Raw genomic sequence first — 56429 nt, 5'->3', positions numbered from 1 at the left:
GTGCGCCTGACGCGCGCTCTCCAGCAGCGACTGGTTGATGACGCCGATGGTCTTGCCGTTGGCGATGGCCGAGAGCACGTGGTAGAGCGCGAAGAAGAACGGGGACTGCGCCAGGATGGGAAGGCACGAGGACAACGGGTTGGTACCCGTCTCCTTGTACAGCTTCATCATCTCTTCGGACTGACGCTGCTTGTCGTTCTTGTAGCGCTCCTGGATCGCCTTCATCTTCGGCTGGAGCGCCTGCATGCCACGCGTCGCCTTGATCTGCTTCACGAAGAGCGGGATCAGGCAGATACGGATCAAGACCACCAGGGACACGATGGACAGGCCCCAGGCCCATCCGCTGTCGGGGCCGAAGATCGCGCCGTACAGCGAGTGGAACTGGACGATGACCCACGAGACGGGTGTGGTGATGAAACTGAACAGACTGGCAATCGTGTCCACTAATCAGGCTCCTTGAGCATTGCGAGATCTACGCAACGCACTGCGCAGCTGCTCGTGCCAACGCGGGCGTTTCCGGGGTGGGACATGATCCACACCACCCGGGGACCACGGATTGCACCGGAGGATCCGCCAGGCGGTAAGAACCGTCCCCTTCACCGCACCATGCCGGTCGATGGCCGTGTACCCGTAGTGCGAGCACGAAGGGTAGTAGCGGCACACCGGGCCGAGCAGCGGACTGATCGTCCACTGGTACAGCTTGATCAAAGCGAGCAGCGGGTACTTCATCGAGCCACGCCTCCCAGGAGCCGCTGGAGAGCGGCGTCCAGGTCACGGGCCAGCTCGTCGAGGCCGGCGTCACCCGCACCGGGCAGAGCCCGTACCACCACCAGGCTACCGGCGGGCAGCTGGGACAGCCGCTCCCGGACGAGATGGCGCAGACGGCGCTTGACCCGGTTCCGTACGACGGCGTTGCCGACAGCCTTGCTGACGACGAAACCCGCACGCGTCGAGGGATCGATCTCCCCCGCCACGTGCGGGTCCGTTGCACCGCTTGTACGTAGGTGGACGACGAGGAGCGGGCGTCCAGCCCGCCGCCCCCGCCGTACCGCGCTCGCGAAGTCCTCGCGCCGCCTCAGCCGATTTTCGGGAGACAGCACGACGTCACGACCCGCGCGTGTTACGCGGAAAGGGCGGCGCGGCCCTTGCTGCGGCGGTTCGCCAGGATGGCGCGGCCGGCACGGGTACGCATCCGCAGGCGGAAGCCGTGGGTCTTGGCACGACGGCGGTTGTTCGGCTGGAAGGTGCGCTTGCTCACTCGGGGGCTCCAGAGAATGAATCGTTGTGGCGGGACATCGCCTGGCTGTCACCGTGCGCCCACGAGGAAACTCGCGTGTTCGCCCGAGTGGCACCGCTACATGACCACGATCAGTGATCTTCGCCCATCGGTAGGCAGGCGGCAGCAGCCATCGACAACTCGACCTCGTTACGGTACGCGCGGCTACGCCATCCGGTCAAACCGAGCCCTGACTGCCGCACACTGTGCACAGGCTGTGGACAACGACTTGAACCGTACCCACCGGCCTGACTACCGTTGTCTGATCCCGGATTTTTTGTCCCGACCGTCCCAAAGAACCACACATTCGTGGAACCGGGACCTGTGAGAGAGCGTGCTCTGTGGCTGACGTACCTGCCGATCTTGCCGCAGTGTGGCCACGCGTGCTCGACGTGCTCCTGGGGGAGGGACAGCCGGGCGTCGAGCCCAAGGACAAGCAGTGGGTGGAACGCTGTCAGCCCCTGGCCCTCGTGGCGGACACCGCTCTGCTCGCCGTGCCCAATGAATGGGGGAAGCGGGTCCTGGAGGGCCGGCTCGCCCCCCTCATCAGTGACGCCCTCAGCCGCGAGTGCGGCCGGCCCATCCGGATCGCCATCACCGTGGACGACTCCGCGGGGGAGCCGACGCCGCCCGCCCCCTCCGCCCAGCAGCGTGACTCCTACGAGCCCTACGGCGGCCAGCGGCCCGGCGGACACACCGGCCCCGGCGGCTCCGACGACGAACGGCTGCCCTCCGCGCGCCCCGCCTACCCGGACTACCAGCAGCAGCGCCCCGAGCCCGGCTCCTGGCCCCGCGGCGGCCAGCAGGACGACTACGGCTGGCAGCAGCCCCGCCTCGGCGGCTTCCCCGAGCGTGACCCCTACGCCTCCCCGCAGCCGGGCTACCTCCAGCAGTCCGAGCCCGGAGGCTACGAGCAGGGGGCGTACGAACAGGGTTCCTTCGAGCAGCAGCAGTACGAGCAGTCCCCGTACGAGAACCAGCAGCACCAGCCACACCAGCCACACCAGCAGCACCAGTACGAGCAACAGCAGTACGAACAGCCCTCCCCGCGGCCGGCCCCCAACCGCCCCGCCCCCTCGGCCCCGTCCGGCGGTTCGACCTCGGGCCCGCTGGAACCGACCGCCCGGCTGAACCCCAAGTACCTGTTCGACACCTTCGTCATCGGCGCCTCGAACCGCTTCGCGCACGCCGCCGCGGTGGCCGTCGCCGAGGCGCCCGCGAAGGCGTACAACCCCCTCTTCATCTACGGCGAGTCGGGCCTCGGCAAGACACACCTCCTGCACGCCATCGGGCACTACGCGCGCAGCCTCTACCCGGGCACCCGGGTGCGGTACGTGAGCTCCGAGGAGTTCACCAACGAGTTCATCAACTCGATCCGCGACGGCAAGGGCGACGCGTTCCGCAAGCGCTACCGCGAGATGGACATCCTGCTCGTCGACGACATCCAGTTCCTGGCGAGCAAGGAGTCGACGCAGGAGGAGTTCTTCCACACCTTCAACACGCTCCACAACGCCAACAAGCAGATCGTGCTGTCCTCCGACCGGCCGCCCAAGCAGCTCGTCACCCTGGAGGACCGGCTCCGCAACCGCTTCGAGTGGGGCCTGATCACCGACGTCCAGCCGCCGGAGCTGGAGACCCGGATCGCGATCCTGCGCAAGAAGGCGGTCCAGGAGCAGCTCAACGCCCCGCCGGAGGTACTGGAGTTCATCGCCTCCCGCATCTCGCGCAACATCCGCGAGCTGGAGGGTGCGCTGATCCGCGTCACCGCGTTCGCGAGCCTCAACCGTCAGCCGGTGGACCTCGGCCTGACGGAGGACGTGCTCAAGAACCTGATCCCGGGCGGCGAGGACAGCGCGCCCGAGATCACCGCCTCGGACATCATGGCCGCCACCGCCGACTACTTCGGGCTCACCGTTGACGACCTGTGCGGCTCCTCGCGCAGCCGGGTCCTGGTCACGGCCCGGCAGATCGCCATGTACCTGTGCCGGGAGCTCACGGACCTCTCCCTGCCCAAGATCGGGGCCCAGTTCGGCGGCCGCGACCACACCACGGTCATGCACGCGGACCGCAAGATCCGGGCCCTGATGGCGGAACGGCGCTCGATCTACAACCAGGTCACGGAGCTCACCAACCGCATCAAGAACGGCTGAGGCCGGCTCCAGACTCCCCAGGACACCCGCGGAGGACCCGTCCAACGGCCCTCCGCGGCCCTCGCACGCTCACCTACAGGGGCGCTTCCGGATCGAACCGGGGGCGCCCTTCTTCATGTGCGCGCCTGTGCTCTGTTCGAATACGCCCCCTGGAGGCCAACTCATCCACAGATTGGGCGACTTTCTTCCGTCCACACCCTGGGGAGGGGCTGCGTCACCCACAATCTGTCCACAGGGGCGCAGGTTGAGAGGTCATCAACCCAGTTCAGCCGCCTGTGGAATTGTGCACAACGTCTATCCACAGGCTGTGGACAGAAAATCCTTCCACAGGCTCGTCCACCTCTTCGTCCACCGCCCACTCACAGGTTGCCGCATCCTGTGCACAGGATCCGATGACTTCTCCACACCGTTGTCCACTGTTCGGCAACGCGCACCCCGCAGTCACCACCCCGAGTGAAAGCCGTCACATGGATACCGGTGTTTGGTCTGTGGAGTACTGGGGAAAAGCTGGGGACACACCTGTGGAGTAGTGGGGGTCGTCTGGGGACGGCCTGTGCAGAAGTTTTCGTTCTCCACAGGGACACCGTGTTGTCCACCGGTGCCGCCCACAGGGTGTGGGGATAAAAAACCGGGCCTGACCTGCGAGAACGGGCTTATCCACCGTTTCCACAGGCCCTACTACTACCCCCATAGAGAGTTAGGCCGGATTCGGTTTTCAAGCAGGTCCTGTGCACAACTCGTCGTCCTGCCGTCCCGGCGCCGTGCTCCCGACTTGACCGCCGACAGCGCCGACTGTCGGCGCCGTACGTCAGACTGGTCCCCGGCACCGAGGCCTCGGTCCGTCGAGACCCTGGGCCGAGAGCCGACGACGAAGGCCGGCAGACGAGCGAGCAACAGCAGGAGGCGGTTCCGGTGAAGATCCGGGTGGAGCGCGACGTACTCGCGGAGGCGGTGGCTTGGGCTGCCCGTAGCCTCCCGGCCCGGCCGCCGGTGCCCGTTCTCGCGGGCCTGCTGCTCAAGGCCGAGGACAGCACGCTGTCCCTCTCCGGCTTCGACTACGAGGTCTCCGCCCGCGTCTCCGTCGAGGCCGATGTCGAGGAAGACGGCACGGTCCTGGTCTCCGGCCGGCTCCTCGCCGACATCTGCCGCGCCCTCCCCAACCGCCCCGTGGAGATTTCCACAGACGGTGTACGGGCGACCGTGGTCTGCGGCTCCTCCCGGTTCACACTCCACACCCTGCCTGTGGAGGAGTACCCGGCGCTGCCGCAGATGCCGACCGCAACCGGCACCGTCCCCGGTGAGGTCTTCGCCTCCGCCGCCGCCCAGGTCGCCATCGCCGCCGGCCGCGACGACACGCTGCCCGTGCTGACCGGTGTCCGCATCGAGATCGAGGGCGACCGGGTCACCCTCGCCTCCACCGACCGCTACCGCTTCGCGGTCCGCGAGTTCCTGTGGAAGCCGGAGAACCCCGACGCGTCGGCCGTGGCCCTGGTGCCCGCGAAGACCCTCCTGGACACCGCCAAGTCGCTGACCAGCGGTGACACCGTCACCCTCGCCCTTTCGGGCTCCGGTGCGGGCGAGGGCCTCATCGGCTTCGAGGGCGCGGGCCGCCGCACCACCACCCGCCTGCTCGAAGGCGACCTGCCGAAGTACCGCACGCTCTTCCCGACGGAGTTCAACTCCATCGCGGTGATCGAGACCGCCCCGTTCGTCGAGGCCGTCAAGCGTGTGGCCCTCGTCGCCGAGCGCAACACCCCGGTCCGCCTGAGCTTCGAGCAGGGCGTGCTGATCCTGGAAGCCGGCTCCAGCGATGATGCACAGGCTGTGGAACGCGTCGACGCGAAGCTGGAGGGCGACGACATCTCGATCGCCTTCAACCCGACGTTCCTGCTGGACGGCCTGAGCGCGATCGACTCGCCCGCCGCCCAGCTGAGCTTCACCACCTCCACCAAGCCCGCGCTGCTCAGCGGCCGTCCCGCCGTCGACGCCGAGGCGGACGAGGCGTACAAGTACCTGATCATGCCGGTCCGCCTCTCCGGCTGAGTCCGTCCCGTCGGGCCCGGTCTCGCGCACGCGCGGACCGGGCCCGACGGCGTCCCGGCACGTTGGGTGGGGTCCTGCCTGACGGCCCGGCGTAGGCTCGGATCCGGGGACGGCCCCGGATCCCGGGGAGCCCGGCACAGACGGCCACAACGCTTAAGGAAGCACCTGATGGAGCTTGGTCTCATCGGTCTCGGCAAGATGGGCGGCAACATGCGCGAGCGCATCCGCCGCGCAGGCCACACCGTCATCGGATACGACCGCAACCCGGACCTCGCGGATGTCCACAGCCTGCGGGAACTCGTGGACGGCCTCCAGGCCCCCCGCGTGGTGTGGGTGATGGTCCCGGCCGGTGCGGCGACGCAGTCCACCGTCGACGAACTGGGAGAGCTGCTCTCGCCCGGCGACATCGTCGTCGACGGCGGCAACTCGCGCTGGACGGATGACGAGAAGCACGCCGAGGAGCTGGCCGCCAAGGGCATCGGCTTCGTCGACTGTGGCGTATCCGGCGGCGTGTGGGGCCTGGAGAACGGCTACGCGCTGATGTACGGCGGCGAGAAGGAGCACGTCGCGGCCGTACAGCCGATCTTCGACGCCCTCAAGCCGGAGGGCGAGTTCGGCGCCGTGCACGCGGGTAAGGTCGGCGCCGGCCACTTCGCGAAGATGGTCCACAACGGCATCGAGTACGCCATGATGCAGGCCTACGCCGAGGGCTGGGAGCTGCTGGAGAAGGTGGACTCGGTCACCGACGTCCGCGAGGTGTTCCGGTCCTGGCAGGAGGGCACGGTCATCCGTTCCTGGCTGCTGGACCTCGCCGTGAACGCGCTGGACGAGGACGAGCACCTGGAGAAGCTGCGCGGCTTCGCGCAGGACTCGGGTGAGGGCCGCTGGACGGTCGAGGCGGCGATCGACAACGCCGTTCCGCTGCCGGCCATCACCGCCTCGCTGTTCGCCCGGTTCGCGTCCCGCCAGGACGACTCCCCGCAGATGAAGATGATCGCCGCGCTGCGCAACCAGTTCGGCGGCCACGCGGTCGAGAAGAAGTAGTCCGCCCGCACGACCGGCAACACCAGCAACACTCGCAAGACAGCAAGACAGCAAGACAGCAAGCAGCAGGAAGCCGGGGGAGGTCGGCGCCGAATGCACGTTTCGCATCTCTCACTGGCCGACTTCCGCTCGTACGCCCGGGCCGAGGTTCCCCTCGGTCCGGGCGTCACCGCGTTCGTGGGACCCAACGGCCAGGGCAAGACGAACCTCGTCGAGGCGATCGGCTACCTGGCGACCCTGGGCAGCCACCGGGTCTCCTCGGACGCCCCGCTGGTACGGATGGGCGCGGACCGGGCGGTCATCCGTGCGGCCGTGGCGCAGGGCGAGCGCCGGCAGCTGGTCGAGCTGGAGCTCAATCCGGGGCGCGCGAACCGCGCCCGTATCAACCGGTCCTCGCAGGTCAGACCGCGTGACGTGCTGGGGATCGTCCGTACGGTGCTGTTCGCGCCGGAGGACCTGGCCCTGGTCAAGGGCGACCCGGGAGAGCGGCGCCGCTTCCTGGACGAGCTCGTCACCGCCCGCTCACCGCGGATGGCCGCGGTCCGCTCCGATTACGAGCGGGTGCTCAAGCAGCGCAACACCCTCCTCAAGTCGGCGGCCATGGCCCGTCGCCACGGCGGGCGTTCCATGGACCTGTCGACCCTCGACGTGTGGGACCAGCACCTCGCCCGGGCGGGCGCGGAACTGCTGGCGCAGCGGCTGGACCTGATCGCGTCCCTGCTGCCGCTGGCGGACAAGGCGTACGAGCAGCTCGCGCCGGGCGGCGGCCCGCTGGGCATGGCGTACCGGTCCTCGGCCGGTGAGCCTGTGGACAGCGGGGCGGCGCGCACCCGGGAGGCGCTGTACGAGGTACTGCTGGCGGCGCTGTCGCAGGTGCGCAAGCAGGAGATCGAGCGGGGCGTGACGCTGGTCGGCCCGCACCGTGACGACGTGCTGCTGCGGCTCGGGGAGCTGCCGGCCAAGGGGTACGCGAGCCACGGCGAGTCCTGGTCGTACGCGTTGGCGCTCCGGCTGGCCTCTTACGAGCTGCTGCGCTCGGAGGGCGACGAGCCGGTGCTGATCCTGGACGACGTGTTCGCGGAACTCGACACCCGGCGCCGCGAGCGGCTGGCGGAGCTGGTGGCTCCCGGTGAGCAGGTGCTGGTGACGGCGGCTGTGGACGATGACGTTCCGGATGTGTTGGCGGGGACGCGGTTCGGGGTGTCCGGCGGTGAGGTGACCCTGCTGTGAGCGACCACGAGGAGCAGCACCCGGAGCGCAAGGCCCCGCCGTTGTCCGGAGTGGACCTGGCGCGGCAGGCGCTGGCGGCCGCGCGCGAGCAGGCGCGGGCACGCGGCAACGCGGCGCCGGGCAGGAAGCGGCAGCAGCAGGGGCTGCGGTCGGGTGCGCGCGCGGACGGCCGGGATCCGATGCCGTTGATGGCGGCGCTGGCCCGGCTGCGGACCGAGCACGGCTGGGAGATGCCGATGGCGGTGGCCGGTGTGATGGAGCGCTGGCCGGAGATCGTCGGTCCGGAGATCGCCACGCACTGCGTGCCGGAGCGGTACGAGGACCGCGAGCTGGTGGTCCGCTGCGATTCCTCGGCGTGGGCGGCGCAGCTGAAACTGCTGGCGCCGCAGCTGGTCGCGCGGCTGAACGCGGAGCTGGGCCAGGACACCGTACGGATGATCAAGGTGCACGGCCCGGGCGGCCGGCCGAAGCAGTACGGACCGTGGCGGGTGCCGGGCGGCACCGGTCCGGGCGATACGTACGGCTGACACCTCCCTCTTTTCCTCCTCCTCTTTTCCTCCCCCGCGCCCGGTGGGCGCCCGGTGGGCGGTGTCCCGCGCCCGCCCTGCGGCATGTGGATCACGGGTCGGCGACGGCACGGTTTCGGCCAGGTCGCGGCCCTGCTCCGGCGCGCTCCCCGGCGTGGTGTCCCTCACGGTAGTGAGAGGTTGACAGGCCGAAGCGCTCAACGCCCGTGTGAGCCTCTTTGAGCCCCTCCCCGGATATGGGGAGTCGGAGAGAGGAGGTTCAGGGCGGCACATGAGGACTCAGGTACCCGCAAACCCCCATTCATGTCCGCGGTACCGGTAGACTGAAGCGAATCCCGCCCGCTTGCGGGATCCGCTGACAAACGCTGACAACGCAGATCGACGCAGCCGCTCCTGCTTGCATGCCTGCTGGCCCGGAGTTCGGCCTGTGCTGTGCCAGAAAGGGCGCTTCGTGGCCGATTCCGGCAACCCCAACGACAACCAGTCCACAGCCGGCGAGGGCGGCGGGGCCACCTCGTCGTACGACGCCAGTGCGATCCAGGTCCTGGAAGGCCTGGACGCGGTCCGCAAGCGGCCCGGCATGTACATCGGGTCGACCGGTGAGCGCGGTCTGCACCACCTCGTGTACGAGGTCGTCGACAACTCCGTCGACGAGGCCCTGGCCGGGCACGCGGACACCATCGACGTCACCATCCTCGCCGACGGCGGGGTGCGCGTGGTCGACAACGGCCGCGGCATCCCGGTCGGCATCGTCCCGTCCGAGGGGAAGCCGGCCGTCGAGGTCGTCCTGACCGTCCTGCACGCGGGCGGCAAGTTCGGCGGCGGCGGCTACGCCGTCTCCGGCGGTCTGCACGGCGTCGGCGTCTCCGTCGTGAACGCCCTGTCGACCAAGGTCGCGGTCGAGGTCAAGACGGACGGCCACCGCTGGACCCAGGACTACAAGCTGGGCGTGCCGACCGCCCCGCTGGCGCAGAACGAAGAGACCGACGAGCACGGGACGTCGGTGACGTTCTGGGCCGACGGGGACATCTTCGAGACGACCGAGTACTCCTTCGAGACGCTGTCGCGGCGCTTCCAGGAGATGGCGTTCCTCAACAAGGGCCTGACGATCTCGCTGACGGACGAGCGCGAGTCGGCGAAGGCCACCGTCGGTGCGGACGACCCCGACGCGGACGCGGCCGAGCCCTCCGCGCGCACGGTCACGTACTTCTACGAGGGCGGCATCGTCGACTTCGTGAAGTACCTCAACTCGCGCAAGGGCGAGCTGATCCACCCGACCGTCATCGACATCGAGGCCGAGGACAAGGAGCGCATGCTCTCGGTCGAGATCGCGATGCAGTGGAACTCGCAGTACACCGAGGGCGTCTACTCCTTCGCGAACACGATCCACACGCACGAGGGCGGCACCCACGAGGAGGGCTTCCGCGCGGCGCTGACCGGTCTGGTCAACCGCTACGCGCGTGACAAGAAGCTGCTGCGAGAGAAGGACGACAACCTCGCCGGTGAGGACATCCGCGAGGGTCTGACCGCGATCATCTCGGTCAAGCTGGGCGAGCCGCAGTTCGAGGGCCAGACGAAGACCAAGCTGGGCAACACGGAGGCCAAGACCTTCGTGCAGAAGGTCGTGCACGAGCACCTCAACGACTGGTTCGACCGCAACCCGGTCGAGGCCGCGGACATCATCCGCAAGTCGATCCAGGCGGCCACGGCCCGCGTCGCGGCCCGCAAGGCCCGTGACCTGACCCGCCGCAAGGGCCTGCTGGAGAGCGCCTCGCTGCCGGGCAAGCTGTCCGACTGCCAGTCGAACGACCCGACCAAGTGCGAGATCTTCATCGTCGAGGGCGACTCCGCCGGCGGCAGCGCGAAGTCCGGCCGCAACCCGATGTACCAGGCCATCCTGCCCATCCGCGGCAAGATCCTGAACGTCGAGAAGGCCCGTATCGACAAGATCCTCCAGAACACCGAAGTCCAGGCGCTGATCAGCGCCTTCGGCACCGGCGTGCACGAGGACTTCGACATCGAGAAGCTCCGCTATCACAAGATCATCCTGATGGCGGACGCCGACGTCGACGGCCAGCACATCAACACCCTGCTGCTGACGTTCCTCTTCCGCTTCATGCGGCCGCTGGTCGAGGCCGGTCACGTGTACCTCTCGCGCCCGCCGCTCTACAAGATCAAGTGGGGCCGGGACGACTTCGAGTACGCGTACTCGGACCGCGAGCGCGACGCCCTGGTCGAGCTGGGCAAGCAGAACGGCAAGCGGATCAAGGAAGACTCGATCCAGCGCTTCAAGGGTCTGGGCGAGATGAACGCCGAGGAACTGCGCGTCACGACCATGGACGTGGACCACCGCGTGCTCGGCCAGGTCACGCTGGACGACGCGGCGCAGGCCGACGACCTGTTCTCGGTGCTGATGGGCGAGGACGTCGAGGCACGTCGCTCCTTCATCCAGCGCAACGCCAAGGACGTTCGGTTCCTCGACATCTGAGTCGGTCTCCGCTGACCGCCTGAAAGGACTTCTGACCAGCAATGGCCGACGAAACCACCCCCACCGCAGAGAACGCCGCGGAGGAGCAGCCCGTGCTGCGGATCGAGCCCGTCGGGCTCGAGACGGAGATGCAGCGCTCCTACCTCGACTACGCGATGTCCGTCATCGTCTCGCGCGCGCTGCCCGACGTACGGGACGGCCTCAAGCCGGTGCACCGTCGCGTGCTGTACGCGATGTACGACGGCGGCTACCGGCCCGAGAAGGGCTTCTACAAGTGCGCCCGCGTCGTCGGCGACGTCATGGGCACCTACCACCCGCACGGTGACTCCTCGATCTACGACGCGCTGGTCCGCCTGGCGCAGCCGTGGTCGATGCGGATGCCGCTGGTGGACTCGAACGGCAACTTCGGCTCCCCGGGCAACGACCCGGCGGCGGCGATGCGCTACACCGAGTGCAAGCTGATGCCGCAGGCCATGGAGATGCTCCGGGACATCGACGAGGAGACCGTCGACTTCACGGACAACTACGACGGCCGCAACCAGGAGCCGACGGTCCTGCCGGCGCGCTTCCCGAACCTGCTGGTCAACGGCAGCGCCGGCATCGCGGTCGGCATGGCCACCAACATCCCGCCGCACAACCTGCGCGAGGTCGCGGCGGGCGCCCAGTGGGCGCTGGAGCACCCGGAGGCCTCGCACGAGGAGCTCCTGGACGCGCTGCTGGAGCGGATCAAGGGCCCTGACTTCCCGTCCGGCGCCCTCGTGGTCGGCCGCAAGGGCATCGAGGAGGCGTACCGGACCGGTCGCGGCTCCATCACGATGCGCGCGGTGGTCGAGGTCGAGGAGATCCAGAACCGCCAGTGCCTGGTGGTCACCGAACTCCCGTACCAGACCAACCCCGACAACCTCGCGCAGAAGATCGCCGACCTGGTCAAGGACGGCAAGATCGGCGGCATCGCGGACGTCCGCGACGAGACCTCCTCGCGGACCGGCCAGCGTCTGGTGATCGTCCTCAAGCGGGACGCGGTCGCCAAGGTCGTGCTGAACAACCTGTACAAGCACACCGACCTCCAGACGAACTTCGGCGCGAACATGCTGGCGCTGGTGGACGGGGTGCCGCGCACCCTGTCGATCGACGCGTTCATCCGCCACTGGGTCACGCACCAGATCGAGGTCATCGTCCGGCGGACGAAGTTCCGCCTGCGCAAGGCGGAGGAGCGCGCCCACATCCTGCGCGGTCTGCTCAAGGCGCTGGACGCGATCGACGAGGTCATCGCCCTCATCCGGCGCAGCAACACCGTCGAGATCGCGCGCGAGGGCCTGATGGGCCTGCTGGAGATCGACGAGATCCAGGCGAACGCGATCCTGGAGATGCAGCTGCGGCGCCTGGCGGCCCTGGAGCGGCAGAAGATCGTCGCCGAGCACGACGAGCTCCAGGCGAAGATCAACGAGTACAACGCGATCCTCGCCTCCGAGGCCCGCCAGCGGCAGATCGTCAGCGAGGAACTGGCGGCGATCGTCGAGAAGTTCGGCGACGACCGGCGCTCCAAGCTGGTGCCCTTCGACGGTGACATGTCCATCGAGGACCTGATCGCCGAAGAGGACATCGTCGTCACGATCACCCACGGCGGGTACGTCAAGCGCACCAAGACCGAGGACTACCGCTCGCAGAAGCGCGGCGGCAAGGGCGTGCGCGGCACGAAGCTCAAGCAGGACGACCTGGTCGACCACTTCTTCGTGTCCACCACGCACCACTGGCTGCTGTTCTTCACGAACAAGGGCCGCGTCTACCGGTCCAAGGCGTACGAGCTCCCGGACGCCGGGCGTGACGCGCGCGGTCAGCACGTCGCGAACCTGCTGGCCTTCCAGCCGGACGAGAAGATCGCCCAGATCCTCGCGATCCGCGACTACGAAGCGGCGCCCTACCTGATCCTGGCCACCAAGGGCGGCCTGGTGAAGAAGACGGCGCTCAAGGACTACGACTCTCCCCGTTCGGGTGGTGTCATCGCCATCAACCTCCGCGAGACGGAGGACGGGAGCGACGACGAGCTCATCGGTGCCGAGTTGGTGTCCGCCGAGGACGACCTGCTGCTGATCAGCAAGAAGGCGCAGTCGATCCGCTTCACCGCGACCGACGACGCGCTGCGTCCGATGGGCCGTGCCACCTCCGGCGTGAAGGGCATGAGTTTCCGTGGCGGGGACGAACTGCTCTCCATGAGCGTGGTCAGGCCCGGTACCTTCGTCTTCACCGCGACCGACGGCGGCTACGCCAAGCGGACGCCGGTGGACGAGTACAGGGTCCAGGGCCGTGGTGGTCTGGGCATCAAGGCCGCGAAGATCGTCGAGGACCGCGGTTCGCTCGTCGGCGCGCTGGTGGTCGACGAAACGGACGAGATTCTCGCCATCACCCTCAGCGGTGGTGTGATTCGTACGCGCGTCAATGAAGTCCGGGAGACCGGCCGTGACACCATGGGCGTCCAGCTGATCAACCTGGGCAAGCGGGACGCCGTGGTGGGTATCGCGCGGAACGCCGAGGCCGGTCAGGAGGCCGACGAGGTCGACGACGAGAATGCGTCGCAGACCGAGGAAGCCGAAGGACAGGCCGCTGAGGCCGCCGAGGGCACGCAGCCTTCGGCTGGGGAGCACGAGGAGTAAGTCGTGAGTGGAGCCACGGGCGCCGGACCGGCCAAGACTGGAGCGAACGGTGCCCGTGGCCCCGCCGCGGATTCTCAAGGCGGGGGCGCCCCCGCAAAGGGCAGGGGGAGCACCGTGACCGATACGCGAGGGCCGAAGTCCAAGCCGAAGGCCGGCGCGGCCCAGGATCCGGGCGCGCAGCCGTACACGCCGCCGCAGGCCCACGGGGCGTCCGCGGGCCCGGGTGCGCAGCGTCAGGTGCGCACGGGGGTCCGTACGGCACCCCGGACGCGCAAGGCGCGGCTGCGGGTGGCGAAGGCCGACCCGTGGTCGGTGATGAAGGTCAGCTTCCTGCTCTCGATCGCGCTCGGCATCTGCACGGTCGTGGCATCCGTGGTGCTGTGGATGGTCATGGACGCGATGGGCGTCTTCTCGACCGTCGGCGGCACGATCAGCGAAGCGACCGGTTCCAACGAGAGCAACGGCTTCGACCTCCAGTCGTTCCTTTCGCTGCCACGCGTGCTGATCTTCACCTCCGTGATCGCGGTGATCGACGTCGTGCTGGCGACGGCACTGGCGACGCTGGGCGCGTTCATCTACAACGTCTCGGCCGGCTTCGTGGGCGGTGTGGAGCTCACGCTCGCCGAGGACGAGTGAGCCTGACTGACCTGCGGGGACGCTCCCGCGGAACGGATTTGGGACCTGCCGGGTCTGTGCGCTAACCTTCAGGAGTCAGCGCGCAGCGCGGATGGGGCTATAGCTCAGTTGGTTAGAGCGCATCCCTGATAAGGATGAGGCCACAGGTTCAAATCCTGTTAGCCCCACAGTGTCGAAGACCCCCAACCGATCCCGGTTGGGGGTCTTCGCGTTGTCCGGCCTCCGCGGTCGATCGCCCCCGGAGCGGCGGCCGTAGGGTGCTGTGCATGGGAAGCGTTCTGCACGTGCCGACGGAAGAAGACATGGAACTGGTCGGGTTCGCCCGGCGCATCGTGGAGGCCAATGGCGACGGGGAGACACACACGGTCGGTGCGGCCGTCCGGGACGTGCGGGGGCGGATGTTCGGAGGCATCAACCTCTACCACTTCACCGGCGGGCCGTGTGCGGAGCTCGCGGCGCTGGCACACGCGCGCGCCGAGGGGGCACGGGAGCTGGTGACCATCGTTGCCGTCGGCGACAGGGGCCGCGGAGTGCTGGCGCCGTGCGGACGCGACCGGCAGGTGCTGCTGGACTACCACCCGGGCATCCGAGTCCTCGTCCCCACGGCCGCAGGGCCGCGCGGCATCGACGTCACGGACCTGCTGCCGCACAGCTATGTGTGGGCGGATCAGGCCGTCCTTCCGCCCGCTTCCGGGTGATCCGCACCGACTCCTGCGTGGGGCCGGTCGAGTGCCGCCGGAGGGGCCCCTCAGATAACCGATCGGTATCGGTCGGTGTGTATTGTGGGCCGTCAGAAGTACCCAACGTCAACGAAAGACGAGGTCGCGCGGTGAAGAAGCTGCTCCTGGTCGCACTGGCCGCCATCGGCGGTCTCCTCGTGTACCGCCAGATCCAGGCGGACCGCGCCGAGCAGGACCTGTGGACGGAGGCAACCGACTCCGTGCCTTCTGGTTCCGGCGTGTGAGACCCACTGTTTCCCACAAGGCCCCGGCTGCCGCTGCTGCCGGGGCTTTGTGCTGTTCTGTGGCGAAAGATTGCGGTACGCAAAGTTCGGGCTTGCGGGAGTGAATCCGGGGTGTGGGTGCGCGTGAGGGGCGGGGTACGGAGAACGGCGGGGGCCGGGGCGGCTGTCGTGGGGCTCGCCGTGTGGACGGCGGGGGCCGCGTTCGCGGCCGGACCCGCGCCCGGGCCGCTGCCCGAGTACCGCCTGGCCGAGGGAGCCCGCACGGTCCAGGGCAAGCCCTCCAGCGCCGACGCACCGCCGCTGGAGCCGGACACGGTCTACGAGGACACCGTCTCCCCCGGTGAACGGTTCTACCGGCTCGCCCTCGACGACACCTCCGACTTCTACGTCTCGGCAGTGGTCCGGCCCGGCAAGGGCTCCAAGGTGGGCTACAGCGACGGCATCGAGGTCGAGATCATGACCAAGGAGGGGCGGCGCTGCCCCAACCCGGGCCGGGCGGACTTCGGTTACGACCCCGTCCCGACCGGTGCGGCGGCCGTACGGCGGGTCCGGGAGGACGCCGAGTGCCAGGCGGGCGGCATCTACTACGCCAAGGTGACGCGGACCGCGGCCAAGGACTCCGCCGGGGGAGCGTGGCCGGTGGAGCTCCTGGTCCGGCGCGAGCCCGGCCTGGGCGGCCCGGTGCCCACCGTCGCACCCAGCGTGTGGCCCTCGGCCTCGCCGACGCTGCCGGGTACGGAACCGGTGGGGCGTACCGGCGGGACCGGCTTCAACGACGCCCGCGCCCTGGGGAGCGGGGTGTGGCGTGACGACCTGCGGCCCGGGCAGACCCGTTTCTACCGCGTCCCGCTGGACTGGGGACAGCAGTTGGGGGTCGGTGCGGAGATCGCGGCCGCCGAGATGACCAAGCCGTACGGATCCGCCGCCGGCGGGCTCACCGTGTCGCTGTACAGCCCCTTCCGGGGGCTGGTCGGCTCCGAGGACACCTCCTACGACGGCAAGCAGGCGGCCGTCACCCTGCCGAAGACCGCCCCGGTGGCGTACGAGAACCGCTACGCGAACGAGGCCGGGGTGCGCGGGGCGGGGGTGGCCGGCTGGTACTACCTCGCGGTGACGCTGGGCGGGAAGGTCGCGGAGTTCACGCGGGACGCCACGCCGGTTCCGCTGACGCTGCGGATGGAGGTCATCGGCGCCCCGGCCAAGGCGCCCGCGTACCGGGAGAGCCTGGGCGCGGCCGGGTTCGGGGTCGGTCCCGCCGACCGGACGGCCGCGAAGGAGGGCCTCACCGGACCGGAGGCGGCCGCGGCCGAGAGCGACCGCTCGGTGATGCGGGTGGTGGCCGGCGCGGGCTTCGGCACCGGGGCGGTGCTGCTGCTCGGACTCGGGGCCTGGTTCCTGCTGGCCCGGCGGAACGCCGGCCCCGGACATTAGATCCGGGTCAGCGCCCAGGTGCCGAGCGCGAAGCAGAGCAGGGCGGCGGTGAGGACGGCGGCCGTGACCCGGCGCGGGGGCGGGGCGATCCCGGAGCGCACCCAGGGCGGCTGCGGGGGCGCGGCCGGCGGGGCGAGGTGGAAGCTCCCGGTCTCGGAGGGGCCGTAGCCCGTCGGCGGGCCGTACGAGGGGTGCGGTGCGGGCGGCGCCGGGACGGCGGGCGGGGTGGCCCCGGGCGGCTGAACAGGCGGCTGAACGGGCGAGGGCGTGAGCCCGGCCGGCGGGGACGGGGTTTCTTCGGGGGCGACGGCGACTCCGGACGCCGGGACTTGGGGACCTTGGGGACCTTGGGGACCTTGGGGACCGAAACCGTCGGGGAGCGGCCCGAGTTGGTCGAACACTTCCACGGGCTCTTCGTCCGCCGGGGGCGGCGGCAGCAGCTCGACGGCCTCGGCAAGGGCCTTGCGTGCCCCCGTGGCGGTCCGGAACCGTTTTTCGGGGTTCGGGTGCAGCAGACCCGCGATGACGTCCCACAGGGGCCCGGGGACGCCCTCGGGTGCCCCGGGTGTCCCCTGGGTCAGGAAGTGCTGCACCAGCACCTGGGAGTCGGGCTTGCTCCCCCGAAGGAGGTACAGCGCGACCAGGCCGACGGCGAACAGGTCGGCGGGGAAGTCGGGCTCGGCGCCCAGCATTTGCTCGGGGGCGAAGTACCCCGGCGTGCCGACCACGACGTGGGTGTCGGTGAGCCGGGGCTCACCCTTGCGCATGGAGATCCCGAAATCGGACAGCCGCAGGTGCGGCCGTCCCGTCCCCGTCGCCTCCATCAGGATGTTGGCCGGTTTGATGTCGCGGTGGACGACGCCCTCCGCGTGCACCGCCGCCAGCCCCGTGAGGAGCTGGTCGAGCAGCGTGCACACGAAGCGGGGCGGCAGCGGTCCGTAGTCCGCGATCACATGGGCGAGGGAGCCGCCGCCGACCAGGTCCATGGTGAACAGGACCTTGTCGTCGTCGGCCGCCCAGCTGGCCGGGGCCAGCACGTGCGGGTGGTCGATCCGCAGGGCCTGCTCGCGCACGAAGCGCAGCAGGGTGTGGGCGTCGCCCTGGAGGAGGACCTTCGCGGCGACGTACCGGCGACGGCGGTGGTCCCAGGCCCGCCACACCGCGCCCGCGCCGCCCCGTCCGATCGGGTCGACCAGCTCGTACCGGCCGGCGAAGACCTCACCCATCGCTGTGCCCGTCCCCCGTCGTCGCTCGTGCGGTCAGTTCTGGTGGGCCTCGTAGTGGGCGACCGCGTCGGAGGTGCGCCCGGCTCCGTACACCCTCAGGAACTCGGCGAGTTCCGGATGGCTGGCGGCGAGCGTGTCCGCCGCGTCGATGATGTCGCCCGCGGCGGAGACCGAGCGCAGCAGGGACTGGATCTCGCGCACGACCCGCTTGACCGTGGGTGCGCCCGAACCTGTGGTCGTCTGACCGCTGTTGATGAGGACGGAGCCGCCCTGGGTCCGCTTGATCTCGTCCATGCGGTCGGTGGCCTCGGCCGCGCTGACGCTGCCGTCGGCGACCTGGCCGGCGAGGTCCTGGAGCGCCTGGACCCGCTGGACCACGGCCGGGTTGCCGATCTTGGCGCGCTGGCCGCTCATCAGCTGGGACAGCATCGGGGCCGACAGTCCGAGGACGGCAGCGAGGCGGGCCTGGTTCAGCCCGAGGTCGTCTATGAGCCGGCGGAAGAGCGCTCCCAGCGGCTCGCCGTACCAACTGCGCTGGAGCTCCCTGGCTCTGGCCGTGGCCTCTTGCTGTACTGCGTCCACGCTGACAACTCCCCTTCGCTGGTGCGAACCTCGCGAGCATCTTACGGAGAGTGGTCGCGGGGCGGGAGTCCCTATCATTTTGCGGGATGAGGGGGTACACCCGGTACTCTGTTCTGCGGAACGACCACTCCTTCACCGGGGGACGGGCGTATCCGTTTTCGGGGCCTTAGCTCAGTTGGTAGAGCGCTGCCTTTGCAAGGCAGATGTCAGGAGTTCGAATCTCCTAGGCTCCACTCTTGAAAGACCCCCTTGACCTGCGGAAACGCCGGTCAAGGGGGTCTTTTGTCTGTTCGGCCGGGGACCGCCTGTCCGGCCACGGACCGGGAGGGCCGGCGGCCGGTCCGATGTTTCACGTGAAACACCGTCGCCCGGACGGGTCAGCCACGGGGCCGCGTCCGGGATGGTGGTCGAGAGTGGGGTGAGGCACTGTGGCCAGGGGGGCGACATCACGCCGGAGGCGCACACACCATGGGAATCTTCGACTTCCTGAAGTCCGACAAGAAGAGGCAGGAAGAGGCCGCCGAGAAGGCGAAGGAGCAGGCCGAGCAGCAGGCCCCGGCCAGGGCGGCAGGGCCCAACGACATGGGCGGGAAGTACACCGACGCCACCTCGGCCACCAGGGCGGCCGCCGCCCCGGCCCCGCCCAAGCCGGTACCCGGGCACGTGCAGCACAAGACGCCGACCCCGGCCTCCGCCGCGCACAAGGCGGTGCCGGCGGCGCCGAAGCCGCCGTCCGAGGCGCAGCGCACCTACATCGTCCGGACAGGTGACTCGCTCTCCGCGATCGCCCGTCGCGAGCTGGGCAACGAGGGGCGGTGGCGCGAGCTGTACGCCATGAACAAGTCCGTCGTCGGTCCCAACCCCGACATGATCCGGCCGGGCATGGTGCTCATGCTCCCGAGCTGAGGCCGACGGGCGAGGGCGCGGTGAAGGGGCCCGGATCCGCCAGGGATCCGGGCCCCTTCACCGCGCCTCGCGCGCCCGTCGACTACTGCTGCGTGCCGACTACTGCTGCTCGCGCCGACTACTGCTGCGCGTCGCCGTTCGGGTTCGCCTCGTTCTCCTTGGCCGCCAGCTCGTCGTCGAAGGTGGCCGGCTCGGCGTCGCGCCCCGACGTCTCCGTGGCCGCCGGCGGTTCCACGAGCCAGTCCGGGTTGGACTGCTGGTCCCACCACTTCCATGCGGCGAAGGCCGCGCCCGCCACGACACCGGCGATCGCGAGCCCCTTGAGCAGCCGGCCCGCGCGCGCCCGCCGCTCGTGCTTGCGCACGAGCCGCTGCACTTCCTTGGCCGTCACCTGGCCGCGCAGCGCCGCGAGCGCCGCGGAGGACCGCGACGCCGCCTCTTCCGCCATGGGCTGGGCAGCCGCGAGCGCGCTTTCGATCCGGGGCTGGGTGTAGTCGGCGGCCTGGCGCGCCACCCGGCGCGTCTGGTGCACCGCGGTCGTGGCGGCGCGGTCGACGTTCGGGGGTACGTGGGCCCGCGCGGCCCGGAGGCGCGGGTGCAGATGGCTGTCGTAGGTCGTACGGGCCTGCCGGGCGGCCTCTCCGGCCGCGTACGAGACCTTCGGCGCCAGCCGCTCGTTCGCCTCGTGCGCGTAGTGCACAGCCGCGTCCTTGGCGGTTCCTGCGTACGGCGCCACCACTTCCGCTGCGTGCCGCATGCTCTCCCTGGCGTTCTCGGCTGCCAGGCGCACGCTGTCCTTGCGGGTCACGGGATCCTCCTCCTCGGTGGCGGACACAGTTCACCTTTCCACCCTTTGTCGGATCATGCCTGTCCCCACGCCAACAGGCATGTGAGACAGGGCATTCGGGTGGAGGGTTTCCGTGGGCCGGCCCGCATCGTGGGAGGATCGGGAACCGACAGTGAGCACTAGGGAAGGCAGATCCCGTTGGCCGAGAAGCTCTACGCCACGCTGAAGACGAACCACGGCGACATCGAGATCGAGCTGCTGGCGAACTTCGCCCCCAAAACGGTACGGAACTTCGTGGAGCTGGCCACCGGCGCGCGCGAATGGACCAGGCCGACGGACGGTCAGAAGACCACGGACCCGCTGTACGACGGCACGGTCTTCCACCGCATCATCAGCGGGTTCATGATCCAGGGCGGCGACCCGCTCGGCAACGGCACCGGCGGTCCCGGTTACCAGTTCGCCGACGAGTTCCACCCCGACCTGGCCTTCACCAAGCCGTACCTGGTCGCCATGGCCAACGCCGGACCGGGCACCAACGGCTCCCAGTTCTTCATCACCGTCGCACCCACCGCCTGGCTGACCCGCAAGCACACCATTTTCGGCGAGGTCACCGACAAGGCCAGCCAGAAGGTCGTGGACGAGATCGCCGCCCTGCCGACCAATCCGCGTACCGAGCGGCCGCAGGACGACGTGATCATCCGGACGGTGGTCGTCGAGAAGCGCTGATCCCCCGGCGCCGCACCGGGAACCTTCCCCGCCGCCCGTCCGTCCTCGATACGTACCTTGACCGGACCGGTGGGGCGGCGCCCGCGCCAGTCCCGCCGTCAACCGAGGGGACCGATGGACACCGACCGTCTGCCGGGCTGCTACCGCCACCCGGACCGCGACACGGGGATCCGCTGTGTCCGCTGCGAGCGCCCGATCTGCCCCGAGTGCATGATCAGCGCCTCGGTCGGTTTCCAGTGCCCCGAATGCGTCCGCGAGGGCTCCGGTACGGGCCGTCGCCCCGCCGACAACGCACCGCGGACCCTGGCGGGCGGCGTCGTCGCCGCGGATCCCCACCTCGTCACCAAGATCCTCATCGGGATCAACATCGCGGTCTTCCTCGCGGCGCAGGCGGCGCCGGGCCTGCCCGTGCGGCTGGAGTTGCTCGGCCGCTACGTGGAGTACTACGGAGCGCCCCTGGAGGGGGTGTCCACCGGCCAGTACTACCGGCTGCTCACGTCGGTGTTCCTGCACACCGAGTGGTGGCACGTGATCGGCAACATGATCGGCCTGTGGGTACTCGGCGGCCCGCTGGAAGCCGCCCTCGGCCGGGTCCGCTATCTCGCGGTGTACCTGCTGTCAGGTCTGGGCGGCAGCGCCCTCGTCTATCTGCTGACCGCGCCGAACACCGCGACCCTCGGTGCGTCGGGAGCCGTCTTCGGCCTGCTCGGCGCGACGGCCGTCCTCGCCCGCCGGATGCGGTACGAGATGCGGCCGGTGATCATCATGGTCGTTCTGATGCTGGCGCTGACCTTCGTACGGGTCGGCGACATCAGCGTGTCCTGGCAGGCACATGTGGGCGGTCTGGTCACCGGGGCACTGGTCACGCTGGGGCTGCTCCTGCCCGGCGCCGGCCGCAGGCGGATCCTCCTCCAGTGGGGGAGCTGCGCGGCGGTGTTCCTGTTGGCAGTCCTGCTGATCGCGGTCAGGACGGCCGGGCTGGCCGCACTCACCTGATCACACCGGCGTCAACTCTCCACAGAGTTATCCACAGATCTTCTGTCTTTTCCTCAGGTGTGGATGACGCTGTGGATAACTCATGGGGAGAGCTTCCGCCGGCGGTGGATTTCCGCTATGTCCGCCGGGCTACTTCCACTGCGTCGAGACGCCGAATCCCGCCGCGATGAAGCCGAAACCGACCACGATGTTCCAATTGCCCAGGGATTCGATGGGCAGCTGGGTGTCGGTCACATAGAAGACGACGATCCAGGCGAGGCCGATCAGGAAGAACGCGAGCATGACCGGGGCCACCCAGCTGCGGTTCGTCAACCTGATCGCCTGCGGCTGCCGCGTCGGCGGCGGCGTGTAGTCGTCCTTCTTGCGGATACGTGACTTCGGCACGAGGGGCTCTCCTGTCGATGCGCTGGGGACCTTGCCTGCCCCGGGCGTCCGTTAGCGTAGTGGACCTGTGGCGTTGAAGGAGAAGGGTACGTTGAGCGATTCCCACGACTCCTCCGCGGGTCCCCGCCGTCGGCTCCGACCGGTCCGGCTGCTGACCGCCGTCGTTTTCGCCCTCGCCGGTCTCATCTTCGTCACCAGTTTCAACACGTCCAAGGGTACGAACATCCGCACGGACGCCTCGCTCCTCAAGCTCTCCGACCTGATCCACGAGCGCAGCCAGAACAACGCCGAGCTGGAGAAGACCACGGCGGCGGTGCGCGGCCAGGTGGACGCCCTCGCAGAGCGCGACGACGGCAGCACCAAAGCCGAGGACGCCAAGCTGGCCGCCCTGCGCGCCGCCTCCGGCACCGAGGCGGTCTTCGGCAAGGGGCTGACGGTCACCCTCAACGACGCCCCGCCGAACGCCGTCCCCCGCATCCCCAACGTGCCCGACCCCCAGCCCAACGACCTCGTGATCCACCAGCAGGACCTCCAGGCCGTGGTGAACGCGCTGTGGCAGGGCGGCGCCACCGGGATCCAGATCATGGACCAGCGCCTGATCTCCACCAGCGCCGTCCGCTGCGTCGGCAACACCCTGATCCTCCAGGGCCGGGTCTACTCGCCCCCGTACAAGGTCTCCGCGGTGGGTGACCCGGGCGCGTTGCGCAAGGCGCTCGCCGCCTCGCCCGCCCTGCAGAACTACCAGCTGTACGTCACGGCGTACGGCCTGGGCTGGAAAGTGGACGAGCACAAGGCGCTGACACTGCCCGGGTACTCCGGCACAGTGGACCTCCACTATGCGAAGCCCGTGGAATCCGCCACGTCCACGTCCACGTCCACGCCGACGTCCTGACGTCGTACTGCGCCTGCTGGTGCGGACGTTCAGCGAGGTGTGCCTGACGGCCGGCACGGTGATCGTGCTGTTCGTCGCCTACCTGCTGCTGTGGACGGGCGTCCGGGCCGACCGGGCCATGGACGGCGAGGTGGCCCGGCTGCACGAGCGCTGGGCGGCCCCCGCCGCCCCCACCGCCCCGGCGCCGGCGGCCGCCCCCGCGCCGGGCGCCACCCCGTCCGCTCCCGCTACCGCCCCTCCCCCCGCCCCGCCGCTCGCCGACGGGCGGGCCTTCGCCGAGATGTACGTGCCCCGCTTCGGCGCGGACTGGAACAAGCCCGTGCTGGAGGGCACCGGCCCGGAGCCGTTGAAGAAGGGCCTCGGCCACTACCCGCGCTCGGCCCGCCCCGGCGAGAGCGGGAACTTCGCGGTGGCCGGGCACCGGCGGACGTACGGGGACCCCTTCAAGGACGTGCCGGAGCTGCGCCCCGGGGACGCCGTGATCATCAAGGACGCCGTGGCCTGGTACACGTACACCGTCCGGACCGGGCCGCTGCGCGTCCTGCCCACCGAGACGGGGGTGGTCGACCCGGTACCGCAGGGATCGCCCTTCACCGCCCCCGGCCGGTACCTGACCCTGACCACCTGCGAACCGGAATGGGGCCACAGCCACCGCCTGGTGGTGTGGGCGGAGCTCACGGGGACCCGGCCGGCCGGCCAGGGACCGCCCGGGGGATTGCCGAGGTGACCCCCCACTTACGGCCTGTGGCTTTAGTCTGTTGCGGTACCGCTCCCGCGGTACGTGGGAGGAACGCGGAACGAGAGGGAAGCAGGCGCGATGTACGGCTGGATCTGGCGGCATCTGCCCGGCAACGCATGGGTACGCGCGCTGATCTCGCTCGCACTGGTCCTCGCGGTGGTGTTCGTGCTGTTCCAGTACGTCTTCCCGTGGGCCGAGCCGCTCCTTCCGTTCAACGACGTGACGGTGGACGAAGGATCGGGAGCTGCTCCGTGAGCGCGCGCATTCTGGTTGTCGACAACTACGACAGCTTTGTCTTCAATCTGGTCCAGTACCTCTACCAGCTCGGCGCCGAGTGCGAGGTGCTGCGCAACGACGAGGTCGAGCTCGCCCACGCGCAGGACGGTTTCGACGGCGTACTGCTCTCGCCGGGCCCGGGCACCCCGGAGGAGGCGGGCGTCTGCGTCGACATGGTGCGGCACTGCGCCGGCACGGGCGTCCCCGTCTTCGGCGTCTGCCTCGGCATGCAGTCGATGGCCGTCGCGTACGGCGGCGTCGTCGGCCGGGCTCCGGAGCTGCTGCACGGCAAGACCTCGCCGGTGGTGCACGAGGGGCTCGGCGTGTTCGCCGGGCTGCCGTCGCCCTTCACCGCGACCCGCTACCACTCCCTCGCGGCCGAGCCGCAGACCCTGCCCGACGCGCTGGAGGTCACCGCGCGGACCGAGGACGGGATCATCATGGGGCTGCGGCACCGGGAGCACGACGTCGAGGGCGTGCAGTTCCACCCCGAGTCGGTGCTGACGGAGTGGGGTCACCGGATGCTCGCCAACTGGCTCGTGCGCTGCGGTGACGCCGGCGCCGTCGAGCGGTCGGTGGGACTGGCCCCGGTGGTGGGCAAGGCCGTCGCGTGACGGCCGTCGCGCCGTCCGCGCCCACGGGGGGCCGGGCCGCGCGGCGCAAGGCGGCACAGGAGGCCGCGAAGCGTACGCACGTACGGGCGCGCAAGCGGGGCGGCGGACGCCGCCGCCGGCGCCCGCGCTCGGGCGGCCCGCTGGTGGTGCTGAGCCGCGCCGTCGGGGAGATGTTCATCACCGTCGGCGTGGTGATGCTGCTGTTCGTCACCTACCAGCTCTGGTACACCAACGTGCTGGCGGAGCGGACGGCGGACGGGGCCGCGGGCTCGCTGCGGCAGAACTGGGAACACGCCCCGGGCGGGGCGTCCGCGCCGCCGGTGGCGGCCTTCGAGCCGGGCCAGGGCTTCGCGATCCTGCACATCCCGAAACTGGACGTGAAGGTGCCGGTCGCGGAGGGCGTCAGCAAGACGCAGGTGCTCGACAAGGGGATGGTCGGGCACTACGGCGAGGGACCGCTGAAAACGGCGATGCCGTCGGACCGGCAGGGCAACTTCGCGCTGGCCGGCCACCGCAACACCCACGGGGAACCGTTCCGCTTCATCAACCGGCTGGTGCCGGGCGACCCGATCGTGGTGGAGACGAGGGACGCGTACTACACCTACGAGATGACCTCCGCGCTGCCGCAGACCTCACCGTCCAACGTGTCGGTGATCAAGCCGGTTCCCGCGGGATCCGGCTTCACCGGATCCGGCCGGTACATCACGCTGACGACCTGCACCCCGGAGTTCACCAGCACCTACCGGATGATCGTATGGGGCAGGATGACCGGGGAACGACCCCGCAGCCAGGGTGCCCCGGCCGCGCTGAACAGCCCGTAAGCCGACCCGTACGTACGCCACAGAGGACGAATCCGCAGTGTCTCGTGCCCGCCGCCGTTCCGCACAGCCGCCCCGCGACCGCAGTGTCCTCGCCGGGTTCCTGAGTGTGCTCGGCGAGCTCCTGATCACGGTGGGCCTGGTGCTGGGCCTGTTCGTGGCCTACTCGCTGTGGTGGACGAACGTGCTCGCCGACCGGCAGGCGTCGGCGCGCGGCGACGAGGTCCGGCGCCAGTGGCAGCAGCCGTCGCCGGCCGGCGGGGCGCAGCGGCCGGCCGAACCCGGGGCACTGGACACCCGGGGCGGCATCGGGTTCCTGCACGTGCCGGCGATGAAGAACGGCGAGGTGCTGGTCAAGCCGGGAACCTCCCCGGACGTGCTCAACGAGGGCGTCGCCGGGTACTACACGGAGCCGGTGAAGGCGGCGCTGCCGTGGGAGGAGAAGGGCAACTTCTCGCTGGCGGCGCACCGCGACGGGCACGGGGCGAAGTTCCACGATATCGACAAGGTGAAGGGCGGCGACGCCGTCGTCTTCGAGACGCGTGACACCTGGTATGTGTACAAGGTCTTCGCGGAGCTGCGCCAGACCTCGAAGTACGACGTGGACGTGATCAACCCGGTCCCGAAGGAGTCGGGCAGGACGGCCCCGGGGCGCTTCATCACGCTGACGACCTGCACGCCGGTGTACACCTCGAAGTACCGCTACGTCGTGTGGGGCGAGCTGGTGCGCACGGAGAAGGTGGACGCCCGGCGCACCCCGCCCGCGGAACTGCGCTGACGGGAACGGCCCGGCCCCCCCAGGACGGGGGGCCGGGCCGTTCCCTGCGTGGCGCGTCAGCGGCGCGTGCCGCCGGTGAGGCCGCCGAAGAACCCTCCGCCGCCCTGGCCCTTGACCGTGCGGACGTTGACGACCGTGCCGGCGGGCTGGGGAGTTCCCACCGCCGGGGTGGAGTCCAGGATCACCGCGTTGTCGTCCGTGGGACCGGCGAGGACCGCGCCGAACACCAGGCCGCTCGCCTGGAGGGTCAGCTTGGCCTGGGCCACCGTCTGACCGGTCAGCGGCGGTACGACGGTCGGCTGCGCCGCCGCGGCCTTGGCGATGCTGACGTTGACCGTCGTGCCCTTGGCCAGTTCCGTGCCCGGCGTGTACTGCTGCTGCACGATCGTCTTGGGCGCCGTGCCGGGGGGCGCGTCGACCTCGGTGACGCTGCCGAGCTTGAGCTTGGCGTCGGAGAGCAGCTTGGCCGCCGCGTCCTGCGTCTTGCCGGTGAGGTCCGGGACGGCGCCCTTCGCGATCTCCTTGGAGACGGTCAGGGTGATGACCGAACCCTTCTCCGCCTTGACGTCGGACTTGGGGTCCTGGTCCAGGACGATGCCGGGCGACTGGTCGGACTCGACCAGCTTCTTCTCCACCTGGAAGCCCTTGCCCTGCAGTGTGGACTCGGCCTGATCCGACTTCATCCGCAGCACGTCGGGGACCGCCACCTTGGGCGCACCCGAGGAGATCTTGACCTTGATCGTGGAGTTCTTGTCGACCTTGGTGTCCGGCGCCTGGCTCTGCTGGCAGATCCGGTCCTTGGGCTGGTCGGCACATTCCATCGTGCCGTCCTGGACCACGTTCAGGCTGACGTTCTTGCCGCGCTCCTGGGCCGACGCGAGGGTCTCGCCGATCAGCTTGGGGACGGAGGGCCGGTTGTCGGCGCCCCCCGTGAACACCGTGCGGCCGATGAGGATGGCGCCGACCAGCACGAGCACGCCGGCCACGGCCAGCAGGACCGTGGAGGCGCGGCTCTTCTTCTGCGGCCGGCGGCCGTGGCCGCCCTGGTCGTAGCCGCCGTGGCCCTGGTCCCCGTAGCCGCCGTCGCCCGGGGCGGTCGGGGGCATCATCGCGGTCTGGCCGGCGTCGGTGCTGCGCAGGGCGGTGGTGGGCTGGTCGTAGCCCTGGTGACCGTAGCCGTGGCCCTGGTCGCCGTAGCCGTATCCGGCGGCGCCCATGGCGGCGGTCGCGGCGACGGGCTGGCCGTCGAGGCAGGCCTCGATGTCGGCGCGCATCTCGTCGGCGGACTGGTAGCGGTAGTCGGGGTCCTTGACCAGGGCCTTGAGGACGATGGCGTCCATCACCGGCGTGATCTCGGGGTCGAAGTTCGACGGCGGCTGCGGTTCCTCGCGCACGTGCTGGTAGGCGACGGCCACCGGGGAGTCGCCGACGAACGGCGGCCGGACGCAGAGCAGCTCGTAGAGCAGGCAGCCGGCGGAGTACAGGTCGGAGCGCGCGTCGACCTGCTCGCCCTTGGCCTGCTCCGGGGAGAGGTACTGGGCGGTGCCGATGACGGCGGCGGTCTGCGTCATGGTCATGCCGGAGTCGCCCATGGCGCGGGCGATGCCGAAGTCCATGACCTTGACCTGGCCGGTGCGGGTCAGCATCACGTTGGCGGGCTTGATGTCGCGGTGCACGATGCCGGCGCGGTGCGAGTACTCGAGGGCCTGGAGGATGCCGATGGTCATTTCCAGGGTGCGCTCGGGCAGCAGTTTGCGGCCGGAGTGAAGCAGCTCGCGCAGGGTGGACCCGTCGACGTACTCCATCACGATGTACGGGATGGAGATGTTGTCTACGTAGTCCTCGCCGGTGTCGTAGACGGCGACGATCGCCGGGTGGTTGAGCGATGCGGCCGACTGGGCCTCGCGGCGGAACCGGGCCTGGAAGGACGGGTCGCGGGCGAGGTCGGCACGCAGGGTCTTGACGGCGACGGTACGGCCGAGCCGGGTGTCGTGACCGAGGTAGACCTCGGCCATGCCACCACGGCCGAGCACGTGGCTCAGCTCGTACCGGCCGCCGAGGCGACGCGGCTCTTCCATAACTTGCAGCCCTCTCCGTCAGTCCCGACCGCACCGGTGTGTGGTCCGGCGGTGTGCTGTTCGCGCAAAGGCTACCGGCCGATCGGGAGTGATCGTCTCGTGACCACAGGCTGATACGAGACCGGTACCGAGCGCTCGGATCCTGTCTTCGTTCCTCATCCCTTGTTGTTCTTCAGAACGGCTTCCATGACCGCCTTGGCGACCGGCGCCGCCAGGCCGCCACCGGTGATGTCCTCACGGTCGGCGGCGCTGTCCTCGATGACGACGGCGACGGCGACCGGGGAGGAACCGTCGGGCAGCTTGGCGTAGGAGATGAACCAGGCGTAGGGACGCTTGGCGTTCTTCTCTCCGTGCTGCGCGGTGCCGGTCTTGCCGCCGACGGTCACGCCCTTGATCTGGGCCATGGTGCCGGTGCCGTTCTCGACGACGTTGACCATCATCTTCTGGACCTTCTGCGCGTTCGCGGCGGAGAGGGGCCGGCTCATTTCCTGCGGCTCGTGCTTCTCGATCACGTCGAGGTTGGGCGCGGTCAGCTGGTCGACCATGTACGGCTTCATCAGCTTGCCGTCGTTGGCGATGCCCGCGGTGACCATGGCCATCTGCAGCGGGGTGGCGGCGGTGTTGAACTGGCCGATGGAGCTCTGCGCGTTGCCGTCCCTGCCCATGGTCTTGTCGTAAACGCTGGCGAAGGCGCGGACGGGGGTGTCGATGGTGCTGTTGAACCCGAACTTCTGGGCCATGTCGACCATCTTGTCGCGGCCGACCTTGTCGCCCATGTTCGCGAAGACCGAGTTGCAGGAGACCCGCAGCGCGTTGTTCAGGCTGGACTTCTCGCAGCCCGAGGCGTGGTTGACCATCGGGGTCCTGGTGCCCGGCAGGATGTACGGCTCGGGAGTGTCCGTCGGTGCGTCGATGTCCGTGACGGCGCCGTTCTCCAGGGCCGCGGCGGCCGTGACGACCTTGAAGGTGGAGCCCGGCGGGTAGGTCTCGCGCAGGGCTCGGTTGACGAGGTTCTTGTCCTCGCTGTCGTTGAGCTGGCGCCAGGCCTTGCCGTCGTCCTTCGAGAACCCGGCGAAGCTCGACGGGTCGTAGGACGGGGTGCTGACCAGGGCCAGGATGGCGCCGGTGCGCGGGTCGATCGCCGCGACGGCGCCCTTCTTGGTGCCGAGCTGCTGGTAGGCGGCCTTCTGCGCGGCGGCGTTCAGGGTGGTGACGACGTTGCCGCCCTGCTTCTTCTCCCCGGTGAACATGCCGATGGTGCGGTCGAAGAAGAGCCGGTCGTCGTTGCCGGTGAGGATGCCGTCGTCGATGTTCTCCAGCTGCGTCGAGCCGAAGGCCTGGGAGGCGTATCCCGTGACGGGCGCCCACAGGGGGCCGTCGATGTACGTCCGCTTGTACTTGAAGTCGCTGCCGTCGGTGACCGCGGAGCCGGTGACGGGCTGGCCCTGGACGATGATGTTGCCGCGCTCGGTGGCGTACTGGGCGATCTGGACCCGGCGGTTTTCCTTGCGGGTGCTGAGCTCCTCGGCCTGGACGTACTGCAGCCAGTTCGTACGGATCAGCAGCGCGAGGACGAGCAGCCCGCAGAACAGCGAGATGCGGCGCAGGGGCTTGTTCATGACGGGCGGACCACCTGGGTCATCTCGGAGTCGGGGGACGGGGCGGGGGCCGGGGCCGGGCGGCGTGCGGTGTCGCTGATCCGGATGAGGATGGCGATGAGCACCCAGTTCGCGAGGACGGAGGAACCGCCGGAGGCGAGGAAGGGCATGGTCATGCCGGTGAGGGGGATGAGGCCCATGACTCCGCCGGCGACGACGAAGATCTGCAGGGAGAACGCGCCGGAGAGGCCGATGGCGAAGAGCTTGCCGAACGGGTCGCGGGCGGCGAGTGCGGTGCGGACGCCGCGCTCGATGATCAGGCCGTAGAGCAGCAGGAACGCCATGACGCCGGAGAGGCCGAGTTCCTCGCCGACGGTGGAGAAGATGAAGTCGGAGTTGGCGGCGAAGCCGATCAGGTCGGAGTTGCCCTGTCCCCAGCCGGTGCCCAGGACCCCGCCGGAGCCGAAGCTCATGATCGACTGGCCGACCTGCTCGCAGGCGCCGGACTTGCTGTAGCAGGCGAAGGGGTCGAGCCAGGCGGTGACGCGGACCTTGACGTGGCTGGCAGTGGTGCCGACGACGACGGCGCCGCCGACCGACATGAGCAGACCGATCACGATCCAGCTGGTGCGCTCGGTGGCCACGTACAGCATGATCACGAACATGCCGAAGAAGAGCAGCGAGGTGCCCAGGTCGTTCTCGAAGACGAGGACGAGCAGGCTCATCGCCCAGATCATCAGGATCGGGCCGAGGTCACGGCCGCGCGGCAGGTAGAGGCCCATGAAGCGGCGGCTGGCCAGGGCCAGGGCGTCGCGCTTGACCATCAGGTAGCCGGCGAAGAAGATCGCGATCACGATCTTCGCGAACTCGCCCGGCTGGATGGAGAAACCGCCGACGCTGATCCAGATCTTCGCGCCGAAGACGTCGGCGCCCAGGCCCGGGACGACGGGCAGGATCAGCAGGACCAGCGAGGCGGCCATCGAGATGTACGTGAACCGCTGGAGCACGCGGTGGTCCTTGAGGACCAGCAGCACGACCGCGAACAGGGCGAGCGCGAGGGCCGTGTACATCATCTGCCGGGGCGCCGACTCGGTGAAGCCGCCGTACTGGCGCTTGGCGAGGTTCTGCAGCCGCTCGGACTGGTCCAGCCGGTAGATGATCACGAGCCCGAGCCCGTTGAGCAGCGTGGCGATCGGCAGCAGCAACGGGTCGGCGTACTTGGCGTAGCGGCGCACGACGAGGTGCGCGAGACCGGCGAGCACGCCGAGGCCGAGCCCGTAGGTGAGCATGCCCGGGGGCAGCTTGCCGTGGATCGACAGCCCCACGTTGGCGTAGGCGAAGATCGGGATGACCACGGCGAAGGCGAGCAGCAGGAGCTCGGTGTTCCGCCGGCTCGGCAGCTCGATGGCGCCGATGGTGGTCGTGTTGGTGACAACGCTCATGGTGTGGCAGGCCCCCTGTGCCCGCGTGTGGCTAGGGCTTTTCGCACTGGCCGGCCAGCTGCTGCTCCGCGGGAGTCAGGCCGGGGCCGGGTGTCGGGCTGTTCTGCGCCTCGGCGGCGCGGCGGGCTTCGTCCTTCTTGCAGGCGGACACCTGTGCGCTCAGCTCGTCGATCTTCTTGCGGGCCCCGTCGAGGCTGCCTTCGCCGATCGTGGCCTCGACCTGCTTGCGCTTGAAGGACGGCAGGTACTTGAGTTCGATGTCGGGGTGGTCCGTCTCCACCTGCGAGAGGTGGATCCAGGCCAGGTTCTGACTGATGCCCCGGTACAGGGCGACGTGCTCGTCCTTGACGCCGACGTAGAACTGGGTCTGGGTCCAGCGGTGCCCGGCGTACACGCCCCCGCCGACCACGCCCGCGACGAGCAGCAGGATCAGGGTCCTGGTGGTCCACCTGCGCCCTTTGCCGCGCCGCCTGCGGGGCTTGTCGTACGTGTCCTCATAGCCGGAGTCGGCGTCGTAGGCGCCGCTGTCGGCGTCGCCGAAGCTGCCGTAACCGCCGCCCTGGCTCTGGTCGGGGTATCCGTAGCCGGGGTTGTCGCCGCTGCCGGGAGGGCCGAAGGCGCCCGCGGGCGGGGCGGCCGGGCGGCCGAGACCGGAGGCCCGGCCGGCCGGGGTCTGCATCGCGTTGCCGTCGAAGAGCTGGTGCTGGTTCTCGGCGACCGCGCCGACGACCACCGGGGTGTCGTTCAGCTGGGCGGCGAGGGTGTCGCCGCTGTCGGTGTCGAGCACGTCGGCCACGATGCAGGTGATGTTGTCGGGGCCGCCGCCGCGCAGGGCGAGCTGGATCAGGGACTGCACGGTCTCGTGCGGGCCGTGGTAGTCGGCGAGGGTCTCCTCCAGGGTCTGGTGGGAGACGACGCCGGACAGCCCGTCGGAGCAGATGAGGTAGCGGTCGCCGGGCCGGACCTCGCGGATGGACAGGTCCGGCTCGACGATGTCGCCGCTGCCCAGGGCCCGCATGAGCAGCGAGCGCTGCGGGTGGGTGGTGGCTTCCTCTTCGGTGATGCGGCCCTCGTCGACGAGGCGCTGCACCCAGGTGTGGTCCTGGGTGATCTGCGTGAGGACGCCGTCGCGCAGGAGGTAGGCACGGGAGTCGCCGACGTGGACGAGGCCGAGGCGCTGACCCGTCCACAGGAGGGCGGTCAGGGTGGTGCCCATGCCCTCCAGTTGCGGGTCTTCCTCGACCATGACGCGCAACTGGTCGTTGGCGCGCTGCACGGCGACGCTGAGGGCGGTGAGGATGTCGGAGCCCGGGACGTCGTCGTCGAGCTGCACGAGGGTGGAGATCACCTCGGAGCTGGCGACTTCGCCGGCGGCCTGGCCGCCCATGCCGTCGGCGATCGCGAGGAGGCGGGGGCCGGCGTAACCGGAGTCCTCGTTGCCCTCGCGGATCATGCCCTTGTGCGATCCGGCGGCGAACCGCAGGGACAGACTCATGCGCACCTGCCCTGTCGACGCTGCTGCCTCCGGGTACAACCGGTCTCGACGAGCCACACTGCCCACCCTCCGGTCGGGAGCGCGCGCGGGTCCGTGTCCCCGGTGGGACGGGCCGCCGCGGCTCGCTCGCTCCGCTCGCTCATTCTCGTACTACTTCCGCAGCTCGATGACGGTCTTGCCGATGCGGATCGGGGCGCCCGGCGGGATGGGCGTCGGGGTGGTCAGCCGGGTCCGGTCGAGATAGGTGCCGTTGGTGGACCCGAGATCCTCGACGATCCACTGGCCGTCGGTATCGGGGTAGATCCTGGCATGACGGCTGGACGCGTAGTCGTCGTCCAGCACGATCGTGGAGTCGTGGGCGCGGCCCAGGGTGATCGTCTGCCCCGACAGGGCGACCGTGGTGCCCGTGAGGGTGCCCTCGGACACGACGAGTTTGGTGGGCGCCCCGCGGCGCTGCCGCTGCTGCGGGGGCGCGCTCGGGCGCCCCGTCTGCTGCGGGGCACCGCCTGCGCCGCCGCCGCGGCGGGAGCCGCGTTGCGTGACTCTCGTTCCGAAGAGGTCGCTGCGGATGACCTGGACGGCCACGATGACGAACAGCCACAGAACGGCCAGGAAACCCAACCGCATGACCGTCAGGGTCAGCTCTGACATTGCCCCCGCTTCACCCTTCGGCTTGCCGGTAAATGATGGTGGTGCTGCCCACGACGATCCGCGAGCCGTCGCGGAGCGTAGCGCGGGTGGTGTGCTGCCCGTCCACCACGATGCCGTTGGTGGACCCGAGATCCTGGATCGTCGGGGGCGTTCCGGTCCGGATCTCACAGTGCCGGCGCGATACGCCGGGGTCGTCGATCCGCACATCGGCCTCGGTGCTTCGGCCGAGTACGAGCGTGGGGCGCGAGATCTGGTGGCGGGTGCCGTTGATCTCGATCCAGCGGCGCGTGGTGCCGGGGGCGCCCGGTCCCGGCCCCGGCCCGGGACCGCCGCGGCGCGCGGCGGGACCGCCGGGCGGCGGGGCGGTCGGCATGGGCGGGGCGGCGACCGGGGGGTACCCGTATCCGCCCTGCTGCGGGCTCTGGGGCGCCTGGCCCTGCCCCTGGGGGCCGGCCGGCTGGGAGGTGCTGGAGGCGAGGGTCCGGCTGCGGACGCGGTAGAGACCGGTGTCCAGGTCGTCGGCCTTCTCCAGGTGCACCTTGATGGGGCCCATGAAGCTGTAGCGCTGCTGCTTGGCGTAGTCGCGGACGAGGCCCGCGAGCTCGTCGCCGAGCTGTCCGGAGTAGGGGCTCAGGCGTTCGTAGTCGCCGGAGCTGAGCTCCACGATGAAGTCGTTGGGGACGACGGTCCGCTCGCGGTTCCAGATGGTGGCGTTGTTGTCGCACTCGCGCTGGAGGGCGCCGGCGATCTCCACCGGCTGGACTTCGGACTTGAAGACCTTGGCGAAGGTGCCGTTCACCAGACCTTCGAGTCGCTGCTCGAACCGCTTCAGAACTCCCATGGGGCACCTCCTCCGTCGTTGTCGCCCTGTACTGCTTACTGATCGTATCCACGCGTGGCGGATTCGGGTGGTTCCCCTCCGGTCCCGTGCGCAGGAGTGTTGGTCCTCACAAGGATCGTAGGGGCGCTCCAGGGACAGTGTCCCGCACCGGGAGCGGAGTGCGGGAGGGGACCGTCGTGGCGGTGGTGGCCGGGGGTCGGGAAGCGATGTGATTCCACCCCGTCCGACGTGCTAATGTTTCGACGTCGCCAGGGGAACGGCCCGAAAGGGAAGAACCGCTGGGGAGCTGCTCGGGCGAGTGGCGGAACGGCAGACGCGCTGGCTTCAGGTGCCAGTGTCCTTCGGGACGTGGGGGTTCAAATCCCCCCTCGCCCACTGAGGACGCCGATGAAACGGTGTTCTTGGCAACGACGAAACGGTCGTCATCGTGAAAGCGATGGCGGCCGTTTTGCTTTGCCCTCGGACGGTTCGTGGCGCTCCCGCTGTCGCTGGGGGTGTGTCTCGCTGAGGGTGTGTCAGGCGTCGGGGCGCCGGTGACGTACGTCATGGCGGGGCCGTGCACCGTGCACGGAAGCCGGTGACATCTGTGACCCCTGGACGCGAGGGCGCCGCGGGCAGGGTGGGGGCATGGAAGCGGACTGTGGGGGGACGCCGGGACGATCGGCCGCGCAGTGGCTGGGGACCCTGCTGAGGGACCTGGTGGCTTGGCTGCGGCGAAAGCCGGTGGCGGTGCCCCGAGGGGTGCCGGGCGCTGTCCCATTCCGCGGACGTACGCATGGTCGTCCGGGCGGTGGCCGCGGCGGACCTCGTCGTCGAAGCCGTCGTCGACGCGATGGTCCCGGCCGCGTACCGGGTGCTGCACCTGTTGTGGGTCGGGTGCGCCCTCGTCCTGTGCGCCGGCTTCTGCGCGATGACCGCCCGTACCCCGCACCTGTTGGAGGCGCGGGTGCTGCGGCTGCGGACCGGGCCGTTTCGGGAAGTGGGCCTGCCGCTGGATCAGGTCGTGAGCGCCCGGGCCGAGCACGGGCTGACCGTCGGTCACGGGCTGCGCAGGTCGCCGGACGACGGGGAAGGCGTGGCGTGCTCGGTCAGCAGTGCCACCACCGTGGTGCTCGTCCTCGCCCGGCCCGTGGAGGTGCGGCTGCGGCGCGGTGGCAGCGTCATGGCCCGGCGGGTGCGGTTCTGTGCCGACCGGCCGGCCGAGGCCGCGCGGCTGATCCGGGAGGCGGCGGGGCGGGCCGCCGTACGCGAGCCGGAGCGTGGCGGGGCCGGGGCGTGAGAACCGCTCCGGGCCGCCCTGCTGGTCAGGGGTGCCGGGCTGTCGATACGGTCAGGCCGAATCATTGATGTTGGCCGAGAAGTACGGCAGTTACGGGTGGGGGGCGGCACGCATGGTGGCGGTACCGGCGGAGCAGGCAGTGGGAGCGGAACCGGCGACGGGAGCCGGACGGATACCGCGGGTCGCCGGATTCGCGCCGCGGGTCGTGGCGGGCTCGGCCAAGGAGACGGGCAGGGCATTGCGGGCACGCGTGCCGCGCTCGGCGCACGCCCGGTTCGAGGCCCCGGCCGGACGACCCGACGCCGTCCGCGCGGTCGAGCAGTCCAACGTCGGACGGGTCGCGGAACTCACGCCGATCCGCGTGGGCCGCATGGCCGCGAACCCCTTCGCCTTCCTTCGGGGCGCGGCCGGTCTGATGGCGCACGACCTGTCCGGCGGCCCGGTGACCGGCGTCGGCGCGCAGATCTGCGGTGACGCGCACGCGGCGAACTTCGGTCTTTACGGGGACGCGCGGGGCCGGCTCGTCATCGACCTGAACGACTTCGACGAGACCGTCTTCGGTCCGTGGGAGTGGGACGTGAAGCGGCTGGCGACCTCGCTGGTGCTGGCCGGCCGGGTGGCGGGGGCGGACGAGGACACCTGCCGGGCGGCAGCCTTGGACGCGGTGGGCGCCTACCGGCGGACGATGCGGCTGCTGGCCAAGCTGCCGGCGCTCGACGCGTGGAACGCCATCGCGGACGAGGAACTGGTCTCGCACACCGATGCCCGGGACCTGCTGGGCACCCTGGAACGGGTCTCGGAGAAGGCCCGTAACAACACCTCGGCCCGGTTCGCCGCCAAGTCGACGGAGGCCTGCCCCGACGGGTTCCGGCGCTTCGTGGACGCCCTTCCGGTCCTGCGCCGGGTCGGCGACGAAGAGGCGGCCGCCGTGGCCGCCGCGCTGGGCCCGTACTTGAACACCCTGCAGGGCGACCGGCTGCCGCTGCTGGCCCGCTATGCCATCCACGACGTGGCGTTCCGCGTGGTGGGTACCGGGAGCGTGGGCACCCGCTCGTACGTGGTGCTGCTGCTGGACCACCGGGGAGAGCCGCTCGTGCTCCAGGTGAAGGAGGCGCGGCCTTCCGTGCTGCTGCCGCACCTGCCCGCGCTGGGCTTCCACGCGCCGGAGGAGGAGCACGAGGGACGCCGCGTGGTGGCCGGACAGCAGCGGATGCAGGTGGTCTCCGACATCCTGCTGGGCTGGACCACCGTGCAGGGGCGCCCGTACCAGGTCCGCCAGTTCCGCAACCGCAAGGGCAGTGTGGATCCGGCGGCGCTCGCCCCCGAGCAGATCGACGACTACGGACGGATGACGGGCGCCCTGCTGGCCCGGGCCCACGCGCACAGCGCCGATCCCAGGGTGCTGGCGGGCTACTGCGGTAAGAACGAGGAGCTGGACGAGGCGATGGCCGCCTTTGCCGTGACCTACGCGGACCGCAGTGAGGCCGACCACGCCTATCTGGTGGCGGCGGTCCGGTCGGGCCGGATCGCGGCCGAGTTCGGCGTCTGAGGGTACGGCCCGTCTCGTTCCGGGGCCCCTCGGGCGGCGCCGGCGGGCCGGACAGGCTCGTCGGCGCCGCCGGCGGATCGGGGCGGCCTTGGGTGTTTCTGGGGCTGCCTCGGGCGTGTCCGGGGCGCCTGAGGTGTTTCCGGGACGGCACCGGATGTTTCACGTGAAACCGGTGGATGTTTCACGTGAAACACGCAACGTCCACCGGGGCGGACGGGCCTTAGGCTGGCCGGGTGAGCGAGCACACGGAGCAGACAGTCCCCCAAGAGTCCGCCGACTCCGGCGACGAGCGGCCCGAGGCCCGGCTTGACCGGGCGGTGCGTGCCGCGGAGCAGGCGCTGATCGAGTTCGAGATCGCGGTGGAGACCTTCCGGGTCGAGGTGGAGAACTTCTCCCGGCTGCACCACCAGAAGCTCGGCCCCATGTACTCGCGGCTCGATGAGCTGGACGCGCTGATCGCCGAGGCGAAGGCGGCGCGGACCGGCGATCCCGATGATCTTCGGCGAGCCCGTGATGCGCGGTCACTGGTGATGCCGATGCCCGGGGTCGACGAGTTGTTCCACGACTGGATGGGCTCTGACGGGATCTCCGACGACGCCTCCGCGATGCTCACCGACCGTACGGTGCGGCCGCCGGAGCGAGTGCGTCCGACGGAGGAGGTACGTCGGCTGTACCGCGAGCTGGTCCGCAAGGCGCATCCCGATCTCGCCCAGGACGAAGCCGAGCGGGAACGGCGGGATGCGTTCATCTCCCGGGTCAACGCGGCGTACGCGCGGGGTGAGGAAACCCTGCTGCGCGAGCTGGCGGAGGAATGGGCGGCCGGCCCGGCGCCGGAGACGGCACGGCCGAGCGAGAGCGAGGAGCTCTACGCGCGGCTGGAGTGGCTGGCGCGGCGCAAGGAGCTCCTGGCGGCGGTGGCGCGGGAGCTGGAGGAGAGCGCCATCGGATCGATGCTGCGGATGGCTCCGGACGACCCGGACCGCCTGCTGGAGGAGATCGCGGAGCAGCTGCTGGCCCAGGTCTCCGAGCGTGAGACCGAACTGGCGGGGCTGACCGAGGGGCAGTAGAGCCACGACGGCTCGGGCGGGTGGTGCGTGCCTGCGGGTGGCGCTCGCGGCCCGCAGGCGGTCCCCGGCCGCCTCGGGCTCCGGGGTACCCCGGCCGGTATAGGTTGGGATCCGGATCTGTGACGAGAGAAGGCGACGTATGAACTTCGGACCGCTTCCCTCGGTGGGCGCCGCCGAGGTGCCCTCCGAAGGCTTTGTCCTGGACGTCCGTGAGGACGACGAATGGGCGGCCGGGCATGTCGAGGGCGCGCTGCACATCCCCATGAGTGACTTCGTGGCCCGCTTCGGCGAGCTCACCGAGGCCATCGAGGACGGTGGCCGGGTGCACGTGATGTGCCGGGTGGGCGGGCGTTCCGCGCAGGTCACCCAGTACCTCGTCCGTCAGGGCATCGATGCCGTGAACGTCGACGGTGGCATGCAGGCCTGGGACGGCGCCCGCCGCCCAATGATCAGCGAGAGCGGCAACCCGCCCTTCGTGCTCTGAGCCGGGACCGGTAACGCGCCGGTCAGGCGAGGGGGTGGGCGGCCAGGAGGTCGCCCAGGGCCTCCTCGTGTGCGGCGGCCGGTCCGAGCTGGAGTTCCAGCTGCTTGGCCCAGGCGTGGTAGCGGTGCAACGGGTAGTCGGTGTCGGCGCCGAACCCGCCGTGGAGGTGCTGGGCGGTCTGTACGACCCGGCGTACGCCCTCGGAGGCCCAGATCTTGGCCACCGCGACATCGCCGGCGATCGGCAGCGGGCCCCCCGCGCCCGCTGCCGCGCTCTCCAGCCTCCAGGCCGCCTGCCAGAGGGTGACCTCCATGGCCCGCAGGTCGATGTAGCGGTCCGCCGCCTGTACGGCAACGGCCTGGAACGTGGCGACGGGGAAGCCGAACTGCTCACGCTTCCCCGTGTACTGGCCGGTCATGGCGAGTACGGCTTCGCCGAGACCGAGCGCGAGGGCGCAGGTGCCGGTCGCCAGCAGCCGGTGGAGCAGGTCCCAGGCCGCCGGGTCGCCGATGAGGTGGGTGCGGGGCACCCGCACCCCGTCCAGGGTGAGGTGGGCGAGCCGCTCGCCGCTGGTGGAGTACTGGTCCGCGAGGGTCAGCCCCTCGGCGCCACGGGGAACCAGCGCGAGGACCGCCGCCCCCTCCCCGGTGTGGGCGGGTACGGCGATCCAGTCGGCGCTCTGCGCCCAGGGGACGGAGGTCTGGACCCCGTCCAGGACCCACAGCGAACCGTCGGACCGGGCGTCCACGCCGAGTTCGGCCGGGTCGTGGCCGGTGCGGCCGTGTGCCGCGGCGGTGAGGACGAGGGTTCCGCGGCCTGCTCCGGGCAGCAGGGCGGCGGACAGTTCCCGGCCCCCGTATGCCTGGACCGCCATGGCGGTGGCGCAGTGCTCCAGCAGCGGTACCCGGGCCAGTACCTTCGCCGCCTCGCGCAGCACCAGGCAGAGCGCGATGGCGTCGAGCCCGGCCCCGCCGTGTTCCTCGGCCAGGACCAGGCCCAGCAGGTCGGATCCGGCGAGACGGGCCCACAGCGGCCGGTCGAAGTCGTCGGCCACCGCTCCCGGGGTGAGCGCGGGGCTCGGGACACCGTCCGGCGAGACACCCGCGAACACGGCCTTGGCCGCCTCGACGGCGGCCTGCTGCTCCTCGGTGAAGGTGAAGTCCACTGCCAGTCCTCCCGGGTGCCCACCGGAGCGTGCCGGTTCGCGTCCTGCGCCGATCTGACGGAGCGTCAAGATAGAGCAGTGCCGGTGAAAAGCACAGCCTCCGAGGGGGACCGAGCGGTCAGCGGTCGAAGTCGATCTCCACGTCCTCCGTCACCGCGTGGGACTGGCAGGCCAGCACGAACCCGGCCTCCGTCTCCTCCTCCTCCAGCGCGAAGTTGCGGTCCATCCGCACCTCACCCGACACGAGGAACGCCCGGCAGGTCCCGCAGACCCCGCCCTTGCAGGCGTACGGGGCGTCCGCGCGGTTGCGCAGCACGGCATCCAGCAGCGACTCCCCGTCCTGGACCGGCCAGGTGCCCGACCGGCCGTCGAGACGGGCGGTGACCCGGCCCCGTGCGGCGGCGGCCGAGGGGGCGCGCACGACGGCCTGCGGCGCGGTGTCCTCGACGTGGAAGACCTCCTCGTGGACCCTGCCCCGTACGACGCCCAGGGCCTTCAACGCCCGCTCCGCACCCTGCACCAGGCCGTAGGGGCCGCACAGGAACCACCCCGTCACCTCCGCGACGGGCAGCAGCGCCGGCAGCAGGGTGTTCAGCCGCTGCTCGTCCAGTCGGCCGGACGGCAGCCCGGCCTCCTGCTCCTCCCGGGACAGCACGGTCACGAGCTGGAACCGGTCGGGGTAGCGGTCCTTGAGGTCGGCCACCTCCTCCAGGAACATCGTCGAGGCCGCCGTGCGGTCAGCGCGCACCAGGCAGAAGCGGGCATCGGGCCGGGCAGCCAGCAGGGAGGCGGCGATCGACAGCACCGGGGTGATCCCGCTGCCGCCCACGATCGCCGCGTAGTGCGCGGCGGCCGGCGCCGCGGCCGGGTCCAGGACGAACCGTCCGGCCGGGACCATCACGTCGAGGACGTCCCCGGCGGCGATCTCCTTGTGCGCGAACGTGGAGAACTCGCCGCCCTCCACCAGCCGCACGCCGACCCGCAGCGACGAGGGGCCCGCCTCGCCCGGGGCGGGGGAGCAGATCGAGTAGGTACGGCGGACCTCGGAGCCCTCGGGGGTGCTGCGGCGCAGCGTCAGGTGCTGGCCCGGCGCGTGCCGGTACTCGGCCCGCAGCTCCTCGGGCACCCGCAGGGTCAGGGCCACCGAGTCGTCGGTGAGCCGGTCGACCGCCGCCACCGTGAGGGCGTGGAAAGCGCCGTGGCGCGCGGGACGCGGCGCCCCCGCAGGGGACGACTGCGCGGGCGACGGCGGCGGCACGGCCATTTACAGCTCCTTGAAGTGGTCGAACGGTTCGCGGCAGGCGACGCAGCGGCGCAGCGCCTTGCACGCGGTGGAGGAGAACCGGCTGAGCAGTTCGGTGTCGGTCGATCCGCAGTGCGGGCAGCGGACCGACAGCGTCAGCGGGACCGGGCCGCCCGCGGCGTGCGGGCGGGGCGGGGCTATGCCGAACTCCGCGAGCTTGCGCCGGCCCTCGGCGCTGATGTCGTCGGTCGACCAGGCCGGGGCCAGCACCGTGGTCACCCGCACGTCGGGGATGCCGTGCCCGGTCAGGGCCTGGCGGATGTCGGCGGACATGGCCTCGATCGCCGGGCAACCGGTGTAGGTGGGGGTGAGGAGGACCTCCGCGTGGCCGTCGTCATGCATCCGGACCCCGCGCATGACGCCGAGTTCGGCCAGGGTGAGGACGGGCAGCTCAGGGTCGGGGACGGAGCCGGCCAGCTCGGCCAGCTCCGCCTCCAGGCGGGTCGTTCCGGCGGTCGTTCCCGTACCGGGTTCCGCGTCCGTCACCATGACGCCCCCGGATGGCTGCGGTGCAGGTGCTGCATCTCCGCCAGCATCCGGCCGAACGGCTCGGTGTGCAGTCCCTGCCGGCCGGCGCCCGCGGCCCAGGCTCCCGTCCGCGGGCCTTCGGGCAGGGTGAGCCCGGCGCGCTCCAGGACCGCTCCGAGCGCGGCCAGCCAGCGCTCTTCCAGGGCGGCCCAGTCGACGCCTTCGAGTCCGTCCACCGGCTGGAACATCTCGCCGGTGTACTTCCACAGGGCGTCCAGCGCGGCCCGCATGCGGGCCCGGCTCTCCTGCGTGCCGTCGCCGAGCCGCAGCGTCCACTGCTCGGCGTGGTCGTGGTGGTACGCGGTCTCCTTGACGGCCTTGGCGGCCAGGGGCGCGAACGGGCCCTCGCCCGCAGCCAGTTCCCTGTACAGCTCGTGCTGGTAGAGCGAGAAGTAGAGCTGCCGGGCGATGGTGTGGGCGAAATCGCCGTTGGGCCGCTCGACCAGCTGGACGTTGCGGAAGGAGCGCTCCTCGCGCAGGAACGCCAGCTCGTCCTCGTCGCCCGCCATGGACAGCAGCAGGCGGGCCTGGCCGAGCAGGTCGAGGGCGATGTTGGCGAGGGCCACCTCTTCCTCCAGGACGGGTGCGTGGCCCGCCCATTCGCCGAGGCGGTGGGAGAGGATCAGCGCGTCGTCCCCGAGGGCGAGGGCGGCCGCCCGCACGGTGTCCGTGCCGGTTGCGGCGGCTTCGGCCGCGGCGGTCACATCGCTGGTCGCGTTGCCGGTCACAGGTGGCGCACCCCCTCGGGGATCTCGTAGAAGGTGGGGTGGCGGTAGGGCTTGTCGGCGGACGGGGCGAAGAACGGGTCCCGCTCGTCCGGCGAGGAGGCGGTGATCTCGGTGGAGGGCACCACCCAGATCGACACGCCTTCGCTGCGCCGCGTGTAGAGGTCACGGGCGTTGCGCAGGGCCATTTCCGCGTCCGGGGCGTGCAGGCTTCCCGCGTGCGTGTGCGAGAGGCCGCGCCGCGAGCGGACGAACACCTCCCACAGCGGCCAGTTCTGCGTCATGCCTGTGTCTCCTCGTGGTTCGTCGCCGTGTGACCGGCGTGCTCTGCGGTGGTGCCGTCCGCCGGGCGGGCGGCCTGCCGCGCGTGCTTCGCCGCGTACGCCGCGGCGGCTTCCCGTACCCAGGCGCCTTCCTCGTGGGCCGTGCGCCGCTGGCTGAGGCGCTGTTCGTTGCACGGGCCGTTTCCCTTGAGCACGTCCCAGAACTCGGCCCAGTCGATCGCGCCGAAGTCGTAGTGCCCGCGCTCCTCGTTCCACTTGAGGTCCGGGTCGGGCAGGGTCAGCCCCAGCGACTCGGCCTGCGGCACGGCGATGTCCACGAAGCGCTGACGCAGCTCGTCGTTCGAGTGGCGCTTGATCCGCCAGGCCATCGACTGGGCCGAGTGCGCCGACTCCCCGTCCGGCGGCCCGAACATCATCAGCGAGGGCCACCACCACCGGTCCACGGCGTCCTGCGCCATGGCGTGCTGGGCCTCGGTGCCCTTCGACAGGGCCAGGAGCAGCTCGTACCCCTGGCGCTGGTGGAAGGACTCCTCCTTGCAGATGCGGACCATGGCGCGCGCGTACGGACCGTAGGAGCAGCGGCAGATCGGCACCTGGTTGGTGATGGCCGCCCCGTCGACGAGCCAGCCGATCGCACCGACATCGGCCCAGGTCAGGGTGGGGTAGTTGAAGATCGAGGAGTACTTCTGCTTCCCCGAGTGGAGCTTGTCGAGCAGCTCGTCGCGGCTGGTGCCGAGGGTCTCGGCGGCGCTGTACAGGTAGAGGCCGTGTCCTGCCTCGTCCTGGACCTTGGCCATCAGGATCGCCTTGCGGCGCAGCGAGGGCGCGCGGGTGATCCAGTTGGCCTCGGGCTGCATGCCGATGATCTCGGAGTGGGCGTGCTGGGCCATCTGGCGGACCAGGGAGGCGCGGTATTCGTCGGGCATCCAGTCACGCGGCTCGACGCGCTCGTCCGCCGCCACGGCGGCGTCGAACGCGGCCGCGAGCTGCGCACCGAGATCGCCGCCCTCGCCCGGGGCACCGTGCCCCGGCTGCGCGGGACCCGTTCCCAGGCCTGTTTCCTGCCCAGATTCCGGGGTCACTGTGACCATCCCGGCCCCCTGTCAGAGTCTGCGTTCCGCCCGACCGACCGATCGTTCGGTTCATCCTCTTCAATGGTGGGTCGACGGCCCGTAGGGTGTCAACCTCTGTGGGCAACCCTGTGGACGCCGGACGATCGGGACGCGATGGATTCGAACGAGCGAAAGCCCGTGGGAGGGGCCGTTCCGCCGCCCGTCACGGAGCCCCGCGCCCCCGGGATCGCCGGCCTCTCCACCCCCTACCGCGTGCTCGCGGCGATGGCCCTCGGGGCGGTCGGCGTGGCCGCCTGCGCCCACCTGGCGTTCGTCTTCCTGCACGTCGCACCGTCCAACACGGTCAGCAAACGCCACGCGGAGACCGTCGACGGCTGGATCTACCCCGAGTTCGAACAGAACTGGAAGCTCTTCGCCCCCAACCCGCTCCAGCAGAACATCGCGATCCAGGTACGCGCCCAGCTGCGGACGGCCGGCGGCGAGCTCACCACCAGTGACTGGCGCGACCTGTCCGCCGAGGACGGCGCTGCCATCCGGCACGACCCGCTGCCGAGCCACACCCGGCAGAACGAGCTCCGGCGGGCCTGGGACTTCTTCACCGGCTCCCACGACGACGACAACAAGCCGAACGGCGAACGCGGCGACCTCTCCGAGGCCTACCTGCGGCGGATCGCCGTGGCCCGGCTGGCCGGATGGCAGCACGGCGGCGACCGCATCGTACGGATCCAGCTGCGCTCGGCGACGACGGCGGTCGCGGCGCCGAAGTGGAGCGCCGAACGCACCGACACCCAGACGTACTACCGGGAGCTGCCGTGGTGGACGCTCTGAGCCGGGCGCGGGCCGCGGCCGGACGGGGGCTCGCGAGGGTCACGGGGGAGGCGCTGGGGCCGTACCAGAGTGCGGTCGTACGGATCGGCTTCGCCGGCACCTGGCTCTTCTTCCTGCTGCGCGAGTTCCCGAACCGGCACGAGCTGTACGGGCCGGACGGGCCGTGGAGCTGGGCGCTCGCGAAGCGGCTGATCGCCACGAACCACGCGTTCACGGTGCTGATGTGGTCGGACGCGACCTGGTGGTTCGAGGCGGTCTACGCCCTGTCCGTGCTCGCGAGCGCGCTGCTGGTGCTGGGCTGGCGGACGCGGGCGACGTCCGTCGTGTTCATGGTGGGGGTGCTCTCGCTCCAGAACCGCAGCGTGTTCATGGGGGACGGCGGGGACAACGTCATCCACCTGATGGCGATCTACCTGGTACTGACGCGGTGCGCCCAGGTGTGGTCACTGGACGCGCGGCGGGCGGAGCGGGGCGGGGCGGGCCCGTGGGGGCCGGTGCTGTGGGGCGTACTGGGCGCGGTGTTCGCGTACGGGGCTCTGGCCGGGCGGTTCGACATGCTGTGGACGGCGGCGTTCGGGGCCCTGTGGGTGACCGCCGGGGTGTGGTGGCTGGCCGAGCGGTACGCCCCCGAGGGGGAGGGGCGGGCACTCCTCGACGTCCTGGCGAACCTGCTGCACAACGCGGGGATGCTGGTCATCACGGCGGAGGTGTGCCTGATCTACGCGACGGCCGGCTGGTACAAGATCCAGGGGTCCCGCTGGCAGGACGGTACGGCGCTGTACTACCCGCTGGGGCTGGACTACTTCGCCCCGTGGCCGGGTCTGTCGGCGCTGCTGGCGGGCAGTGGGACGGTGGTCATGCTGCTGACCTACGGCACGGTGGCGGTGCAGGTCGCGTTCCCGTTCACGCTGTTCAACCGGCGGATCAAGAACGTGCTCCTGGCGATGATGATGCTGGAGCACCTCGGGATCGCGGTGGTGCTGGGGCTGCCGTTCTTCTCGCTGGCGATGATCGCGGCCGATGCGGTGTTCCTGCCGACGGCCTTCCTGGTTTGGGCCGGTTCCCGGGTGGCGCTCGTACGGGTCCGCCGCGAACGGCCCGGGCCGGTGGCGGTCGCCGAGGCGGGAGCCGTCGGGCGCTGACGGCGTCGGTCCGCTGATGGCGCGGGAACTGCCGCTGCCGGCGGCCGGCGGGCAGGGCCGTAGGGTCGGCGGTATGAGTGAGCAGCGTGGTGGGGGCGATGAGGTGGCGCGGGCCTGGCGGGAGGCCGCCGGGCGGGAGGACCTCGTGCTTCTCGACGGGTTCCACGCGCTGAAGCACGCCCTGCGCTTCGGCGCCGACGTCCTGGCCGCGATCGCCGACGACCCCGCCGCCGTTCGGGCCCTCGCCGCCGAGCTGGCCCCGGACGTGGAGGCGGAGGTGGCCCGTCTGGTCGCCGGGGCGGAGCTGCGCACGCTGCTGGGCCGCGTCCACCCCACGGGGGTCGCCGCCCTGGCGGTCAGGCCCGACCGCGCCGAGGGGCGGGCCCGCCTGGAGCGGATGCCCCGGTCCGCGCCGGTCGTCGTACTGGACAACCCCCGCAACCTCGGCAACGTCGGAGCGGTCGTCCGGCTCGCCGCCGGCTTCGGCGCCACCGGCGTCGTCACCCGCGGCGACCTCGACCCCTGGCACAGCAACGTGGTCCGCGCGGGAGCCGGACTGCACTACGCCACCACCGTCGACCGGGTGGAGCTCGACACCCTGCCCCCCGGCCCGCTGTACGCGCTCGACCCGGAGGGCGAGGACATCCGCGCCCTCACCCTCCCCGACGACGCCCTGCTCGCCTTCGGCTCCGAACGCCACGGCATCTCACCCGAGCTGCGCGCCCGGGCCGACCACCTGGTGTCCCTGCCGATGCGCCCACAGGTATCCAGCTACAACCTGGCCACCAGCGTCGCCATGACCCTTTTCCACTGGGGAGGGCCGCACGCCGGCAACTAGCGCCGGCGGCGGGCCTGCGCCCACTAGCGCTGGCGGCGGACCTCCACCACGCGGAAGCGGTTCGCGACGAACGCGCCGTCGCACAGCGCCGCGTTGGCCGCGGGGTTGCCGCCCGAGCCGTGGAAGTCGGAGAACGCCGCGGTCTGGTTCACGAAGACCCCACCGGTCAGGTTGAGCGACAGCTGCGCCGACTCCTCCAGGCAGACCTCCTCGATCGCCCGCTCGGTGTCCGCGGACGTCGTGTACGCGCCGACCGTCATCGCGCCCTTCTCCCGGACCGTGCGCCGCAGCAGCTCCAGCGCGTCCGCAGTGGAGTCGACCGCCACCGCGAACGAGACCGGGCCGAAGCACTCGGACAGGTACGGCGCGGAGTCGTCCGGCTTGGAGCCGTCCAGCTTCACCATCACCGGGGTGCGGACCACCGCGCCCGGGAACTCCGGGTTCGTGACTTCCCGCGAGGCCAGCGCGACCTCGCCCAGGCCGGCCGCCGCCTCCAGACGGGCCTTCACGTCCGGGTTGACCAGCGCGCCCAGCAGGGCGTTGGCCCGGGCGTCATCGCCGAGCAGGCCCCCGACGGAGGCCGCGAGGTCGGAGACGACCTCGTCGTACGTCTTGTGGCCCGCGTCCGTCTCGATGCCGTCCCGCGGGATCAGCAGGTTCTGCGGGGTGGTGCACATCTGGCCGCTGTACAGGGACAGCGAGAACGCGAGGTTCGACAGCATGCCCTTGTAGTCGTCGGTAGAGTCGACGACGACGGTGTTGACGCCCGCCTTCTCCGTGTACACCTGCGCCTGGCGGGCGTTGGTCTCCAGCCACTCGCCGAAGGACGTCGAACCGGTGTAGTCGATCAGCTTGATCTCGGGGCGCAGCGCGAGCGTCTTGGCGACGCCCTCGCCGGGACGGTCGACCGCCAGCGCGACCAGGTTCGGGTCGAAGCCGGCCTCGGCGAGGACCTCGCGGGCCACCTTCACCGTCAGCGCCAGCGGGAGCACGGCGCGCGGGTGCGGCTTGACCAGGACCGGGTTGCCGGTGGCCAGGGAGGCGAAGAGCCCCGGGTAACCGTTCCAGGTCGGGAAGGTGTTGCAGCCGATCATCAGCGAGATGCCGCGCGGCACGGCGGTGAAGCTCTTGCCGAGCTCCAGCGGGTCCTTCTTGCCCTGCGGCTTCGACCAGTCCGCCTGCGCCGGGACGCGGGTCTGCTCCTCGTAGGCGTATGCGATCGCCTCCAGGCCGCGGTCCTGCGCGTGGGGACCGCCTGCCTGGAACGCCATCATGAAGGCCTGGCCACTGGTGTGCATGACCGCGTGCGCGAACTCGTGCGTCCGCGCGGAGATCCGGGACAGGATCTCGATGCAGACCAGCGCACGGGTCTCGGGGCCCGCGTCCCGCCAGGCGCCCATGCCGGCCCGCATCGCGGGCAGCAGCACGTCCGGGTCGGCGTGCGGGTACTCGACGCCGAGCTCGGGGCCGTACGGGGACACCTCACCGCCGGTCCAGCCGTCGGTGCCGGGCTGGTCGAGGTCGAACCGGGTGCCGCGGACGGCTTCGAACGCCGCGAGGCCGTCGGCCGGGGCGCTCTCCCCGTAGGCCTTGGGGTGCTCGGGATGCGGGGACCAGTACGCGCGGCTGCGGATGGCCGCGAGCGCCTGGTCCAAGGTGGGCCGGTGCTTCTCGGACAGCTGGTGGACGGTGGGCTCGGCGGCCATCAGGGACCAACTCCTCGTTGAGCCGGGCGGGATCACGCTGGTTCACACGGTCGTTCACACAGTCACGGAGTGCGGACCGGGGGAACCGGATCGGGCAAGGGCGGGTGAAGAAGAGCAGACACGAGTTAGAGTAACCGAACGATCGGTCGGGACAAGAGGGCCCGGCAAGCCTGTGGATAAGTCGGTGCGGGAGGATCGGGTCATGACAGCAATCGAGCGGTCCCGCACAGTGGCGGTCATCGGCGCCGGCACCATGGGACAGGGCATCGCCCAGGTCGCCCTCCTCGCAGGTCACCGCGTGCTGATCCACGACATCGACGCCCACGCGGCCCGCGACGGCGTCCAGCAGGTCCGCGACCGCGTCGAGCGGCTGGTCGCCAAGGGCCGGCTGGAACGAGCCGGGGCGGACGAGGCGAACGGCCGGATCAATGCGGCCCAGGCCCTTTCCGAGCTGGCCGACGCAGCCCTCGTCATCGAGGCCGTCGTGGAGGACGTCACCGTCAAGCAGGGGCTCCTCGCCGCACTTGAAGGGGTGGTTTCGCCGGACGCCCTGCTGGCGACCAACACCTCCTCCCTCTCCGTCACCGAGCTCGCCGCCGGCATGGCCCACCCCGGCCGCTTCCTCGGCCTGCACTTCTTCAACCCGGCCCCGCTGCTCCCGCTGGTCGAGGTGGTCAGCGGATTCGCCACCGACCCGGCCGCCGCCGAGCGCGCGTACGAGACCGTCCTGGGCTGGGGCAAGACGCCGGTCCGCTGCGCCGATACGCCCGGATTCATCGTCAACCGCATCGCCCGCCCCTTCTACGCCGAGGCCTTCGCGGTGTACGAGGAGCAGGGCGCGGACCCGGCGACCATCGACGCCGTGCTCCGCGAGAGCGGCGGCTTCAAGATGGGCCCGTTCGAGCTGACCGACCTGATCGGCCAGGACGTCAACGAGGCCGTCACCCGCTCGGTCTGGGACTCCTTCTTCCGCAGCCCCAAGTTCACCCCCTCGCTCGCGCAGCGCCGCCTGGTCCAGTCGGGCCGCCTCGGCCGCAAATCGGGGCACGGCTGGTTCCCGTACGGCCCGGACGCCCCGCTTGCGCAGCCGCACACCGCCGGTCCCGAGGAGGCTCCCGCCAAGGTCACCGTCGTGGGTGACCTCGGTCCGGCGGCCGGTCTGGTGGACCTGCTGGAGGAGGCGGGGATCGCCGTCACGGCGACCGGGCAGGGGGGTCCGTACATCCAGCTGCCCGGCGAGGGCCAGCTCGTGCTCGCGGACGGCAAGACCTCGGTCGAGTTCACGGACGTCGTCTACTTCGACCTCGCGCTCGACTACCGCGACGCCACCCGCATCGCGCTCTCCACCGGTGCGGACACCAGCGAGCGGACCCTCGCGGAGGCCGTCGGGCTCTTCCAGAAGCTCGGCAAGAAGGTCTCCGTCATCGGTGACGTCCCGGGCATGATCGTCGCCCGCACCGTCGCGATGCTGATCGACCTGACCGCCGACGCCGTCGCGCGCGGCGTGGCCACCGCCGAGGACATCGACACCGCGATGCGGCTCGGCGTCAACTACCCGCTCGGCCCGTCCGCCTGGCACGAGCGCCTCGGCCGCGACTGGGCCTACGACCTCCTGCACCACCTCGACGAACGCTGCCCGGGCGGCCGGTACGCGCCCTCGCTCGCGCTGTTCAAACTCGGTTACACGGAGGACGCGGCCGAGGAGGAGGCGGCCGAGGACGAGGCCGTGCACGAGGCGGGGGCCGTGGACGGCGGCGCGGGATACGGGGGCGGCCGGTGACCACGGCCAGGCGGGACACGTACACCCCCGAGACGCTGCTCTCGGTGGCGGTCCAGGTCTTCAACGAGCGCGGCTACGACGGCACCTCGATGGAGCACCTCTCCAAGGCCGCGGGGATCTCCAAGTCCTCGATCTACCACCACGTGGCGGGCAAGGAAGAGCTGCTGCGGCGGGCGGTCAGCCGCGCCCTCGACGGCCTCTTCGCGGTCCTGGAGGAGCCGGGCGCGCTGCGCGGCCGCGCCGTGGAGCGGGTCGAGTACGTCACGCGGCGCACGGTGGAGGTGCTGCTGGCCGAACTGCCGTACGTCACCCTGCTGCTGCGCGTACGGGGCAACACGCGGACCGAGCGCTGGGCGCTGGAGCGCCGCCGCGAGTTCGACCACGCGGTGGCCGACCTCTTGAAGGCCGCCGCGGCCGAGGGCGACCTGCGCACCGACGTGGACAGCCGGCTCGCCACCCGCCTGCTGTTCGGCATGGTGAACTCCCTGGTCGAGTGGTACCGCCCGTACCCGGGCGCGGACCACTCCCAGCTCGCGGACGCCGTCGTCCACCTGGCCTTCGACGGGCTGCGCACGAGCACGACCTGAACGCGCGAGGCCGGGCCGCCACGCGGGCCGGAGTGCGGGCCGGCGTGGCGGCTGCGCCCGGGGCGGCGCGGGCGGCACCGTCCGACGGCCGGGCCGCGCGCTGCGCCACCTGAACGGCTCCGTCCGTGCGGCGCCCGCCGCCCGTCCCCGCGACGATGGCCGCATGGCCCTTGACCCGGACATCGCAGCAGTCATGCACCGCTTCGGCGTCGACGGGCCGCCGCCCGTCCCGCTGCCGGGCGCCGCCGAGAGGCGGGCCGGCCACCGCGAGTTCGTGCGGGCCCTCGCCCCCGAGGCGCCGCTGCCCGCGGGATCCGTCGCGGACGACACCCTCGCCGGGGTGCCCGTACGGATCTACCGACCGCGGCCCGCGGGCCCCGCGCCGGCCGTCGTCTACTGCCACGGCGGCGGCTTCGTCGTGGGCGACCTGGACACCCACGACGCGATCTGCCGCCGCCTGTGCCGGGACGTAGAGGCGGTCGTGGTCGCCGTCGGCTACCGGCTCGCGCCCGAGTACCCCTTCCCGGCGGCCTACGAGGACTGCCTCGCCGTCGCCCGGGACGTGGCCGGCCACCCCGAGCGCTTCGGCGGCGGCAGCGGCGTGTTCGCGCTCGCCGGGGACAGCGCGGGCGCCACCCTCGCCGCGGCCGTGGCCCTGGCCCTGCGCGACGCGGGCACGCCCGTCGCCGCCCAGCTGCTGGCCTACCCGGTCACCGACCTCACGGGCCGCGGCGGCTACCCGTCGATGGAGGAGAACGCCACCGGCTACGGGATGACCACCGCCACGATCGAGAACGACATCCTGCTGTACGTCGGCAACGACCCCGGGGCCGCCGCCGACGACCGCGTCTCGCCGCTGCTCGCCGGGTCCCACCGGGGGCTGGCCCCGGCCGTGATCGGTGTCGGGGGCTTCGACCCGCTGCGGGACCAGGTACTGGCCTACGCCCGCACGCTGGAGGAGGCCGGGGTCGCGGTGCGCTCGCACCTCTACCCCGGGCTCGTCCACGGCTTCATGGACTACGCCGCGGTCGTGCCCGCGGCGGCCGCCGCCGTCGCGGAACTCTTCGGCGAGCTGCGGGCACTCCTGCGGCCCGCGGCCGCTCATGCCGCTACGGCTGTTCCTCGGTGAGCGGGGTGAGCGCCGGGCCGCCGACCGGGCCGGGATCGAGCAGGTCCGTTTCCTCGAACACCAGCAGCGTCCGCGTGGACAGGACCTCCGGGATCGACTGGAGGCGGGTGAGGACCAGCTCGCGCAGGGTGCGGTTGTCCGGGGTGTGCACCAGCAGGAGCACGTCGAAGTCCCCGCTCACCAGGGCGATGTGCGCCGCGCCCGGCAGCTCGCGCAGCTTTTCGCGCACCGTGCGCCACGAGTTCTGGACGATCTTCAACGTGATGTACGCCGATGCGCCCTGACCTGCGCGCTCGTGGTTCACCCGGGCCGTGAAGCCCTGGATCACGCCGTCGTCGATCAGACGGTTGATCCGCGCGTAGGCATTCGCCCGGGACACGTGGACCTGCTCCGCGACCGACCGTATCGACGTCCGGCCGTCCGCCTGGAGCAGCCGCAGGATCGAGCGGTCGATCGGGTCCAGTGGCCGCGGCGGGGTGGGAGCCGCGGCGGCGGAACCGGGCGGCGGTCCGGAAGGGGCGGGCGGTGCGGGTGGTGCCGTCTTGGCCCCTCCGGGCGGGACCGGTGCGGATCCCCCGGCGGAGCCCGCCGCGGCCATTTGTTCATCCGGCATTGCCCACTGCCTCCCTCTCCTGGACGTCCTGCATCCATCCCAGGGCCCCGGCGCCACTTTGTCCACAGCCTGGAGGCGCCTGTAGCCAAATTGCGCAGACAACCGAACAATCGGTAGGTGAGGCGCCTCACATCCGGGGCACTCCTGCCCGCTTCCTACGAGGAGGTGTACGCCGCCATGACGGTCCAAGAGCTGCCCGGTGCCGGGGCGTCCCACCGTTTGACCCCGCCGCCCGCCTGGAGGCCGCGTACGGACGCCGCCGCGCTGCTCCCGGACCCCGAGCCCTACCGGGTGCTGGGCACCGCCGCCGCGGACGAGCTCGACGCCGAGCTGATGCGCCGGTACTACGCCGAGCTGGTGCGCGGACGCCGCTACAACGCCCAGGCCACCGCGCTCACCCGGCAGGGGCGGCTCGCCGTCTACCCGTCGACCGTCGGCCAGGAGGCCTGCGAGATCGCGGCCGCGCTGGTCCTGGAAGACCAGGACTGGCTCTTCCCCAGTTACCGGGACACCCTGGCGGCCGTGGCGCGCGGCCTGGACCCCGTACAGGCGCTGACCCTGCTGCGCGGCGACTGGCACACCGGATACGACCCGCGCGAGCACCGGATAGCCCCGCTGTCCACGCCGCTCGCCACCCAGCTCCCCCACGCGGTGGGCCTGGCGCACGCCGCCCGGCTGCGCGGGGACGACGTGGTCGCGCTCGCCATGGTCGGCGACGGCGGCACCAGCGAGGGCGACTTCCACGAGGCGCTGAACTTCGCCGCCGTGTGGCAGGCCCCGGTGGTCTTCCTCGTCCAGAACAACGGCTTCGCGATCTCCGTCCCGCTCGCCAAGCAGACCGCGGCCCCGACGCTGGCCCACAAGGCCGTCGGGTACGGGATGCCCGGCCGGCTCGTCGACGGCAACGACATCGCCGCGATGCACGAGGTGCTGACCGAGGCCGTCCAGCGGGCTCGTGCGGGCGGCGGGCCGACGCTGATCGAGGCGGTCACGTACCGGATCGAGGCGCACACCAACGCCGACGACGCGACCCGCTACCGCACGGACTCCGAGGTGGAGGCCTGGAAGGCGCACGACCCGGTGGAGCTGCTGGAGCGTGAGCTGACCTCGCGCGGGCTGCTGGACGCGGAGGGCATACAGGTGGCCAAGGACGCGGCCGAGGCGATGGCGGCGGCCCTGCGGGACGCGATGAACGCAGAGCCGGTGCTCGACCCGATGGACCTCTTCGCGCACGTCTACGCGGAGCAGACCGGGCGGCTGCGCGAGCAGGCGGAGCTGCTGCGCGCCGAGCTTGAAGCGGAGAACGAGTGATGACGACGGTGGCGGTGCAGCCGGGGACCAAGCCGGCGACCATGGCGCAGGCCCTCGGCAGGGCGATGCGCGACGCGATGGCCGAGGACCCGACGGTCCACGTGATGGGTGAGGACGTCGGCACGCTCGGCGGGGTCTTCCGGATCACCGACGGCCTCGCGAAGGAGTTCGGCGAGGACCGCTGTACGGACACCCCGCTCGCGGAGGCCGGCATCCTCGGCGCCGCGGTCGGCATGGCCATGTACGGGCTGCGGCCGGTCGTGGAGATGCAGTTCGACGCGTTCGCGTACCCGGCGTTCGAGCAGCTGATCTCGCACGTCGCGAAGATGCGCAACCGCACGCGCGGCGCGATGCCGCTGCCGATCACCATCCGCGTGCCGTACGGCGGCGGGATCGGCGGGGTGGAGCACCACAGCGACTCCTCCGAGGCGTACTACGTGGCGACGCCCGGGCTGACCGTGGTCACCCCGGCGACCGTCGAGGACGCGTACGGGCTGCTGCGCGCGTCGATCGCGAGCGACGACCCGGTGGTCTTCCTGGAGCCGAAGCGCCTGTACTGGTCGAAGGCGCAGTGGTCGCCCGACGCTCCGGCCGAGGTGCCGGGCATCGGCAAGGCGCTGGTGCGGCGGACGGGCACGAGCGCGACGCTGATCACGTACGGGCCGTCGCTGCCGGTGTGCCTGGAGGCCGCCGAGGCGGCCCGCGAGGAGGGCTGGGACCTGGAGGTCGTGGACCTGCGCTCGCTCGTCCCGTTCGACGAGGAGACGGTCGTCGCCTCGGTACGCCGCACGGGTCGCGCCGTGGTGGTCCACGAGGCTGGCGGCTTCGGCGGACCGGGTGCGGAGATCGCCGCCCGGGTGGCGGAGCGCTGCTTCCACCACCTGGAGGCGCCGGTGCTGAGGGTGACGGGGTTCGACATCCCGTACCCGCCGCCGATGCTGGAGAAGCACCATCTGCCGGGTGTGGACCGGATCCTGGACACCGTGGGACGCCTGCAGTGGGAGAACTGATGCCGCAGGTACTGGAGTTCAAGCTGCCCGACCTCGGTGAGGGGCTGACCGAAGCGGAGATCGTCCGCTGGCTGGTGGCGGTGGGCGACGTCGTCGAGATCGACCAGCCGGTGGTCGAGGTCGAGACGGCCAAGGCGATGGTGGAGGTGCCGTGCCCGTACGGGGGCGTGGTCACCGCCCGGTTCGGGGAGGAGGGGACCGAACTGCCGGTCGGCGCGCCGCTGATCATGGTGGCGGTGGGTCCTGCGGATCCGGACCCGGCTCCGGAGTCGTCCGGCTCCGGGAACGTGCTGGTCGGGTACGGCACGGACCACTCGCGTCCGGCGCGCAGGCGGCGGATCCGGCCGGGGGCCGCGACGGCCGTGACGGCTCCGGTGGTGCCTGTTCCGGTTTCGGCTCCGGTGGGGCCGCTGGGGCCGGTTCCGGTGATCTCGCCGCTCGTACGCAAGCTCGCCCGGGACAACGGGGTCGATCTGCGGGAGCTGCGGGGGTCGGGCCCCGAGGGGCTGATCCTGCGGGCGGACGTGGAGGCGGCGCTGCGGGAGCAGGCCGCGCCGGCGCCGGCTCCGGTGGCGGCCGCCGCGGGGGCCGTGGGGTCGGTGGGAGCTCCTGTGGGTGAACGGATCCCGCTCAAGGGACTGCGCGGGGCGGTGGCGGAGAAGCTGTCGCGCAGCCGCCGCGAAATCCCGGAGGCCACCTGCTGGGTGGACGCGGACGCCACCGAACTGATGGCGGCCCGGGCCGCGATGAACGCCGTGGGCGGCCCCAAGATCTCGGTGCTGGCGCTGCTGGCCCGGATCTGCACGGCCGCGCTGGCCAAGTACCCGGAGCTCAACTCCACCGTGGACCTGGCGGCGAAGGAGATCGTCCGGCTCCCGGCCGTGCACCTGGGCTTCGCCGCGCAGACCGAGCGGGGCCTGATGGTCCCGGTGGTGCGGGACGCCCACACGCACAGTCCGGAGTCCCTGTCGGCGGAGTTCGCCCGGCTCACCGAGCTGGCGCGGGCCGGGAAGCTGGCGCCGGCGGACCTGACGGGCGGGACGTTCACCCTGAACAACTACGGGGTGTTCGGGGTCGACGGCTCCACGCCGATCATCAACCACCCGGAGGCGGCGATGCTGGGTGTGGGCCGGATCATTCCGAAGCCGTGGGTCCACCAGGGCGAACTCGCGGTGCGCCAGGTGGTCCAGCTGTCGCTGACCTTCGACCACCGCGTCTGCGACGGCGGCACGGCCGGCGGCTTCCTGCGCTACGTGGCGGACTGCGTCGAATCCCCGGCGGTCCTGCTCCGCTCGCTGTAACGGCGGGGCCGGGTCCCCCGCAGGGCCTGGTCCCCCCGCGGGGCCGGGCCCGCGGGGCCGGGCCCGGGGGGCCGGCTGCGGCCCCGCCGGGCCCGGGTGGGTTCCCGACCGGCGGCGTGCACGCCGCCCCGGCCCTGCGAGCACGGCTCGGGGGAGCGCTACCGGTACCAGTCGTCTCCGCCCGCGGCGAGCGAACGTCCCAGGTAGTCCCGGAGGTCGCCGGCCACCCAGCGGCGGCTGTCGGTCTCGTGTTCCCAGACGAAGACGTCCGGCCTCCGCGGCGTCTGCACGAAGGCGAACTGGTCTCCGCCGCCGTTGTCCCCGAAGAACAGGAGGGCGTCGAACGGCATGTACAGCTGAGAGCGAAGGAGCTGTCCGAGCGGAAGTAGAGGTTCTGCTCGACGACCTGTTCGATGGTCCAGACGGTGTCCACGCCGGTCCGCCCGACGATCCCGTTG

55 protein-coding genes, 3 tRNA genes and 1 pseudogene (1 of these 59 cut by a window edge) are annotated in these 56429 nt (G+C 71.0%); 36 read left to right on the top strand and 23 right to left on the bottom strand.

Going from position 1 to position 56429, the window contains the following annotated elements; all coding sequences use genetic code 11:
- The 4 genes in view from yidC to rpmH are tightly spaced (at most 20 nt apart) and all read right to left on the bottom strand, a layout consistent with a single transcriptional unit that may run on beyond the window.
- Window positions 1-444: the start of a membrane protein insertase YidC gene (gene yidC / locus OHA81_RS16165; RefSeq protein ID WP_329196662.1), read on the bottom strand. The gene continues 663 nt to the left of window position 1, outside the view; only the first 444 of its 1107 coding nucleotides appear in the window; the start codon lies at window positions 442-444; its stop codon lies off the left edge, out of view.
- A gap of 3 nt (window positions 445-447) precedes the next feature.
- Window positions 448-729 (bottom strand): membrane protein insertion efficiency factor YidD, encoded by a 282-nt coding sequence (gene yidD / locus OHA81_RS16160; protein ID WP_075970728.1) that lies wholly within the window; start codon window positions 727-729, stop codon window positions 448-450.
- On the bottom strand, window positions 726-1100 hold the full coding sequence (gene rnpA / locus OHA81_RS16155; protein WP_329196661.1) for a ribonuclease P protein component: 375 nt from the start codon (window positions 1098-1100) through the stop codon (window positions 726-728). The genes yidD and rnpA overlap by 4 nt, the downstream gene beginning before the upstream one ends.
- 20 nt (window positions 1101-1120) lie before the next feature.
- Window positions 1121-1258, bottom strand: a complete 138-nt coding sequence (rpmH, locus tag OHA81_RS16150) for a 50S ribosomal protein L34 (protein ID WP_018547628.1) — start codon at window positions 1256-1258, stop codon at window positions 1121-1123.
- Window positions 1259-1617: 359 nt separating this feature from the next.
- On the opposite strand from rpmH, the gene dnaA reads away from it, so the two are divergent.
- The 12 genes from dnaA (at window position 1618) to OHA81_RS16090 (ending at window position 16440) form a co-directional block, all read left to right on the top strand.
- A complete protein-coding gene (gene dnaA, locus OHA81_RS16145) occupies window positions 1618-3426 on the top strand; it encodes a chromosomal replication initiator protein DnaA (protein ID WP_329196659.1) in 1809 nt (602 codons plus the stop codon).
- Window positions 3427-4338: 912 nt separating this feature from the next.
- Complete coding sequence (gene dnaN / locus OHA81_RS16140) at window positions 4339-5469, top strand: DNA polymerase III subunit beta (RefSeq protein WP_329196658.1); 1131 nt, start codon at window positions 4339-4341, stop codon at window positions 5467-5469.
- A 78-nt stretch (window positions 5470-5547) separates the two neighbouring features.
- On the top strand, window positions 5548-6513 hold the full coding sequence (gene gnd, locus OHA81_RS16135; RefSeq protein ID WP_443056771.1) for a phosphogluconate dehydrogenase (NAD(+)-dependent, decarboxylating): 966 nt from the start codon (window positions 5548-5550) through the stop codon (window positions 6511-6513).
- A 93-nt stretch (window positions 6514-6606) separates the two neighbouring features.
- The gene (gene recF / locus OHA81_RS16130; RefSeq protein ID WP_329196655.1) at window positions 6607-7743 is read left to right on the top strand and encodes a DNA replication/repair protein RecF; all 1137 of its coding nucleotides are present in this window, start codon (window positions 6607-6609) and stop codon (window positions 7741-7743) included.
- Complete coding sequence (locus OHA81_RS16125; RefSeq protein ID WP_329196653.1) at window positions 7740-8270, top strand: DUF721 domain-containing protein; 531 nt, start codon at window positions 7740-7742, stop codon at window positions 8268-8270. The genes recF and OHA81_RS16125 overlap by 4 nt, the downstream gene beginning before the upstream one ends.
- A 427-nt stretch (window positions 8271-8697) precedes the next feature.
- A complete protein-coding gene (gene gyrB / locus OHA81_RS16120) occupies window positions 8698-10758 on the top strand; it encodes a DNA topoisomerase (ATP-hydrolyzing) subunit B (protein WP_329196651.1) in 2061 nt (686 codons plus the stop codon).
- Window positions 10759-10799: 41 nt separating this feature from the next.
- Window positions 10800-13409: a DNA gyrase subunit A gene (gyrA, locus tag OHA81_RS16115; RefSeq protein WP_329196649.1), complete on the top strand. Its 2610-nt coding sequence runs from the start codon at window positions 10800-10802 to the stop codon at window positions 13407-13409.
- 3 nt (window positions 13410-13412) lie between these two features.
- Window positions 13413-14045 (top strand): DUF3566 domain-containing protein, encoded by a 633-nt coding sequence (locus tag OHA81_RS16110; protein ID WP_329196647.1) that lies wholly within the window; start codon window positions 13413-13415, stop codon window positions 14043-14045.
- A 93-nt stretch (window positions 14046-14138) separates the two neighbouring features.
- Window positions 14139-14212 (top strand) — tRNA-Ile (locus OHA81_RS16105).
- 99 nt (window positions 14213-14311) lie between these two features.
- Entirely contained in the window at window positions 14312-14743 is a 432-nt protein-coding gene (locus OHA81_RS16100) for a cytidine deaminase family protein (protein ID WP_329196645.1), read from the top strand.
- 131 nt (window positions 14744-14874) lie between these two features.
- Window positions 14875-15009, top strand: coding sequence for a DLW-39 family protein (locus OHA81_RS16095; RefSeq protein WP_208809277.1), 135 nt, complete (start codon window positions 14875-14877; stop codon window positions 15007-15009).
- Between the two features lie 168 nt (window positions 15010-15177).
- On the top strand, window positions 15178-16440 hold the full coding sequence (locus OHA81_RS16090) for a hypothetical protein (RefSeq protein ID WP_329196642.1): 1263 nt from the start codon (window positions 15178-15180) through the stop codon (window positions 16438-16440).
- On the opposite strand, the gene OHA81_RS16085 is transcribed toward OHA81_RS16090, so the two are convergent.
- Together OHA81_RS16085 and OHA81_RS16080 are read right to left on the bottom strand one after the other, a co-directional pair.
- Window positions 16437-17666, bottom strand: coding sequence for a serine/threonine-protein kinase (locus tag OHA81_RS16085; RefSeq protein WP_329196641.1), 1230 nt, complete (start codon window positions 17664-17666; stop codon window positions 16437-16439). The genes OHA81_RS16090 and OHA81_RS16085 overlap by 4 nt on opposite strands.
- A gap of 33 nt (window positions 17667-17699) precedes the next feature.
- Window positions 17700-18248 (bottom strand): DNA-binding protein, encoded by a 549-nt coding sequence (locus OHA81_RS16080; protein WP_329196640.1) that lies wholly within the window; start codon window positions 18246-18248, stop codon window positions 17700-17702.
- Between the two features lie 160 nt (window positions 18249-18408).
- Between OHA81_RS16080 and OHA81_RS16075 the strand changes: the two genes are divergently transcribed.
- Window positions 18409-18481 (top strand) — tRNA-Ala (locus tag OHA81_RS16075).
- A gap of 235 nt (window positions 18482-18716) precedes the next feature.
- Entirely contained in the window at window positions 18717-19154 is a 438-nt protein-coding gene (locus tag OHA81_RS16070) for a LysM peptidoglycan-binding domain-containing protein (RefSeq protein ID WP_329196638.1), read from the top strand.
- A 118-nt stretch (window positions 19155-19272) separates the two neighbouring features.
- Here the strand turns inward: OHA81_RS16070 and OHA81_RS16065 are convergent, their stop codons facing one another.
- On the bottom strand, window positions 19273-19962 hold the full coding sequence (locus tag OHA81_RS16065; protein ID WP_329196636.1) for a DUF5324 family protein: 690 nt from the start codon (window positions 19960-19962) through the stop codon (window positions 19273-19275).
- Between the two features lie 177 nt (window positions 19963-20139).
- Here OHA81_RS16065 and OHA81_RS16060 point away from each other — a divergent pair, with 177 nt between their 5' ends.
- Window positions 20140-20667, top strand: coding sequence for a peptidylprolyl isomerase (locus OHA81_RS16060; protein ID WP_329196634.1), 528 nt, complete (start codon window positions 20140-20142; stop codon window positions 20665-20667).
- Window positions 20668-20781: 114 nt separating this feature from the next.
- Complete coding sequence (locus OHA81_RS16055) at window positions 20782-21663, top strand: rhomboid family intramembrane serine protease (RefSeq protein ID WP_329196632.1); 882 nt, start codon at window positions 20782-20784, stop codon at window positions 21661-21663.
- Window positions 21664-21792: 129 nt separating this feature from the next.
- Here the strand turns inward: OHA81_RS16055 and crgA are convergent, their stop codons facing one another.
- Window positions 21793-22047, bottom strand: a complete 255-nt coding sequence (crgA, locus tag OHA81_RS16050; RefSeq protein WP_190185596.1) for a cell division protein CrgA — start codon at window positions 22045-22047, stop codon at window positions 21793-21795.
- Window positions 22048-22138: 91 nt separating this feature from the next.
- Between crgA and OHA81_RS16045 the strand changes: the two genes are divergently transcribed.
- The 6 genes and pseudogenes from OHA81_RS16045 (at window position 22139) to OHA81_RS16020 (ending at window position 26164) form a co-directional block, all read left to right on the top strand.
- Window positions 22139-22939 carry a DUF881 domain-containing protein gene (locus OHA81_RS16045; protein ID WP_329196631.1) on the top strand — a complete coding sequence of 267 codons (801 nt, stop codon included), beginning with the start codon at window positions 22139-22141 and terminating at the stop codon, window positions 22937-22939.
- Window positions 22940-22952: 13 nt separating this feature from the next.
- Entirely contained in the window at window positions 22953-23666 is a 714-nt protein-coding gene (locus OHA81_RS16040) for a class E sortase (RefSeq protein ID WP_443056770.1), read from the top strand.
- A 90-nt stretch (window positions 23667-23756) separates the two neighbouring features.
- Window positions 23757-23933, top strand: a complete 177-nt coding sequence (locus tag OHA81_RS16035) for a hypothetical protein (protein WP_168713929.1) — start codon at window positions 23757-23759, stop codon at window positions 23931-23933.
- Window positions 23930-24568, top strand: a complete 639-nt coding sequence (locus OHA81_RS16030; RefSeq protein ID WP_329196628.1) for an aminodeoxychorismate/anthranilate synthase component II — start codon at window positions 23930-23932, stop codon at window positions 24566-24568. Before OHA81_RS16035 ends, OHA81_RS16030 begins: the two co-directional genes overlap by 4 nt.
- Before the next feature lie 143 nt (window positions 24569-24711).
- Window positions 24712-25389, top strand: a pseudogene (locus OHA81_RS16025) (class E sortase); the annotation flags it as partial.
- Between the two features lie 37 nt (window positions 25390-25426).
- Entirely contained in the window at window positions 25427-26164 is a 738-nt protein-coding gene (locus tag OHA81_RS16020) for a class E sortase (RefSeq protein WP_329196626.1), read from the top strand.
- 56 nt (window positions 26165-26220) lie between these two features.
- Here the strand turns inward: OHA81_RS16020 and pknB are convergent, their stop codons facing one another.
- The 6 genes from pknB to OHA81_RS15990 form a co-directional block, all read right to left on the bottom strand.
- On the bottom strand, window positions 26221-28242 hold the full coding sequence (gene pknB / locus OHA81_RS16015) for a Stk1 family PASTA domain-containing Ser/Thr kinase (protein ID WP_329196624.1): 2022 nt from the start codon (window positions 28240-28242) through the stop codon (window positions 26221-26223).
- 155 nt (window positions 28243-28397) lie between these two features.
- Complete coding sequence (locus OHA81_RS16010; protein ID WP_329196622.1) at window positions 28398-29861, bottom strand: peptidoglycan D,D-transpeptidase FtsI family protein; 1464 nt, start codon at window positions 29859-29861, stop codon at window positions 28398-28400.
- Window positions 29858-31282: an FtsW/RodA/SpoVE family cell cycle protein gene (locus tag OHA81_RS16005; RefSeq protein WP_329196620.1), complete on the bottom strand. Its 1425-nt coding sequence runs from the start codon at window positions 31280-31282 to the stop codon at window positions 29858-29860. The genes OHA81_RS16010 and OHA81_RS16005 overlap by 4 nt, the downstream gene beginning before the upstream one ends.
- A 31-nt stretch (window positions 31283-31313) precedes the next feature.
- Complete coding sequence (locus OHA81_RS16000) at window positions 31314-32777, bottom strand: PP2C family protein-serine/threonine phosphatase (protein ID WP_329196618.1); 1464 nt, start codon at window positions 32775-32777, stop codon at window positions 31314-31316.
- 150 nt (window positions 32778-32927) lie between these two features.
- A complete protein-coding gene (locus tag OHA81_RS15995) occupies window positions 32928-33428 on the bottom strand; it encodes an FHA domain-containing protein FhaB/FipA (protein WP_329196616.1) in 501 nt (166 codons plus the stop codon).
- 10 nt (window positions 33429-33438) lie between these two features.
- Window positions 33439-34269, bottom strand: coding sequence for a DUF3662 and FHA domain-containing protein (locus tag OHA81_RS15990; protein ID WP_329196614.1), 831 nt, complete (start codon window positions 34267-34269; stop codon window positions 33439-33441).
- A gap of 292 nt (window positions 34270-34561) precedes the next feature.
- Here OHA81_RS15990 and OHA81_RS15985 point away from each other — a divergent pair.
- From OHA81_RS15985 to OHA81_RS15965, 5 genes are all read left to right on the top strand, one after another.
- A tRNA-Leu gene (locus OHA81_RS15985) sits at window positions 34562-34644 on the top strand.
- A gap of 400 nt (window positions 34645-35044) precedes the next feature.
- A complete protein-coding gene (locus OHA81_RS15980) occupies window positions 35045-35548 on the top strand; it encodes a hypothetical protein (RefSeq protein WP_329196612.1) in 504 nt (167 codons plus the stop codon).
- 112 nt (window positions 35549-35660) lie between these two features.
- Window positions 35661-37097 carry a DUF2252 domain-containing protein gene (locus OHA81_RS15975; RefSeq protein ID WP_329196610.1) on the top strand — a complete coding sequence of 479 codons (1437 nt, stop codon included), beginning with the start codon at window positions 35661-35663 and terminating at the stop codon, window positions 37095-37097.
- Between the two features lie 233 nt (window positions 37098-37330).
- Window positions 37331-38164 (top strand): J domain-containing protein, encoded by an 834-nt coding sequence (locus tag OHA81_RS15970; RefSeq protein WP_329196609.1) that lies wholly within the window; start codon window positions 37331-37333, stop codon window positions 38162-38164.
- A gap of 139 nt (window positions 38165-38303) precedes the next feature.
- Window positions 38304-38648 carry a rhodanese-like domain-containing protein gene (locus OHA81_RS15965; protein WP_329196607.1) on the top strand — a complete coding sequence of 115 codons (345 nt, stop codon included), beginning with the start codon at window positions 38304-38306 and terminating at the stop codon, window positions 38646-38648.
- A 22-nt stretch (window positions 38649-38670) separates the two neighbouring features.
- Here the strand turns inward: OHA81_RS15965 and OHA81_RS15960 are convergent, their stop codons facing one another.
- The 6 genes from OHA81_RS15960 to paaA form a co-directional block, all read right to left on the bottom strand.
- Window positions 38671-39813: an acyl-CoA dehydrogenase family protein gene (locus OHA81_RS15960; protein ID WP_329196605.1), complete on the bottom strand. Its 1143-nt coding sequence runs from the start codon at window positions 39811-39813 to the stop codon at window positions 38671-38673.
- Between the two features lie 118 nt (window positions 39814-39931).
- Window positions 39932-41077 (bottom strand): 2Fe-2S iron-sulfur cluster-binding protein, encoded by a 1146-nt coding sequence (locus OHA81_RS15955; protein WP_329196604.1) that lies wholly within the window; start codon window positions 41075-41077, stop codon window positions 39932-39934.
- Window positions 41078-41605, bottom strand: a complete 528-nt coding sequence (gene paaD / locus OHA81_RS15950) for a 1,2-phenylacetyl-CoA epoxidase subunit PaaD (RefSeq protein ID WP_329196603.1) — start codon at window positions 41603-41605, stop codon at window positions 41078-41080.
- Window positions 41599-42348 carry a 1,2-phenylacetyl-CoA epoxidase subunit PaaC gene (paaC, locus tag OHA81_RS15945; protein WP_329202316.1) on the bottom strand — a complete coding sequence of 250 codons (750 nt, stop codon included), beginning with the start codon at window positions 42346-42348 and terminating at the stop codon, window positions 41599-41601. The genes paaD and paaC overlap by 7 nt, the downstream gene beginning before the upstream one ends.
- A 20-nt stretch (window positions 42349-42368) precedes the next feature.
- Window positions 42369-42653, bottom strand: coding sequence for a 1,2-phenylacetyl-CoA epoxidase subunit PaaB (gene paaB / locus OHA81_RS15940; RefSeq protein ID WP_329196601.1), 285 nt, complete (start codon window positions 42651-42653; stop codon window positions 42369-42371).
- Window positions 42650-43744, bottom strand: a complete 1095-nt coding sequence (gene paaA / locus OHA81_RS15935; RefSeq protein ID WP_329196599.1) for a 1,2-phenylacetyl-CoA epoxidase subunit PaaA — start codon at window positions 43742-43744, stop codon at window positions 42650-42652. The genes paaB and paaA overlap by 4 nt, the downstream gene beginning before the upstream one ends.
- Before the next feature lie 159 nt (window positions 43745-43903).
- Between paaA and OHA81_RS15930 the strand changes: the two genes are divergently transcribed.
- The 3 genes from OHA81_RS15930 to OHA81_RS15920 all read left to right on the top strand — a co-directional run bounded on the left by OHA81_RS15930 (window position 43904) and on the right by OHA81_RS15920 (window position 46534).
- Window positions 43904-44554, top strand: coding sequence for a DUF5819 family protein (locus tag OHA81_RS15930; RefSeq protein WP_329196597.1), 651 nt, complete (start codon window positions 43904-43906; stop codon window positions 44552-44554).
- On the top strand, window positions 44551-45696 hold the full coding sequence (locus tag OHA81_RS15925) for an HTTM domain-containing protein (protein ID WP_443056769.1): 1146 nt from the start codon (window positions 44551-44553) through the stop codon (window positions 45694-45696). Before OHA81_RS15930 ends, OHA81_RS15925 begins: the two co-directional genes overlap by 4 nt.
- A 73-nt stretch (window positions 45697-45769) precedes the next feature.
- A complete protein-coding gene (locus OHA81_RS15920) occupies window positions 45770-46534 on the top strand; it encodes a TrmH family RNA methyltransferase (RefSeq protein WP_329196594.1) in 765 nt (254 codons plus the stop codon).
- Between the two features lie 23 nt (window positions 46535-46557).
- Here OHA81_RS15920 and paaN read toward each other — a convergent pair whose 3' ends face one another.
- Window positions 46558-48240 carry a phenylacetic acid degradation protein PaaN gene (gene paaN, locus OHA81_RS15915; protein ID WP_329196592.1) on the bottom strand — a complete coding sequence of 561 codons (1683 nt, stop codon included), beginning with the start codon at window positions 48238-48240 and terminating at the stop codon, window positions 46558-46560.
- Window positions 48241-48442: 202 nt separating this feature from the next.
- Between paaN and OHA81_RS15910 the strand changes: the two genes are divergently transcribed.
- From OHA81_RS15910 to OHA81_RS15900, 3 genes are all read left to right on the top strand, one after another.
- Window positions 48443-50020 (top strand): 3-hydroxyacyl-CoA dehydrogenase, encoded by a 1578-nt coding sequence (locus OHA81_RS15910; protein WP_329196590.1) that lies wholly within the window; start codon window positions 48443-48445, stop codon window positions 50018-50020.
- The gene (locus tag OHA81_RS15905; protein WP_329196588.1) at window positions 50017-50607 is read left to right on the top strand and encodes a TetR/AcrR family transcriptional regulator; all 591 of its coding nucleotides are present in this window, start codon (window positions 50017-50019) and stop codon (window positions 50605-50607) included. The genes OHA81_RS15910 and OHA81_RS15905 overlap by 4 nt, the downstream gene beginning before the upstream one ends.
- Window positions 50608-50770: 163 nt before the next feature.
- Window positions 50771-51736 (top strand): alpha/beta hydrolase, encoded by a 966-nt coding sequence (locus OHA81_RS15900; RefSeq protein ID WP_329196586.1) that lies wholly within the window; start codon window positions 50771-50773, stop codon window positions 51734-51736.
- On the opposite strand, the gene OHA81_RS15895 is transcribed toward OHA81_RS15900, so the two are convergent.
- Window positions 51717-52349 carry an Lrp/AsnC family transcriptional regulator gene (locus OHA81_RS15895; protein ID WP_329196585.1) on the bottom strand — a complete coding sequence of 211 codons (633 nt, stop codon included), beginning with the start codon at window positions 52347-52349 and terminating at the stop codon, window positions 51717-51719. The two genes, OHA81_RS15900 and OHA81_RS15895, sit on opposite strands and share 20 nt — an antisense overlap.
- A 177-nt stretch (window positions 52350-52526) precedes the next feature.
- Here OHA81_RS15895 and pdhA point away from each other — a divergent pair, with 177 nt between their 5' ends.
- Genes pdhA through OHA81_RS15880 form a run of 3 tightly spaced genes read left to right on the top strand, consistent with a single transcriptional unit; the run spans window position 52527 to window position 55971 of the window.
- Window positions 52527-53660, top strand: coding sequence for a pyruvate dehydrogenase (acetyl-transferring) E1 component subunit alpha (gene pdhA, locus OHA81_RS15890; RefSeq protein WP_329202314.1), 1134 nt, complete (start codon window positions 52527-52529; stop codon window positions 53658-53660).
- A complete protein-coding gene (locus OHA81_RS15885; protein ID WP_329196583.1) occupies window positions 53660-54670 on the top strand; it encodes an alpha-ketoacid dehydrogenase subunit beta in 1011 nt (336 codons plus the stop codon). Before pdhA ends, OHA81_RS15885 begins: the two co-directional genes overlap by 1 nt.
- Complete coding sequence (locus OHA81_RS15880; RefSeq protein WP_329196581.1) at window positions 54670-55971, top strand: dihydrolipoamide acetyltransferase family protein; 1302 nt, start codon at window positions 54670-54672, stop codon at window positions 55969-55971. The genes OHA81_RS15885 and OHA81_RS15880 overlap by 1 nt, the downstream gene beginning before the upstream one ends.
- A 158-nt stretch (window positions 55972-56129) precedes the next feature.
- Here the strand turns inward: OHA81_RS15880 and OHA81_RS15875 are convergent, their stop codons facing one another.
- Complete coding sequence (locus OHA81_RS15875) at window positions 56130-56321, bottom strand: SMI1/KNR4 family protein (RefSeq protein WP_443056555.1); 192 nt, start codon at window positions 56319-56321, stop codon at window positions 56130-56132.
- Between the last annotated feature and the right edge of the window lie 108 nt (window positions 56322-56429).

The sequence above is a fragment of the Streptomyces sp. NBC_00667 genome (genome assembly GCF_036226825.1).
Lineage (GTDB): Bacteria > Actinomycetota > Actinomycetes > Streptomycetales > Streptomycetaceae > Streptomyces.
Note: the sequence above shows the minus strand (reverse complement) of the source record. Positions and strands in the feature narration are given on the sequence as shown.

Excerpts from the sequence above, each read along its gene's own strand:
- paaN (WP_329196592.1), bottom strand. The coding sequence starts at position 48,240 with ATGGCCGCCGAGCCCACCGTCCACCAGCTGTCCGAGAAGCACCGGCCC.
- OHA81_RS15900 (WP_329196586.1), top strand. The coding sequence starts at position 50,771 with ATGGCCCTTGACCCGGACATCGCAGCAGTCATGCACCGCTTCGGCGTC.
- OHA81_RS16070 (WP_329196638.1), top strand. The coding sequence starts at position 18,717 with ATGGGAATCTTCGACTTCCTGAAGTCCGACAAGAAGAGGCAGGAAGAG.
- OHA81_RS15975 (WP_329196610.1), top strand. The coding sequence starts at position 35,661 with ATGGTGGCGGTACCGGCGGAGCAGGCAGTGGGAGCGGAACCGGCGACG.
- OHA81_RS15895 (WP_329196585.1), bottom strand. The coding sequence starts at position 52,349 with ATGCCGGATGAACAAATGGCCGCGGCGGGCTCCGCCGGGGGATCCGCA.
- OHA81_RS16055 (WP_329196632.1), top strand. The coding sequence starts at position 20,782 with ATGGACACCGACCGTCTGCCGGGCTGCTACCGCCACCCGGACCGCGAC.
- OHA81_RS15880 (WP_329196581.1), top strand. The coding sequence starts at position 54,670 with ATGCCGCAGGTACTGGAGTTCAAGCTGCCCGACCTCGGTGAGGGGCTG.
- gyrA (WP_329196649.1), top strand. The coding sequence starts at position 10,800 with ATGGCCGACGAAACCACCCCCACCGCAGAGAACGCCGCGGAGGAGCAG.
- pknB (WP_329196624.1), bottom strand. The coding sequence starts at position 28,242 with ATGGAAGAGCCGCGTCGCCTCGGCGGCCGGTACGAGCTGAGCCACGTG.
- OHA81_RS15980 (WP_329196612.1), top strand. The coding sequence starts at position 35,045 with ATGGTCGTCCGGGCGGTGGCCGCGGCGGACCTCGTCGTCGAAGCCGTC.
- yidD (WP_075970728.1), bottom strand. The coding sequence starts at position 729 with ATGAAGTACCCGCTGCTCGCTTTGATCAAGCTGTACCAGTGGACGATC.
- OHA81_RS15875 (WP_443056555.1), bottom strand. The coding sequence starts at position 56,321 with ATGCCGTTCGACGCCCTCCTGTTCTTCGGGGACAACGGCGGCGGAGAC.
- pdhA (WP_329202314.1), top strand. The coding sequence starts at position 52,527 with ATGACGGTCCAAGAGCTGCCCGGTGCCGGGGCGTCCCACCGTTTGACC.
- OHA81_RS16010 (WP_329196622.1), bottom strand. The coding sequence starts at position 29,861 with ATGAACAAGCCCCTGCGCCGCATCTCGCTGTTCTGCGGGCTGCTCGTC.
- paaB (WP_329196601.1), bottom strand. The coding sequence starts at position 42,653 with ATGACGCAGAACTGGCCGCTGTGGGAGGTGTTCGTCCGCTCGCGGCGC.
- OHA81_RS16100 (WP_329196645.1), top strand. The coding sequence starts at position 14,312 with ATGGGAAGCGTTCTGCACGTGCCGACGGAAGAAGACATGGAACTGGTC.
- OHA81_RS16000 (WP_329196618.1), bottom strand. The coding sequence starts at position 32,777 with ATGAGTCTGTCCCTGCGGTTCGCCGCCGGATCGCACAAGGGCATGATC.
- OHA81_RS15910 (WP_329196590.1), top strand. The coding sequence starts at position 48,443 with ATGACAGCAATCGAGCGGTCCCGCACAGTGGCGGTCATCGGCGCCGGC.
- paaD (WP_329196603.1), bottom strand. The coding sequence starts at position 41,605 with ATGGTGACGGACGCGGAACCCGGTACGGGAACGACCGCCGGAACGACC.
- OHA81_RS16005 (WP_329196620.1), bottom strand. The coding sequence starts at position 31,282 with ATGAGCGTTGTCACCAACACGACCACCATCGGCGCCATCGAGCTGCCG.
- recF (WP_329196655.1), top strand. The coding sequence starts at position 6,607 with ATGCACGTTTCGCATCTCTCACTGGCCGACTTCCGCTCGTACGCCCGG.
- OHA81_RS15990 (WP_329196614.1), bottom strand. The coding sequence starts at position 34,269 with ATGGGAGTTCTGAAGCGGTTCGAGCAGCGACTCGAAGGTCTGGTGAAC.
- OHA81_RS15920 (WP_329196594.1), top strand. The coding sequence starts at position 45,770 with ATGAGTGAGCAGCGTGGTGGGGGCGATGAGGTGGCGCGGGCCTGGCGG.
- OHA81_RS15965 (WP_329196607.1), top strand. The coding sequence starts at position 38,304 with ATGAACTTCGGACCGCTTCCCTCGGTGGGCGCCGCCGAGGTGCCCTCC.
- OHA81_RS16085 (WP_329196641.1), bottom strand. The coding sequence starts at position 17,666 with ATGGGTGAGGTCTTCGCCGGCCGGTACGAGCTGGTCGACCCGATCGGA.
- OHA81_RS15885 (WP_329196583.1), top strand. The coding sequence starts at position 53,660 with ATGACGACGGTGGCGGTGCAGCCGGGGACCAAGCCGGCGACCATGGCG.
- paaA (WP_329196599.1), bottom strand. The coding sequence starts at position 43,744 with ATGGTCACAGTGACCCCGGAATCTGGGCAGGAAACAGGCCTGGGAACG.
- OHA81_RS15955 (WP_329196604.1), bottom strand. The coding sequence starts at position 41,077 with ATGGCCGTGCCGCCGCCGTCGCCCGCGCAGTCGTCCCCTGCGGGGGCG.
- OHA81_RS16035 (WP_168713929.1), top strand. The coding sequence starts at position 23,757 with ATGTACGGCTGGATCTGGCGGCATCTGCCCGGCAACGCATGGGTACGC.
- OHA81_RS15995 (WP_329196616.1), bottom strand. The coding sequence starts at position 33,428 with ATGTCAGAGCTGACCCTGACGGTCATGCGGTTGGGTTTCCTGGCCGTT.